Origin of the sequence: Pseudoalteromonas rhizosphaerae (genome assembly GCF_902498845.1) — a bacterium.
Taxonomy (GTDB): Bacteria; Pseudomonadota; Gammaproteobacteria; order Enterobacterales; family Alteromonadaceae; genus Pseudoalteromonas; species Pseudoalteromonas rhizosphaerae.
Window position 1 is genome coordinate 230,552 of the sequence record NZ_CABVLM010000006.1, and the last position, 57,671, is coordinate 288,222.

Below are 57,671 nucleotides of genomic sequence, written 5' to 3' on the forward strand. Positions count from 1 at the left end.
AGGCGTGTGCGCAGCAAGCGGAACAAGAAATCCCTGTCGCTAAAAGCGCTGATAAGTATCAGCTTGAATTAGTTGCTCAAGGGGTAAATATTCCTTGGGGAATGGCGTGGCTTAACGGGAAAGATTTATTAGTAACAGACCGCGCTGGTGAGCTTAGGCTAATTCGTAATGGCAAACTGCTAGAACAAAAAATTGCAGGGCTGCCTAACATGCATGCGGAAGGTCAAGGCGGCTTATTAGATATCGAGCTTGATCCTAACTTTAAAGATAATGGCTGGATCTACTTTTCTTACTCAGGTTATGAAGGCGATGAAGAAGGCTACAATACATCCATTATGCGTGCGCGCTTAAAAGATATGGTACTAGTCGAATCGCAGCTGCTGTTCGACGGCACGCCAAACACCACAACCAGCAAACATTACGGCTCGCGTATTGAATTTGATAAAGACGGTTACTTGTACTTTTCGATTGGTGATCGCGGCGCGCGTGATGTTCACCCACAAAGCTTAGAGTATGATGCAGGAAAAATTCACCGCATTAATGCTGATGGCACAATCCCTAAGTCAAACCCGTTTGTTAATCAGCCAAACGCACGTAAGAGTATATACTCTTATGGCCACAGAAACCCACAAGGCATGGCTATGCATCCAGAAACGGGGGCAATTTGGAGTCATGAACACGGTCCTCGCGGTGGTGATGAAATCAATATTATTAAAGCGGGTGCTAACTACGGCTGGCCAGAAGTAACTCATGGCATCAATTACATTGGTACCAAAATTACTGATGAAACAAGCCGCGAAGGTATGCAACAACCCGATTGGGTGTGGGTGCCGTCTATCGCCCCTTCTGGGATGGAGTTTGTTACAAGCAGCAAATACCCGCAGTGGCAAGGTCATGTGCTTGTTGGCGCTATGAAGTTTGCACACTTAGTATTGGTTGAACTTGATGGTAATAAAGTAACGGGTCACAGCAAGCTATTTGAAGGTGCTGGCCGCGTGCGCAGTATTGCAACCCACCCTAATGGCGATTTATATCTGGGTATTGATGGTATGGGAATTTACCGTATCGTGCCTAATAGTAAAATCTAACGATTAATACACGCAATGTGATGAAGCCCTCTAATTGAGGGCTTTTTGCATTTTTAGATGGTTTGGATGTATTACTGCGGCCCTGTACCGCCGTCAACTTGACTGCCTAAGCTATTGGCATTGTCTAAACTGTATGGGTATAACTGAATATCGTTAAAGATGTTAGCGCCATTGTCGCGATACTGATCAGTTGCTGATACGCCAGTATACACATTTCCTGACGCGCTAAAGTAGCCTGAGCCTTGGTTCCAATGTGGTTTTGCACTGTTTTCAAAGTAATTGTTTTCAACTAATACTTCAGCGCCATTACCTGCGCTAATTGCAAAATAAGTAATATTTTTCCAATAGTTATTAAACATGTGTACACGTGAATTATAACCATCTACTTTAGGGTTGCGCCCTGCTGCAGTGTCCCAAAAGTTATGATGCGCTGTGACTTGTGAGTTTTTGAATAAATGAGTGTACCAATGTTGGTTAGCACACACTTGCGTATTATAACCATAAAAGCGGTTCCAGCTTAAAGTGACATTTTGGCTATTGCCAATATCAATATAACCGTCACTAATTTTATTAAACGCCATATGATCAATCCAGATGTGGCTACTGTCATCAACAGAAATAGCATCCCCCGCTTCAACTAATGCAGGGTTAATATCTTCAAGTAAAATATTACGTATGATGATATTTCGATCATTACTGATCACTAAGCTTGCGCCGATAATTTTTGAGTTTTTCCCCAATCCTTCAAGGGTTTTATTTGAGCGAACACGAAGACGAGAGTCATTACGTGTAACGTTAACCGTGTTGTTGGAGCTGCTACCTAATTCACTACAACTTTGGTTACCAACCGGTAAGCGATACCAGGTTTTACCGTAATCGCCCCATGTGCCACAATCGAGTGGACATGCTGCAACAGTTCGGTTTGCCGTATGGCAGTTAATCGTTGTATTGTCAGGAACTTGAATAACCGCTGTTGATGTTGAGTTTAATGCGGCTGTTAAAGCACTGCAGCTAGTAACAATCGTCGGTGATACATTACCGCCACCTGTGGTGGTCGCCAGACCATCGCTGCCTGGTTGTGCTGCAAAACCAATTAAACCAGCTGTTGTTTGGCCGCCACCACTACTGCTACCACAACTACCTGAAACAGGGTTAATATACCAGCGCTGTGAACTGCCACCCGCATCATCATTTTGATACACATTGGCACCGTTTTGCGAACCCGCCACAGTTAATGACTTTTGCGTAAGTTTATTAACAATATTAAAGCCTCCCGATGAAGACAACTTCAGCTGCCAACGTTGATTGTCACCTTGCCAATCGTCATACACCACAATATTAGCGCCATTAGACTGTGACGAGTTGAGTACATCAAGTACTTGGTTATTATGTTGCGAACGAATAGTCCAGTAACCATCACTGCCTTTAGTAAAAGCAAACTTCTGGTTTGTCCCCCCCCAATATTGATAGCTAATTACATCCGGTGCGCCACTAGTATCAGACGTATTTACATCTAATGCCAAGCTAGAGCCACGGTTAATTACAGAGTAAACCTCACCTGAGGTGGGCATAGTTGTACAATTTTCTGCCAATGTAGCAAAGCTACAAGTAGATAACAGAAGTAAAAACAAAGTCTTTTTCCGTTGTATCAGTGTTGTCATAACGCTCATTCTTTTGCTCCAATTTATGCCATTCCTTGAATGGTGTTGTGTAAAATGCAAATCCTGCACTTAGGTACAAACAGTTAATAATTATCGTTTGCGCACTTATATTAGGATCATTTATATTACAAATAAAGCTAATTGTTAAATAAAAGTAAACTACAGTCATTATCGACTGTGAGATTTTTAAAGCTTAATAGCTAAATTAGTATTGAAATTCGCTAATTTTAGGGTGTAAATTAATATATCAGCGACTTATACCGTTTTATTATTGTGTAATAGTATGACAAGTCTTTAGCGAGGTACGACTACACTAGAAACAAATCAAAAAGTCGTTTTTTTACAATTCTTTTTATTTATCCGTCAATAAACTAGCTAATAGTTATTTATCGATTTGGAACTATTATGAAAAGAGCGAATTACGTTAATATCGAACCCGAGTTAATGACCTACTTGATTGCTCAAGAAGCACTGATCAAACAGAAAGTCGAGGCTACCTTTGGAGTGACAATTTGGGAGCTGCTAAAACTAAGAGCGTCACAGTTAAACCAATGCGCATATTGTTTAGCCATGCATAGCAAACAAGCACTGGAGTATGGCGAGAGCATTAACCGCATTATTGCCCTCAATGCGTGGCAAGACACGCCACTTTATAACGATAAAGAACGTGCTGCATTAGCGCTTTGCGAGAAGTTGACTTTGTCACAGAACATTGATGATGACTTTTACCAAACACTTTCAGCATTATTTGATCAACCAAGTTTAGTTACCCTCACCGTAGCAATTAATGCTATAAATAGCTGGAATCGTATGGTGAAAATGTTTAAACCGACAGTCGAGTTTAATGAACGATAAACTATTTACAGCCCAACGGGCGATATCGCTGATTATGTACAAGCAGTTTGGTTTGCAAGCGCCCAATCTTCAGGGGAGAGTTGGCTCCCCTGCGATGGCGCAAAAGGCGTTATATTTTTGCTATCTGGGCGTCTTAATTTAGCTGGAAAACCATTAAATTCCCCCTATTTCATGCAAACCATATCAACACAGTCAGAAAAAGTAACGTTTACTGCTGGCTCCGTCTTTTGTGGGATCCGGTTTAAACCCGCTGGACTTGCCCATTTACAAAAGGTAAATCATTCGCTTGTGGCGCCTGCAACCTTAACAGGTTTAGCACAGGCACTTGACCAATATGCTAACTTAGATTCGTTTATTGATTTGTTGTCGGCGCACCTCAATACACCAAAAATACACCATCAGGCTATTGAGCACACACAAAAACTGATCCATAAAATAATCAATCTTACCCCACTAAGTACTGCTTACGAGCACACTCCTAAAGGTAAGCGGCAATTAGAGTGCTACGTTAAAAACACCTGTGGCATCACTGCCAAACACCTAGCACGTATTTACAGAGTCAGGCAAGCCAGACAACTTATAAAAGCAAACCCACAGCTAAGCTTGGCACAACTCGCCCTTGAGTGCGGGTTTTCCGATCAATCTCACCTAAACAATGAGTTCAACGCTATTTTACAAATACCCCCTGCCAAATATAAAAAGTTAATCCAGCAATAAAAAAGCCTGCAAAATTCCAGGCTTTCTCGTTAACTTTACTCTCGCTAACTTTACTCTCGCTAGCTTTACTCTCGCTAACTTTACTCTCGCTAGCTTTACTCTCGCTAACTCTTTACAACACAATAATGCTCGTAACTAGGTAAGCTACAAACGTTAAGCCACCCGCGAATAATGCATACGGCATTTGCGTTTTAACGTGAGTAAGCAAGTCACAGCCGGAGGCAATAGCTGACACCGCACTGGTATCTGATATTGGCGAGCAATGATCGCCAAATACGCCGCCACCTAAAATTGCCGCAATCACTAATGACGGTGGTAGGCCGAGCGCTTGAATTAATGGCACACCAATCGGGATAAGTATTGCAAATGTACCCCATGAGGTGCCTGTTGTGAAAGAGATCACCGCACCGGTTACAAACAACACTGGTACGACTAAGTAAATAGGTAAGTAATCACCCACTAAGCCCGCAACAAAAGTGCCAGTACCTAAATCTTTTAAACTGGCGCCGAGAGTCAATGATAGTAATACGATCGCGACTAACGGTAATAACTCACCCATGCCTTTAAAGCCAATATCAACCAGTTTATGGTGAGTAAATTGACGAGAGCTTATCATTAATAAGTAGGCGACAACGCAAGCTAAAATAGTTGCATACAATACCGACTTAGAGCCACTGCCGCTGGCAATATCACCATTACCTGACCAATACATAAAGCCGACCATACTACCAATTAATGTAATTAGTGGTACTAACATGTAACGTGCTTTAGTCCCTTTGACTTCTTCTTGCAGCTCAGTTTTTTGATATTCCACTTGCTCTTCAGCCTTTTTAAGCGGGCCGTGCACTTTATCAAACGAGATAGTATAAAACACAATGAGTAAGGTGATGATGGCGTAAAAGTTATAACCTATGCTGCCCCATAACACCGAGACTGCCGACTCTGACAGTTCATAATTACCAAGCAAGCCAAGTATGTATGCCCCCCAGCCATTAAGTAAAATCAAAATACACACAGGTGCACTGGTACTATCAATAATGTACGCTAAGCGAGCACGGCTCATTTTAAATTTATCGAATAAACCCCGCGATAAAATACCCGCAGTCAGTACACTTAAGTTAGATTCTATAAATACCGCAATGCCTGAAAACATGGTTAAATAACCCACTTGGCGTTTACTCTTTGCCACACCTTTGTTCATCAACACATTTACTGTTGCAGCCACACCGCCCGATTCGCGTATGTAAGCAAGTAATGCACCGATTAAGATACTAAAAATTAGGATACGACTATTACCTGGCGAACTTGCTACGCTCACCACGCGCTCTATGGTATTTATAAATGTATTAAAAAGTGTATTACCGTTACCTTGCAAGGCCAGCAAAAACTCTGAAGAAGCAACAGCAACGAGTAGCGCCATAATGACTTCTTTGCGCCAAAATACGATCAAAATCGCAATTAGTGGCGGTAAAATTGAATACCAAGACATACTGTAACCTTTTTTGTGGTGAGTCTATGACTCACTCTAATTATTATCAGGCCTTTGTTATAAAGGCTGGAACAAACTCATTAGCTTAATCTGTTCGTCAATAAACACAACTTAAATCGATTAGCGATAAGCTGAACACTGCCATTTAGATCAATGCTTATTTAATATCGCTTCATAAATTAGCGAAACAATTGAGCCATATTTACCGGTTTCAAACTTTCTCCCCATAAATTCATAATCTGTTTCATTCCCTTCAATCGGGGTATGGCGAGCATTGGTAAGCAAAATTATCGCCAAGTCATAAGCGGGATCAATCACAGTAACCGTGCCCGTCCAGCCAGTGTGACCATACGCTTGTGGGCTCGCGTACGGGCCAAAATGCCATTGTAAAGCACCGTTACCGGCACGACGCCAACCTAAACCATAACTTTCATCGCTGGCTTGCGGGGCAATGAATTGCTCTAATACTTGCGGGGTAAATATTTGCTTATCACCATAGCCACCGCGATTCAGCAATAACTGCGCAAGCACAGCTAAGTCTTGACCTGTACTAAAAAGTCCTGCGTGACCTGCGACCCCACCTAAGGAATAAAATGCTTTTTCGTCATGTACTTGTCCTTGTAAAACGTCGGTACGAACATTATCAAAGCTGATCCGTCCGTCACGAGTGTTTCCCATTAACTCAGTGGCAGCTATTTGGTTTTTTATAAAGCCCTTTTGCAATGGATTATAAACGGTGTGGGTTAAACCAAGCGGTTGATAAATTTGCCCTTCAACATAATTATCCAGCGACTGCCCGGAAAGTCGCTCCACTAATACACCGAGTAACATGTAATCAATATCTGAATATAAATGTTTAACGCTACGACCCGCAACAAATGGCACGCCTGTCAGTAATAAGTTTTTAGTACGTAAGCTATTTTGTGAAAAGAATCGCTCACCAAACTTATTATCTTTACGATGAAAATCAACTACCGCTGGATAACCTGCACTGTGGGTCAGTAAATCTTTGACTAACCGCTGCTCACGGCCCGCCCCACGAAACTCAGGTAAGTAATAAAATAGCGGTTTTTCTACATCAACTTTACCTTCACTGGCTAATTTCATTAACGCTAAATTTGTGGCAAACATTTTTGAATTAGAGGCAATATCAAATAATGTATCGCTTTTCATCTGCTGTGGCTGCTCTAATAATGAGCCATCAGCAAGGTATTTTTTAGCATCTCCATAGTGGCTTAATTTAATTAACTTACCATCTTTGATCACTGCCAGTACGGCACCGGGAAATCCTGCCGCGACTTCTTCGTTGATCAATTTATCCACGTTATTAAACTGCACTGACTTTACGGGCTTAGTTACTAAAGTTGGGTAAGAAAAACGTAATGTTAAATTAGCCCCTTCAGGCTGCACATTTTCAACCTTGAACGTATTTGTGCCGTTGTGAGTCCGTTTAGATAAGCTGTATTTGTAGCTATTATTTGCCATAAGTGGCTGAGGAATATTTATTTTTTCACCATTGATAAAAATATCCGCGCTCGTTGCGGTGTTATTTTCAATGATAATTTCGCCTCGGCCTTTATAAGCTTTAAATGTACCACGGTCATTAACCAGTGCCCGAGAACTTGGATTAGGATTTGGTACCTGCAGCACAACCTGCGCATTTGCTAAAGGCTTAATAATCGGTTCTGGGGCAAGTTGCTGTTGTTGATATTGCAACATTAACTTAGCTGCTTTTTTCGGAAAGTACTTCTGCATCAAAGCAAACAATACCGCAGCGCTGCGCGCATCTGCATTACCGCTTACATGCCAAGGTAAAAAGTGCATTTGAAAGGCACTTAATGTATCAAGGGTTTGTGGATCAAGTTGATTAGTCACGTGTACATCATAACCATAACCACGTAACGCTTTTTGCATTAAACTAATGGATGGTTTAACTAAACTAAATTGCTGCCAATATTTATCAACCGTGTCACTGTCATACCATGCACCAATACCAGCTTGGTACAATTGATACCATGGAAAGCGCGGACCTGGATCGTTTTTTCGTGTAGGCGCTATATCAGAGTGGCCTACAACTTGAGTTGGGCCAATATCAGGGTTACGGGCTAAAATACCTTTACTGAGCTCAATCAATAACGCTATTTGTTTAGGGTCAAAATCGGGGAAAATACACAGTTTTGAGGCGTCATTTTCCATTTGCTCATCAGGTTTAACTTCGGGATAGTGACAGCTTGGTACGTTAACAATTTCGATACCAATTGATTGATCATTTAAATCTTCACGGCCTTGCCAAAAGCTTGTCCCGGCATGCCACGCCCTATCATGTTCATCAACTAGTTGAATTACTTTTAATTCATCCTCAGGGTAGCTAGGATCATTTAACTCTGGTAATAAATAATGAGCACTTAAACCACCTTCATCGACTAAAGCACGCATCGATTTTTCATAATCAATAGCGGTGTAATGCATGACTAAAAACTTAACACGATGACTGTAATTGGCAGATTGTGTAAACTCGTAAGGTGTTGAAGCGCAACTAGTCAAAAGTGCGGCAGTTGTAACTAAACAAAGTTTTTTAAACCAAGATAAAAACGTCATAGCCTTCTCATTGCTGATCAAAGTAAATAAGCGCAATCCCAAAACCACGATTAGCGGTATGTGCTTTTAGTAAACAATACATTAAATAAACCCAGTTCTCATATTGTTATTATAGTTTGGACAACTCGATTTGAGTTGTATAAACCAAACCCTATCACAGTAAAATGATTTGTAAATAATTTATTTCAACAAGTAAATTAAATAAAGATATTTTATCCCACCATAAAAACAATGCCCAAGCGACTAGCAAATAAATCTGTTAGTTCGTGCTATTGGTGTTGTAAAATTAGATAATTAAAACTATATTATTCCAATTATTCTTAAACAATATTCCAAAACTTAATTGCGGCTATTGGGAATAATTTATTTTTTGTATGCCTAGGAACAAGAGTAAAAACTAAGATGGTTACATTTGAACCTAGAATAAGTACAAATTTATTTCGATTAATGCTATAAATACGCCAAATATAAAAATAAGCGGGTAGTATGTCTACATTTGTAAAAATTAAAGCCTTACGTCAGTCCCTATCGAGCAGCGAAGCTAAGCTAGCCGACTTCACATTGAACTCAGCTAATGCTATTCGTAATCTTTCGTCTGTAGAGCTGGCTAAAGTTGTCGGCGTGAGCCAGTCAAGCGTTGTAAAATTTTCGCAAAAACTGGGCTACAAAGGCTTTCCAGCATTTAAGCTGGCTGTCATTGATGCACTCAATGATGAAACATCAGAACCAAAACTGCATGGTAAAATCACCTTAAGTGATTCACTAGAGCAAATAGCAGAAAAGCTACTCAGTAGTAAACTTGCTGTGCTTACTGAAACAAAAAACCTCAATGAAGCGCTAGCCATTGAACAAGCTGTTAGCTTGTTAAAATCAGCTAAACGAATTTTAATTTGTGGTTTAGGGGGCTCTGCCCTGGTGGCTAAAGACTTCTCTTATAAGCTGCAAAAGTTAGGTATGCCAGCAATAGCTGAACCTGATGGTCATGCGCAGCTCGCCTATGTATCAACCTTTGCAAAAGGCGACTTAGTTATTGCGATCAGTGAATCGGGTGTCACCAGAGAAATCGCTGAAGTGGTAAAGCAGGCTAAGAAGAACGACAGTTACGTGATCTCTGTCACTAAATTTGGTAGTAATCCTGTTGCTGATCAAGCCAATGTTAGGCTTTACTCTGTGGCAGAAGAAGAGTCAGTCCGTTTATCATCGATACTTGCCCGTACTGCGCAAGACTTTGTTATTGATATTCTATTTATCGCTTTAACGCAATCGAGTCGTCAAGGTCGTAAATTACTAGAGCATTCAAATGACGTTGTTGGTGAATTTAGAAATCACTAACCAACGACATCCTAAAGAATTAAGGCCACTATTGTGGCCTTTCTTATGATAAAAACCACTTTAACAACAGCCGTGCAATAATAACCTATCTCTCGTTTGCTAATTTATAAATTATTTCTTTATTCCATGCAAACCAAAATTTTTTAGTTCATAAACAATAATTATTATTGTAACTCCAACAGTATTGTTCCAACTCAATAAAAAATCCTCCTTCTTTAGAATGAAAAATACAAAAACATGTCATTTCAATATATTAAATATGATTAACTGCGCTAAAAATCGCGAAAAAACTCCCCCAGCCTTACGCTTATATTGACAAAAAATATAACGAAACCAGTTTTTATATATTTTATTTATAGATACAACACAAATAAGGAAGAGTTTATTCTTGACCATTAATAGCAACGCATGTTTAATGGAATAGCAACAATTGATCAAAGTTTATAACTCTGTTTGGGGAATCAACAAAGTTCAGAGCTATAAGTTAATTATAATAAGGACGGGGAAAACAATGAAAAAACAGGTACCAACCTTCACTATAAGCTCGTTAGCGCAGGCCACACATCGCGCTCTGCGAGTGCCAAAAACTGCAATAACCACCGCTATAATAGCTGCCTCGCTAGCAAGTGCTCCTGCATTCGCGAATTTAAACGGTAGCATTAAAGGTAAGGTAAAAACCGAGCAAGCAAACCAACCACTAGCGGGTATTACTATTACTGCACGTAGTAACGTCATGCCAAAAGCGCGTACGGTGGTAACCCGTGAAGATGGCAGTTATGATCTCCCGCAACTAAAACCAGGCACTTATGAGCTGACCTTTGAAGACAGCAGCGGCGTTACACAAACAATAACTGTTGATGTACTGCTAGAGCAAACCTCAAGTGCTAATGTTGTTCTTGGCGGTAAAAAAGATAATGTTGAAGTAATTACTGTGACAGGCAGTAAACTATTTCGCCAAGGTAAATCAGCACTCACAAACTCATTAGGTGAAGACGGAATTAATAATGTCCCTGTAGGTCAAGATTACCGAGACCTTTTAAAGCTTGTCCCTGGTATAGAACTTTCGGCAAATTCAACGTTGGGCCCATCAGCTGGTGGATCAGGTGTTGATAACTCATATGGCTTTGATGGTGTTAATGTGTCATTGCCGATGTATGGAAACTTAGCTTCAGAGCCATCAACACACGATGTTGCCTTTGTTACTATGGACAGAGGTGGTGCAAAAGCGGTTGGCTTTAATCGTTCTGGTGGCTTTTCAATTGACACAGTATCAAAATCTGGTACGGATGAGTTTCACGGTAATATAGAATACAAAATACAACCAAAAACCTTTGTTGCAACGCCAGTAGGTGCAGAGAGCTTTGAACTTGATAAAAGTTGGTTAACCGCAAGTTTAAGCGGTCCACTGATTGAAGATACATTATATTTTTATACCTCTTATTACCGTCCTGAAGCGACCAAAGCAAACAAAAACACAGCCTATGGCGAAGTAAAAGATTATGAGAGTATCCGCGAAGAATACTTTGGTAAATTAACCTGGGCACCAACTGATGATATTTTGATAAATATCTCACAACGTACCTCAGATAAAGAAGTTAAAGGTGATTCGATTGATGCTTACGAGATGGACACTGTATCTGTCGGTAGTAAAGCTGATCAGGATATCTTTACTTTAGATGGTTCATGGATTTTAGGATCAGCAACCACACTTTCGTTCCAATATAGTAAGTTTGAATTAGAAACAGCCTCACAACCTGATACACCATTGAGTGTAATCCCTTCTTTATCAAGCCAACTTGGTATTGATGACTTAGCTCAAATGGGTTATTTCTCTGTCCCAAGCTTAAGAAGTTATGACCCAGATGAAGGATTTAGCGAAGCACAAATCGCCGCATATAATGCTGGCGCAAATGCATTAATTAATACCTATGGCTATCTTGAAGACGCAGTGATGAAAGGCGGTGGCGGTGTTGGTGCATACGCAACTTATGATAATCAAAACTTCTACAGAGATTCTTTTGAAATAAACTTAGAGCATGAATTTGATTGGGCCGATACTTATCATATACTCCATTTTGGTGCTAAATGGGAAGAAGGCGAAGAACAACTAACGCGCCTATCTAATGGTTGGGGACGTATTTCTTATTTAGGTGGTTTAGTCGATGCAGATGCAGACACCGAAGGTTTTGACCCCGCTGATGCCGTTTACCGAGCCCATGTACAACAGATGAGTTTAGCAACAGAAGGCGGCAATACTGTTTCAGGGATAAACTCTAAAACTCGCAGTTTAAACTTTGAAATAAACGACACGATTGAACATGGAGACTGGACTTATAACTTAGGTCTATTAATAAGCCAAGACACTTGGTATGGTCAAGGCTTAAAAGCTAAATCAGGTACTATTTCCGGTTATGAAGTTGCCCCCGGTCACAAGTACCAAATGTACCAAACCGACTGGAAAGATATGCTACAACCTCGTTTAGGTGCAACATGGACTTATTCTGATGAGGATTCCGTATTTGCAAACTTAGCGATTTATAATCCTGAAGCAAGTTCATTATCTCGCGCAGCATCATGGGACCGAAACACTCGTGCCGAAATTGAGTTATTACTCGATGAAGCCGGTAATATTTTATCCTCTTCACCTAGAAAAGGTTCGTCTGGTAAAGTATTCCAAGATGATATGAAACCACGTCGTATTAACGAATTTACTATCGGAACCACTAAGTATGTTGGTTCTGACTTAGTATTACGTGCCCATGTTCGTCACCGTAAAGGCATGCACTTTTGGGAGGATATGCCAAACAATGCGCGCCTAACTGATTACTCAGGTGTTGATGCCGAAGGTGTACCACAACACATTGCAGATAAAGGCTTATATGTAGCTAACTTAGCTGATATTCGTGACGAAATTGGTGGTTCGTCTTATGTAATTGCAGAGGTTGATGGCGGCGAAACCAAATACTGGGAAGCGAGTATTGAAGCCGAATACTTGGGTGAGAATAGCTACGTAAACGCTTCATATGTATGGAGTCACTACTATGGCAACTTTGACCAAGATAACACCACAACAAGCAATGATGCGAATAACTTTATTGGTTCATCTTACTATGGTGATGGCCGTGGTCGTTATTCATGGGATAACCGTTATGGCACACTCTCAGGTGATAAACCTCACCTGTTAAAAGTATACGGTTACTATACTCTTCCTTGGGAAGCTAACTTAGGGGCGTACTTCGTATTCCAATCAGGTAAAGCATGGGAAGCATGGGATGGAACAACATATGGCTACCCTACAAGCCATATTAGCCGCTATGCAGAGTCTGCTGGTAGTCGTCGCACTGCTAGCCATTGGCAACTTGACTTAAACTATACGCAAGACTTTAAGTTCTCTGGTGATATGGAACTACAATTTCGTGCTGATCTCTTCAACGTATTTAATCGTCAAACAGGTTATAACAAAAACCCGTATGTACTTGAAGAGAAATTTGGTGAATCGCGTAGCTACTACAATCCACGTAGCTTGCAGTTATCAGTTAACTTTAAGTTTTAATCTTATGGATTAAAGTAAGCGCTTAATGGGCGCTTATTTCCCCATCCATGGTAAGGCCACAATTGTGGCCTTTTTTAATGCCCTTTTTAATGACTAATAACTCAAATCATCCCAATACAAAACAAATACCTTATTTGCTTTTATCCCACCTTTGGCAAAGTTAAAATGCAGGTCGCGGTTTATCCCAACATGTAGGCAAAGGTTTAACGTTATTGTCGCGAGGTAAACTCGCTGCTACAAATACCCCCACTAATTGTAGTGGTTCATTTATGGAGACTATTTTTACTGTTTTGAGATTGACGCTAAAACAAGACAACATTAATTGAAAACTAAAAACGCAGCCTAAGCTGCGTTTGAAAGGTTTATAAATGAAAATAGTCTTATTGATATAACAAATATGCTGCGCGTTGCTGTTTAAAGCGAGCTAGATCTTGTTGCCAGCTTTGTTTGATTTGCTGCTCTGTTTGGCCGGCTTCGATAGCTAAACGCAGCTTATCAGTGCCTGCAAGTTTATCCATAAAGCCTGCACGTTCAAAAAACGTTTGCTCGTTTTGCGTTAAAGTTTTGTAGGCTGTAATAAATAAACTTAAATCTAGTCCTTTGATTGTACTGTCTCGTAAATCAAGACCTTGCACCTCAATCCCTTTAAATTTAGGATTCATTGATGCCCCCTCTATAGCGCGCGGAGTGAAACTAAACTCCCCTAACGCAATCGGTGAATAACCTATCACTTGAAATGGAAAATCTGTACCACGGCCAATTGTAATTGGTGTTGCTTCAAAAAAGCATAATGATGGATACAACGCAATTGACTGATCATTTGGTAAATTAGGGCTTGGCTGAACAGGTAAACTATACGTCATATCGCGGCGATAATGCGCCACAGGCACAACCGTCAAGTTTAGTGACGAAGCTTTATTTATCCACCCTTCCCCTTTGATCATTTTTGCCAGCTCACCCACTGTCATACCATGTAATACAGGAATTTCATGCATGCCAACGAAAGACTGAAATTTTAAATCTAAAACTGGCCCATCAACATAAGCAATATTCGGGTTTGGCCTATCAAGTACAATAAAATCAATGTTATTCTCAGCAGCAGCTTCCATCATGTAATGCATTGAGCTGATATAAGTGTAAAAACGCACACCAACATCTTGAATATCAAAAATAATCACGTCTAATTCGCTTAATACAGTGGTATCTGGCTTTTTATTACTGCCGTAAATAGACACCACATCAATACCGGTCTTTGTATCCACCGTACTTTTTACATGCGCGCCGGCATCGTGGTCGCCACGAAAACCATGTTCAGGGGCAAATATTTTAGTAACATTCACGCCTTTATCACGCAGTAAGTCGACTATATGGGTGTCATTAACTTGTGAAGTTTGATTAACGACTAAGCCAACTCGTTTGCCCTCAAGTTGTGGTAGGTACTGCTGATATTGTAAAGCGCCAACACTTAAATTTACTTGCGGTGTATCAGTTAAGATTGCATCGTCAGTGCTGTTGTGGGCGCATGCGCTCAAAATTAGGCATTGTAATATAACCAATAATCTAATTAACATTTATAGTTCCACCGCTTTTCGTAAAAAACCATCCGCTTGGGTTAACATTTGCTCAGCTTGGGCGGCATCTTTGCCTGTTAAGATGATTAAAATAGCCAATTTAGCACTTTGTTTTGCTTGGGCAAGCGCATCGACTCCTTGCTGATGAGTGCAATCGGTTGCTTGCATTACGATGCGGATCGCACGAGCATGCAGCTTTTCATTGCTGGCATTCACATCAACCATCAAGTTTTTATAGACTTTACCGGTGCGGATCATACTGGCTGTGCTGAGCATATTTAATACTAACTTTTGTGCAGTACCCGATTTCATACGTGTTGAACCAGTTACCGCTTCAGCGCCAACTACCGGGCAAATGCCAATATCAGGTAGTTTCATTACCGCGGAGTTAGGATTACAGGTTACTCCAACGGTGGTACATCCTATTGATTTTGCATACTCAATGGCTGCTCGCACATAAGGTGTACGGCCACTAGCGGCAATCCCTACCACGACATCTTTAGCCTGTAGATTAACGGCTTTAAGATCTTCTACGCCTAATTTTAAGCTATCTTCGGCACCTTCAACTGCTTTTTTAAAAGCCGTTTCGCCACCAGCAATTATTCCCATTACTTGTTGATCGCTGACACTGTAAGTTGGCGCGCATTCCACAGCATCTAAAATACCTAAGCGACCACTGGTGCCTGCACCAATATAAATTAAACGACCGCCTTGCTTAAATGCCGTTACAATATGATCGACCGCTTTGGCTATCTCTGGGATCACTAACTTTACAGCAGCGGCAACTTTTTGATCTTCCAAATTTATTTTGGTTAAAATTTCGCGACTATCGAGTAAATCTATATCCAAAGTATCTAAGTTTTGTCCTTCTGACACAATCCCGTTCAGCTCTTCTAAAAGTGCACGCTGCTGATTAAAATTAGACTCAGGGCTCATTGTGTAATCCTTGTGTATTCAATTTGTTTAATGCGGTCGCTGGCTAAAATCACCGCACCGGATAACGAATCCCCTTGACGGGGAGATAAATTCAGTTGTGTATTTTCATTTAATAATGCAATGGTTACGTCCGCTAAACCGCCAATAATTATGACTGGTAACTGGCTCTGACCACGACATTTTTCAATCAATCTCTCGACTTGTCGAACATGCTCACTGAGCACCGTATCGGCTATTATACACTGTGTTTTTAAACTAAAGATTAAAGGGCTAAAACGCGCATAATCTAACGCTTTGGCCTTCATTAACCAACTTGATATTTGTTCTCGCTCACGGCCAACTTGTTCACTCAGCTGTTGCGTTAGCAGGCTTTTAGGTTGCTCAAAGCGGTCTATTTCATCTAACAAGAATTGCACAGCACTTAACCCTAAGCGCGCACCACCGCCAAAATCATCAACCGAAAAACCCCAGCCGCCAATTAATTTTGTTTCTCCATCAGCGGATAATCTTGCTGCTACAGCGCCCGTTCCTAACGCTAACATTGCAACTGGCTGACCTAGATTTGCACCATATAATGAGGTGATTGCATCACTTACAATACTCAATTGCGCAAATTTAATATCACAGTCTAGCTGTAAGCTTGCAGTTACTCGCTCAGCCAACACTTTAGACGAGCCGCCCGCAAGTCCCATTACCGCCAAAATTTGGCTATGCTTAGCGCCACTTTGTGCACATACGCTAGTGATCACTTGCTGTAAACTAGTAAGCGCCGTATTAAAATCGTTATAAACTGAGGCTGCACCAGCCTGCGCAGTAAATTCTTCAGCGCTATGTAAATTCACTAATTTCGCCAGCGTTTTGGTACCCCCGCCATCAATAGCCAGTATATAGTCAATGTTCATGCCTATTGGGCTCCTACAGCTGACTGGCCGCGCTGGGCAAGTTGAGGTTTACCTAAACAACACACTAAAGTCGACAACGCAGTACCAATACATAACTGCCAAGTAAAGCCTAAATAGAAGCGATCTGCTGCCGGCAATAACCAATCAATCATGTATGGTTGCATGAATAAAGTGATCATAAAGCCGACAATTAACGCCGCCAATACTGAGCCTTCACTGCCACGTTTAGTAAATAGTGTTGTAAAATACACGCCCAGTAAACCACTGTACGAAAACACCATGACACTCAGCGCAAACTTAAGAAGCGGCATATCACTGTATTGCTGCCAGAAATAACAAACTATGGCCATTAATGCTAATGATAGGCTCACAACCGCCATGCCAATACGCCCAGCTTTAACAAAATGGTTATCGGCAACTTGCTTATTTTTAGCTGCTAAATAAGGTCGATATAAATCTTGTACAATGACCGACGACATCGAACTTAAACCGGAGTTTAATGTTGAAATGGCCGCGGCAATGATACCGACGCTAACTAAACCTTTAACACCAGCAGGGGCCTCATTAAGTACGTAGTACATAAAAATAGTGATTTTTTCACCATTAAATTCTTGTACGACTTGCGCACCGTCACTGTTCATTAATGCTGGCTGCTGATAAACGATATAAAGTAATAAACCAATAAAGATAAATACCAACATCACGGGAATAACCATCACGATAGAAAGTAGTAATGCTTTACTGCCTTCTTTATCACTCTTACACGTCAGTAGGCGCTGTGTCATATCTTGATCAAGACCAAAGGCGGCAATGTTAAGTAATACAAAGCCGGTTAATACCGACGCCATATTGAACACCCCACTTGGACCAAAATCTAAATCAAATTTGAAAATCGCCAGCTTTGAATCAGCACCGGGGGTTGGCTCATTTAAGGTTGCTAAAATAGTTGAAAAATCAGCGGGGATCAGTACCAACAAACACCAGATAACGGCAATCGCAGCACTGACATATACGACACTTTGCAGCACATCAGAATAAATTACACTGCGAATACCACCAAATACGGTATACAACAAACCCGCAAGTGCTAATAGCAAAGTCGCTATAATCACACTTTCTGCGGCTATATTACCGTATAAAATCATCGCTACTGCAATCGCGGCCATATATAGACGTGCGCCACTGGCGAACACTCGGCCAAATAAATACATTAAGCCGCTGCGGCGTTTAGCTTTTGGCCCTATGCGCTTTTCAAGCAGTTCATAAACGGTGTACACTTTTTGTTGATAAAACTTAGGGATCAGAAAAATAGAAACAATAAATGCAGCTATGAATGCGCCAATGTTCGTCGCTAAATACGATAAATCACCTTGATAACCCTGATCAGGTCCACCAATAAAAGTGGCAGCAGACTGTGAAGTAGCTAATACCGAAATAGCCACCATCCAGGTCGGCATACTATTACCGCCTAAAAAGAAGTCTTTACTTGAGTTGGCGCGCTTACGGTTAAACCACCAACCACTGAGTAATAAAATTGCTCCGTAGCTTGCGAATACGAGCCAATCAAGCAAGGTGTATTGTGCACTCATTTATTATCCCAATTTCAAACCAATCAATGGAATATATTATTCCATTAAATTAATAAAAAGAAAACAATTTTATTATTTACTTTGTAAAGCCACGTGATCGCGTGGCTGTACACGTATTATTTAATCGCTGGTAACTTCCAAAGCAATTGTTTTTGTTGATATTGTGAGCTTGGTAAGCTCACTAACAATGGTTTTTTCTGTTCATCTAACCAAGCTAACAAGGTATCCATATTCTGCTCAGTCATTGCAGTACAACCGGCAGTTGGTTTATTTTCTGCGCGCCATAAATGCATAAAGATACAACTGCCTGCACCATCAACATTTTGACTATTGTGCTTAACCACTAAGCCTTTTTTGTAAAGGTTATCTTGACTGTAAATATCACGGCGCATCCACTCTGACGAGTCTTTGACAGCAGCCTCTCCTACCACTGACTTATTAACTAGCTGGTTATAAAATGGCGAACCTTTGACATCAACGCAATAGTCGTCAGCAGTCATGCCTTGGTAGGTCATATTGGTTTTTAATGAATCTAAATAACCAAACGCGGTGCCGAGTTCAAAAATACCAGCGGGAGCTTTACCATCGCCTTCTTGTTTTTGTTCGCCCGCTTGAGCTGGGTGTAAACCAATACCCCACGCAAGACCGGTGCGCCCAAGTACCACACTGTGACCTTGGCCTTGTTGTTGCCATTGTCCTGCAACACGCTCAAATCGATACAATTGTGCGGCAATGGCTTGCCAATCATCTGCAACCACCACCACTAACTGTTGGCTTTGCTGTGGGATAATTGCAGCACTTGCAGCTGCTGATGTACTTGCACTATTTGCACAGCCGCTGAGGGCTGCTGTGGTGATTAATGTTATTATTATTTTTTTCATAACGGCCAAATTCCATCGTTTATCGGTTGTAATGTGTCGATACTTTTAATCCCCAAGCCAGGACCATCACTTAACGTGATCGCTGGGCCATTAAATTCCACACCGCCTTGCACCGGATCATATTGGCCAAGCGCTGGACCGTCTAAGTCTATTTTACTGATCTGCTGGGCTTTTGCAGACGCTAAATGCGCAGCACCTGCAACGGCAATACTGCCTTCTAACATGCAACCGATCATACAATCAGCTTGATACTGTGCAGTAATATTGGCAATTTCAATAGCACGACTTAAGCCACCCGTTTTCATGACTTTGATATTGATAATATCAACAGCATTTTGCTCTAATAATTGAATTACTTGCTTGGGCGAAAAGGCACTTTCGTCAGCCATGATCGGCGTATTTACCCGCTCAGTAATATACTTTAAACCTTTAAAATCATCACTTTTCACTGGCTGTTCAACAAGTTCTAATTCAACATTGTGGCTTTCTAATTGCCGTAAAGCAAACACCGTTTGTTTAGCATTCCAGCCCTGATTTACATCCAAACGAATTTGCGTTTGCTGGCCAAAACCTTGATAAATCGCCTTCACTCGTTCGATATCTTGCTGTAAATCATTGCCAATTTTTACTTTTAAAATATCAAAACCTTGCGCTACAGCCACAGCACAATCACTGAGCATTTTATCAATATTATCAACGCTAATAGTGATATCAGTTCGTAATGTTTGACTACCACCGCCGAGCAATTTATACAGCGGCGCTTGATATAATTTACCCCACAAGTCATACACAGCCAGCTCGAGTGCGGCTTTAGCGCTGTAATTTGCCACCACACTTGATTGGATCACTTGGCAAATTTGATTGAGGTTTTCGATTTCCATACCAATTAGTTTTGGCGCTATAAATTGTTTAATAACGCTAAGGATACTTTGGTGAGTATCGCCGGTTATTACTGGCGTAGACGCCGCAGCACCATAGCCAATTTCGCCTTTATCGGTTTCAATTAACACCACTAAGTCTTCAATATAGCTCACTTCACGCAGCGCTGTTTTGAACGGCGTAACTAATGGCACTTTAAGTTTGGCAAAACGTATCGCCGTAATCTTCATTTTTAACTCCTAGCGAATACGCTTAATATTATAAGTACGGTCTAAATAGCTCTGAGTTTGCGATAAACGCAGTGGCAATAAAGGCGTTACCGATACCCCATTAAGTGAACTTGAATAAAAACTACCATCAGCCTTGTTATAACCCAACCCTTTAACATCATGGATCACATACGGTTGACCGTCTTGTTCACCTAAGTACATCATTACATGGCCTGGTATATAAATTAAATCGCCCACTTGCATGTTATTAACTACCGCTAATTTATCGCTTTCATTGCTGGTTTTATCAAAACGGTGATTAGTACCATACTCCCCCTTCCCCTGCTGACCTGAATTACGCGGCATTAATAGACCAAATGATTTATATATTTCGCCAACAAAACCAGTGCAGTCACGGCCATTATAGTCGTGTCCCCAACCGTAGCGTTCGCCTAAAAATTTAAACCCTTGTTTTATCAAATGCTGTTTGGTGTAAGGTAAATACCCTAAATGCACATCACTGCTGCGACTGATCAAGGCAGGCTTAATAACTAACTGACCTTGTTCCCCGCGGGTTGGCAGTTGCACAACATAATTAGCGTAGGTGTTTTGGCCATTTAATAAATGAGGGGTTTTTTCTGCAGGCATTAGAGGCAGACGAACGCCCATGTCCAATTGCACTTGCGATGTAGTGGCATCATTAGGCACGTAAGCAGTATTTACTTTTGCGCCAGTTATCAATAAAAAGTCATCGTTATTTTTAAATTCACGAAGTGTGCTTTTATTCGATATCGCAATATCAGCTTTGGGCGCCCATGCTAGATAGTTATAAGCGCGCACAAGTAACCATTTCTTATCAGCACTTTCATGCAAAATAGCCACTGTATCACCGGGGAACAATCCGCTTTCTTGAAAACGGTCTAAGTCATTATCTAAGCCACTATTTAATACTCGGTCCGACGTTGGAAAAGTACGCAGGACTGAGCGCTTTACCACCATGGCATAACTAACTTGATTATTATCTGCCACAGCGTCTAAATTCAAGTTGGCTAAATATTTTGCAAAATGCTTATTACTTAATGCCACGCCATTAGGGTAAAAACGCGGGCTTTTTGGTACCGCACTAATACTGAGTATATATGCCTTTAACTGCTCACGAGTTAGCTGAGAGGCAAAATCGAGTGGATCGACAATATGTTCATTGTCAGCAATCAGTTGTTTATTAAATGCCGCGATTTGCGCTGCACTCATCAGAGTTTTATCTGTCACTTGGCTTAACCAGTGCTGCGGGGTTAATTGAGATTGAGTGACCCCAATGACATCTGATTGCCACGTGTTAGCCGCCGCAATGACGGGTGCCATGGTAATAATACTTGCTAATGAAATACTCAGGGCGATAAATGTATGTCGCATTCGTGGGTTCCCTATTATCAATTTGCTTGGTAAGTCGTGCTGTGTGCTACTTATTATTGCTTTTGCGGTATCAGTAACTGTTTAAATGCATGCGTAAAATTAGCCTGCATTTTTAAGCCAACCACGGCTAAATTTTTTTCACTTGCACCTGGCACACTATTTTGTGCCGCTAAGGTAAATTCGCGTCCACCTTGAATAAACGGTAAGTAAACATGAGCCAACATGACAGTTTCTGTGGTTGAGCGTGTTTCGCTTGGACCCCAACCTATTTTTTGCCAAACTCGCCATTGCCCCTGCGTTAACTCGTCTAAAATTTGTTTTGCTGGGCGAGTATCGTCTGGTGCAAGCGCTTGCGCTAAAGAGTCAGTGATCATTTGACTGAGCCCTTGCATCATACCACCCACTTTAGCGGTTTTATCCGTATTGCCGGTGCCATTAAATAGTACATCAATGTCTTGTGCTTGTAGTAAAGGCTGCTGAGTTAAGGGCTCTCGAGTGTGGCTTGCTAAACGTTTTAACCACTCAGCTTGAGCCAAAGTTGTCATGGCTTTATTACCGGTTAAACCACAGCCATCACACCGGTAGTCTAAATAAGCAGGATCATCGGTATTAACAGTAAAATAAGCGATATTGCTAGCAATAACATCACTATCAGTACTTTGCCAACGAATCGTGCTAGGAGTAAAAATCTCTGTAGCATAAGCACCTTTAAACATAATGCGAGAATCATTAAGCTTTAGCCAATTATCTGCAAATAAATTACTTAAATAATCACGCCCAGCAACATTAATAAAGTAGCTCGCTATTGCATTAGAGTTTCCATCAGCGCTGCCAAAATGCTCGTAGCTATTAATACTAGTGATCAAATCAGCAACATTGCTATCACCTATTAGCGCATGTGCACCAAGCTCTGGGTTTATTTGCCGTACTTTTGCAATTGCACCGCTAAAAGCTTGAATTTTAGATGAACTCCATGGCTCATATAAATCATTCTGGGTACCATTTGCTAAATAACGATACGCTAGTTGGTTACCTTGCTGTTGGTAATCAATTACTAACAACTTACCCTGCGATGTCGGAATATCAAAATAGTGCCAATCTGCTGCCACGCGTTGCTGCCACCCTAACTGACTGTAATTAACCTGCGCCGCCGTTTTATAGTGCGATTGCGCAACACGATTAGCAACTAAATGCGCCTGCATAGGAATATTTGTTAAATCAGCCGGTAAGACAGGCGCAGCCAACATCACCTGTTGATAGAACGTCTCATGTTGCTCTTGTAACGATGCAACAGTCTCTTGCTGTGGCTGACTCTGACAGCCAAAAAGCCCAGTTACTAAGCTCACACTGAAAACATTCAGCCCCGCTTTTTTCAGTTTCATTACAATCAAAATTAAATTCCTTATGATTTTTATTTTTGGAATATTTTATTGAAAATAACATATTTTCCACAGCAAGCAAATATTTGCATCCGATTAACATCTTAAAACGTACTAGTATTAAATATAAACACTTCGATCTATTTATAAGGAAATGATAATGCGCACTTTTTTAATTCTATCTGGTAGCTTGTTTTGCTCTACCAATGTACTTGCAAACATTGAAGAAATTACCATATACGGACACCGCACGGGACTTATTGGTGAGGCTATTAGTGCATCAAGTGGCGTAATTGGCCAAGGTGAAATAGAAAACCGTCCAATGTTACGTAGCGCAGAAATGCTAGAACTGATCCCAGGTATGGCCGTCACACAGCACAGCGGCTCAGGTAAAGCTAATCAATATTTTATCCGCGGTTTTAATCTCGACCATGGTACTGACTTTGCCACCAGCATTGATGGTATGCCAATTAATATGCGTAGCCATGGGCATGGTCAAGGCTACACCGACCTTAACTTTATTATTCCTGAAACAATTTCGACTATAGATTATCAAAAAGGCGCGTATGGCGCCGCTCAAGGTGACTTTTCAACCGCTGGCAGTGCTGAATTTAATCTAGCTGATAACCCAAAACATCAACAACTTGACTTTACAATTGGCGAAGACAATTACCAGCGAGTGATGGCATTAGGCTCAATTGGGATTGCTAACGGGAAAATTATTATTGCCGGTGAGTGGCAAGGTTATGATGGCCCTTGGCAAGATATCAATGAAGATGTAGATAAAAAAAATGCCCTAGTACGCTATGTAGGTAAAGCATGGGATGGCGATTTATCAGTTACGGCAATGGCTTATGACAACAGCTGGAATTCCGCAGATCAAATTCCACAACGTGCAGTTGAACAAAGTATTATCAGTGCGCTAGGTTCACTCGATACGACCGTAGGCGGCAGCTCTAGTCGCTATAGTTTATCGGCAAATTGGCAAGGCCAGCACATTAAAGCCAATGCCTATGTGATCAACTACGACATGGACTTGTTTTCTAACTTCTCTTACTTTTTAAATGATCCTATTAATGGCGATCAGTTCCAACAAGTCGATAGCCGGACAATTAGTGGTGGCGCACTGAGTTATCAATTTGCTGATACTCTTGCAGATATGCTAATCCAGCATACAGTTGGTGTGGAATATCGCCGCGATGATATTGATCAAGTTGGTTTATACAATACCAAGCAGCGCCAACGCTTAAGTACTGTGCGTGAAGATGCTGTAGACGAAGCCAGCTACTCAGCCTATTGGCAATCACAAGTAAATTTAAGCCAAGCACTCGAAGCCACATTTGGTGTGCGTTATGATTACTTTGACGCAGATGTTGATAGCAATAACAGTATTAATTCAGGCAGTGCAGATGATGATTTGGTTAGCTTTAAAGCCAGCTTAAATTACCTGTTTAATGACAACCTAGCCGGTTATGCCAACTGGGGGCAGTCGTATCATTCAAATGATGCGCGTGGAGCGACTATTAAACAAGATCCGGTGACACTTGAGTCTGCTGATAAGGTTGATTTACTGGTGCAAAGCAATGGCGCAGAGCTGGGTTTACGCTACTTTGATCACCAACGGTTTAATTTATCAGCGGCATTATGGTGGCTAAGCTTAGATTCTGAATTATTATTTGTGGGTGATGCGGGTAACACTGAAGCCAGTGATGCATCAAAACGCTACGGTTTAGAGCTCAGTGCGTATTATTGGCTTAATGATGCCTTGAGTTTAGACGCCGAGGCCTCATTTACACATTCACGCTTAGATATCGATTCAAATGACGATCGAATTGAAGGTGCAGTGCCTGTGGTTGCCAGTACTGGCATTAATTGGCATATTACCCAGCAGTGGCAGTCTTCACTGCGCGTACGCCACATTGGCAAACGGATACTCAGTAGTGATGGCGATAAACGCTCAGAGCCGCTTACAGTCATTAATGGTTTAGTAAGTTATCAACAAACGCATTGGAAAGTGGGCCTTGAGCTATTAAATATATTTGATAGTACGGATCACGATATTGACTACTTTTACACGTCACGCTTAGCTGGTGAACCTATTGAAGGCGTTGAAGATAATCACTTCCACCCGATTGAGCCGCGTACCCTGCGCCTAAACTTCAGCCTGTTATTTTAGTTTGGTTATTGTTATTAATAATTGAGCTAAATACTTTGCTGATCCGGTTTATACTTTAAGGTTGAAGCGGATCAGCAAGGCTGCATTTTAAATTAACTCACTTAGCACTACTAAATAGCCATAGTGCACTTGTATATAAGCATTAAATAATCACCAGTTAGCCTTTAAAACTCTGCCATGGTCCTGTGATCGCTAATGTTTTTGTTGGTGAATACACATTAACAAATAAGGTGTTGCCATCAGCAGAAAAACAAGCTCCCGCCAACTCGGTTTGCGCTGTTAAGCGGGCAAAATTATATACATCACCACTAGGTGTTACGCCACGTAAATGGTTATCAACCACGTCGGTATACTGATCTTCACAAACGATCAAGTGCCCGTTAGGTGCAACAGTGAGATTATCACCAAAGTTAAATAACGACTTATCTGTGCTTTCTACAAATAGTTGAACGTGTCCTGGAGCTAAATGCTCTTTATCTGTTCCTTCAAATGCTGATGGTTGATACTTCATCACTTGCCCAAGCTGCTTTTGACCACCATTAGTGCAACAAAAATAAAGTTCTTTTTCACCCCAATGTATCCCTTCACCACGAGCGAAAAGTGCAGCGCCTTGTTTGTGGCCGCGTATTCTTAAATCGTCTTTTGGACTTTCAGGTTGCGCCAAATCAACCCATTCAACGGCCATATTGTGTTGTAAAGGCATTACCCCTGTAACCCAATTACGAGTATCAAACTGTGGCTGTGCTTTAATCATCATAGCTTGAAGTTTACCTCCTTTACTCAACTTACCGTATTCATTAGGAATAAAACGATAAAATAAACTATCGCCTTTATCTTCTGTCAGATAAACAATACCGGTTGTTGGATCAACAGCAGCTGCTTCGTGGTTAAACCGCCCCATTGCCTTGAGAGGCTCAGGGTTTACTAGTCCTTTAGCGTTGGCTGGTATCTCAAAAATATAACCGTGATCTTGATTAAAGCCATCCGCTTTAGTCAGAACAGTCTCTTCGCAAGTAAGCCAACTACCCCATGGGGTAATACCACCTGCACAATTGCGGATCGTGCCAGTGAGTGACAAATATTCTTGCTCTTTTTTACCGGTTTTTAAATTATAAATAATATGACTTGTGCCTCCTGGCAAAGCAACACCTTGCGCAGTAGTGTCATAAGCAAATGACGTTTTATGCGTTTGTAAGCTAACATCTGCTTTTGCTAAATCAGTTGGTTTTAATTCATGGTTTCTGACTAATGCAACCCGCTCATCATCAAGGGCAATACAGCCCATACCATCGGCTTTATCTGGCACTGTAAAGCCATCATCCATTTTATCACCCAGTTTTGATATAACTTGATAGCTAAACCCTGCTGGTAAATCGAGTAACTTGTTAGGATCAGTCACTAACGGACCATAGGCACTTAAATGCTCACTCACGTCAAGAAATGGTACTTTGCCAAAAGTACTACGAGAAAGCCCCATAAAAGCGAGTGTACCGGCACTAATAATAAATTGTCTTCTTGAGATCATCGTAAAACTCATAGTGTGATAAAATAACAGGCATATAATAAATGAAATTATCCTATAAAAACGGCCTCCATAAAAAGTTCATACAATTGTCATATCTCTAAACAAACCTCATTGACAGTTGATCTATTAAATTTCAGGCATAAAAAAACCGACTCTCGTCGGTTATCTTCTATTAACTTTAATAGTAATAGAAAGTGGTGGGTGCAGGACGTATCTTCAAAGAGTGAACCTCTGACCGCTCGGTTGGTGGTTTCAACTTTAAAAAGCGCGCGATAAACCCGAGCCTACAGCAAATTTCAGGCATAAAAAAACCGACGCTCGTCGGTTATCTTCTATTAACTTTAATAGTAATAGAAAGTGGTGGGTGCAGGACGTATCTTCAAAGAGTGAACCTCTGACCGCTCGGTTGGTGGTTTCAACTTTAAAAAGCGCGCAATAAACCCGAGCCTACAGCAAATTTCAGGCATAAAAAAACCGACGCTCGTCGGTTATCTTCTATTAACTTTAATAGTAATAGAAAGTGGTGGGTGCAGGACGTATCTTCAAAGAGTGAACCTCTGACCGCTCGGTTGGTGGTTTCAACTTTAAAAAGCGCGCAATAAACCCGAGCCTACAGCAAATTTCAGGCATAAAAAAACCGACGCTCGTCGGTTATCTTCTATTAACTTTAATAGTAATAGAAAGTGGTGGGTGCAGGACGTATCTTCAAAGAGTGAACCTCTGACCGCTCGGTTGGTGGTTTCAACTTTAAAAAGCGCGTGATAAACCCGAGCCTACAGCAAATTTCAGGCATAAAAAAACCGACGCTCGTCGGTTATCTTCTATTAACTTTAATAGGAATAGAAAGTGGTGGGCGCAGGACGTATCTTCAAAGAGTGAACCTTCGACCACTCGGTTGGTGGTTTATACTTTTATAAGTACGGGACAAATTTCAGGCATAAAAAAACCGACTCTCGTCGGTTACCTTTAAATAGAAAGTGGTGGGCGCAGGAGGATTCGAACCTCCGACCGCTCGGTTCGTAGCCGAGTACTCTATCCAGCTGAGCTATGCGCCCACATTCTATTTTAATTTTAACGTCTTATTTTGACTAATGTATTAAACTATATAAACGTTTACTACAAATTTCAAACATAAAAAAACCGACCATGTGTCGGGCTCTTTATTAATTACTCTGAAGCAATAGAAAGTGGTGGGCGCAGGAGGATTCGAACCTCCGACCGCTCGGTTCGTAGCCGAGTACTCTATCCAGCTGAGCTATGCGCCCACATTCTATTTCGATTTTAATGTCTTATCTGACATATTAGTGTGCAATAACTAATTTTTACTGCTTATTCATACCCTAAGTAAGTGTCAAAAGTGGTGGGCGCAGGAGGATTCGAACCTCCGACCGCTCGGTTCGTAGCCGAGTACTCTATCCAGCTGAGCTATGCGCCCACTTTTGATTTACTTATTTATTCTCTAAGCAGAGTGTGTAAAGGATGGTGGGCGCAGGACGTATCTTCAAAGAGTGAACCTCCGACCGCTTGGTTTACTAAACCAATCACTTTTACTTGCTTATTTAAACTCTAAGCAGAGTGTGTAAAGGATGGTGGGCGCAGGAGGATTCGAACCTCCGACCGCTCGGTTCGTAGCCGAGTACTCTATCCAGCTGAGCTATGCGCCCATTCTTTACTTTACAAGATAACCATTTATAAAATAAATGGCGGAGAAGGAGGGATTCGAACCCTCGATAGAGCTACAAACCCTATACTCCCTTAGCAGGGGAGCGCCTTCGGCCACTCGGCCACCTCTCCGTCTTGTGGGGCGTATAATAAAGATTTCAGAAAATATGTCAAACACTTTTCTTGTTTAAAGTGACTGTATGGTTAGAGAATACCCATTAGCGCTAAAAAAGAATCAACTCTGCTTGATAATTAATCACATTATGGAATTTTAACATCAGCAGAAACACCTAATACAGGTACCAACTCATCGCTTAATTGTTCGAGGTATTGATCTTGATAGCCTAATTGCTGAAACTCAGCAATGCATGCTCGATAATAGGCTTCTCTTTGTAGCTCTGTACTAAATGCGTTATTAGGTAACTCAGGTTTTTTATCTTTCATATAAAATCCGTTTATATAAGTCCTTTAGATTGGTACTTTATGAAAAAACAATGCTTTATTCTACTTTTAACCCCCCTAGTTTAGCTAAACTTAAAAATAATGCTTGTTGATTTTTTACTTTTTTAGAATTAATTATTTATTACTTTGCAATTCAATATCTTAAATTAAAACCTTAGTGTCGTTATAAACCGTAAAATGTCATTGTTTAGTGCAAACACAAAAACGCCGCTAATAAGCGGCGTTTAAAAACTATTTTATAAAAATAGACTTAGTCAGCTTGCGGACGCATATGCGGGAACAAAATAACGTCTTTAATCGTTGATGAATCAGTAAACAGCATAACTAAACGGTCGATACCAATCCCCTCACCCGCTGTTGGTGGTAAGCCATATTCTAGGGCGCGAATATAATCTTCGTCATAGTGCATAGCTTCATCGTCACCTGCGTCTTTCTCTTCAACTTGGCGAGTAAAGCGCTCAGCTTGATCTTGTGCATCATTAAGCTCAGAGAAACCATTTGCAAGTTCACGGCCGCCCACAAAAAACTCAAAGCGGTCGGTAACAAATGCGTTTTCGTCGTTACGACGAGCCAGTGGAGATACTTCCCATGGATAACCTGTGATGAAAGTCGGTTGAATAAGCATGTGCTCAGCGGTTTCTTCAAAGATTTCACATAAGAACTTACCTGGGCCCCAAACACAGTTTTCAGGAATTTTAACGTGCACTTGTTTAGCGTACGCTTTTAATTGTTCAAAATGGTTTTCTGGGTCATTAAATACCGCAGCATCAAACTCAGGGTTATATTTTAAGATAGCATCTGCCATGCTTAAACGCGTAAACGGTTGACCAAAGTCATACTCTACTGAGTCAACCACTTCACCGTTTTCATCTTTAGTGGTGTTAACCACAATTGGGCTGCCCAGTACGTTAGTAGCAACAGTACGCAGCATGTCTTCGGTGATATTCATCAAGTCAATGTAATCAGCGTATGCTTGGTAGAACTCAATCATAGTGAATTCTGGGTTGTGACGCGTTGATAACCCTTCGTTACGGAAGTTACGGTTAATTTCAAATACGCGGTCAAAGCCACCTACCACTAAACGTTTTAAGTAAAGCTCTGGTGCGATACGTAAGTACATATCGATATCCAGTGCATTGTGATGAGTCACGAATGGACGCGCAGAAGCACCACCAGGAATAACCTGTAGCATTGGCGTTTCAACTTCCATAAAGTCACGCTCTGCTAAGAAGCGACGAATACCTTCAACCACTTGCGAGCGAATACGGAACGTTTCACGAGTTGCTTCATTGGTGATCAAATCAACATAACGCTGACGATATTTTGTTTCTTGGTCAGACAAGCCATGGAATTTTTCAGGTAATGGGCGTAGTGACTTAGTCAGTAATTGATACTCAGTCATTTCTACGTATAAATCGCCTTTACCTGATTTATTAAGCGCACCCTTCACACCAATAATGTCGCCTGTGTCTAATTGACCGTACTTTTCTTTCAAGTCTTTTTGTGCATCTTTTGACGCATACGCTTGTACACGGCCTTTCATGTCTTGCACTACAAAAAATGGTCCACGTTTAGCAAGGATACGACCCGCGATAGACACAACATGGTTAAGTTCTACTAATTCTTCTTTACTCTTATCACCAAACTCGGCCTGTAAGTCTGCCGTGTAATGCTCACGACGGAATTGATTTGGATGACCGTTGGCTGGGCAATTAGCGCGAATAGCGTCTAGTTTGCCACGACGCTCAGCGATTAACTTATTTTCGTCTTGGATTTGATCAGTCATTTTTTAGCTCTTTTTTAGCTTGGTGGTTATAGGCCAGATTTTAAGCTGGCTTCAATAAATTTATCTAAGTTACCGTCTAGTACCGATTGCGTATTACGGTTTTCAACACCGGTTCGTAAATCTTTAATACGTGAATCATCAAGTACGTATGAACGAATTTGACTCCCCCAACCAATATCAGATTTAGCGTCTTCTTGCGTTTGTTTTTCAGCATTTTGCTGTTGTAACTCAAGTTCAAATAACTTCGCTTTTAACTGTTTCATCGCTTGTGCTTTATTTTTATGCTGTGAACGTTCGTTCTGGCATTGCACTACGGTATTGGTTGGTACGTGAGTAATACGCACCGCTGATTCGGTGGTGTTAACGTGCTGACCACCGGCACCTGATGCACGGTATACATCAATACGTAAATCAGCCGGATTAATATCGATTTCGATATTATCGTCAATCTCCGGGTAAACAAATGCTGAAGCAAATGATGTATGGCGACGACCACTTGAGTCAAACGGGCTTTTGCGTACTAAGCGATGTACGCCTGTTTCTGTGCGTAACCAGCCATAGGCGTATTCGCCAACAAAGCGCACGGTTGCACCTTTAATGCCGGCAACATCACCGTCTGTCGCTTCGACTAGCTCAACTTTAAAGCCTTTGGCTTCACCCCAGCGTAAATACATGCGTAATAACATGTTACACCAGTCTTGCGCTTCAGTGCCGCCAGAGCCTGATTGTAAATCAAGGTACGCATCATTTGCGTCATGTGGGCCTGAAAACATACGGCGAAACTCTAAGCCTTCAAGTTGCCCATTGAGATCTTCAAGTTCACTTTGCGCCTCGATAAAGGTGTCTTCATCTTCAGCTTCGACTGCAAGCTCTAACAACCCTTCAACATCATCAGTACCACTGACTAGGTTATCGATAGTTTCAACAACGGCCTCTAGTGCTGACTTTTCACGGCCAAGTGCTTGCGCACGTTCTGGCTCATTCCATACGGCTGAATCTTCAAGTTCGGCGTTAACTTCTTCTAAACGTTCTTGTTTAAGAGCGTAGTCAAAGGTACCCCCGAAGCAATTCAGTACGTTCGCGAATTTCCTTGATTTGATTAATCACAGGATTCACTTCAAACATGTACCTTACTCCAAAATGGCTGATTACGAGCGTCAAATCGCCCATAAAATTCTTTAAATAGTAAAAACGCCCGATTTTAACAAAAAACCGCGCGTTTTATTAGTATTTTATGCACCGATAATAAATATTTTTTATGGCACTTTTTGCAGCTCTCGGGCAATCAGCTGCAAAGAAAACTTACCTCTAAACTCATTGATATCGAGCTGATAGGCCAATTTCACCAAGCGCGCTTCAGTATCAGGCCACTCGCGCACATCAATACCGAAGGCAATAGCATCAACCAAACGCCCTGAACGGTGTTTTAATACCAGCTTTAAGTGCTTTTCACCAACAATGCGCTGCTGTACGAGTTCAAAAGTGTGTTCAAACACGGGTTCTGGAAATTGCTGCCCCCATGGCCCTGCTTGTTTGAGTACATTTGCAAACTCCATGCTAAAGCAGTCATCAGCAAGCTCGCCATCGGTTAAGATAATACAGCGTTTATGCTCTTCACTTAACTGCCCACTTACCGCCTGCTCAAACTCACGTTTAAACTCACTAAAGTGCTGCTCATTAATGCTCAGACCGGCCGCCATAGCATGACCACCAAATTTACTGATCAAATGTGGATGCAAGGTATTTAAGCGCTCAAGCAAGTCACGCATGTGCAAGCCTTCAATCGAGCGGCAAGAGCCCTTTATTTCACCGTTGTCGCCACCAGCAAAAATTACTGTTGGGCGGTGGTATTTCTCTTTTAAACGTCCCGCTAAAATACCGATCACACCTTGATGCCAGTCTTCTTGATATAAACAGATAGCATCAGGTGTTTGTTCATCGCTAAAAGCAAGCTTATCTAGCACGGCTTGTGCTTCAAGTTGCATGCCCTGCTCTATCTCTCGACGCTCATGGTTTAAACTATCCAGCTCAGCGGCTATGCGTCGCGCTTGATTGATATCAGTGGCCAGTAAGCAAGCTATGCCTAAACTCATATCATCTAAACGCCCAGCGGCATTTAAGCGTGGTGCAAGCGAAAAACCAAAATCACTGGCGCTTAAACGCGCTGCGTTACGATTAGCGACCTCAATCAGCGCTGTAATACCTGGGCGTGTTTTGCCGCTACGAATTCGCGCTAGACCTTGGTGAACTAAGGTGCGATTATTGGCATCCAGTGCCACCACATCAGCAACCGTACCTAGCGCTACAATATCAAGCAGATCGGCTAAGTTAGGCGGTGGTTGCTGCGCAAAATGACCAACATCACGCAATGCACTTCTAAGCGCAATCAATAAATAAAATGCAACCCCGACTCCTGCGATTGATTTTGATGGAAACTCACAATCATGGCGATTAGGGTTAACGATAGCGTCAGCATTGGGTAGTTGTTCGCCTTGCAAGTGATGATCGGTAACCAGCACTTTAATGCCCGCGGCTTTTACAATTGCGATGCCAGCAATACAGGAAATACCATTATCAACAGTGATCACTAGATCTGGTGCCATAGTGACTATTTGCTCGGCCAACGCGGGACTTAAACCATAGCCTAAGCTGAATCTGTCTGGCACTAAATAGTCTAAATGAGCAAAACCAAACATCGCTAAGCCTTGCATTAAGGTAGCGGTGCTGGTTGCGCCATCGGCATCAAAATCACCCACGATCAGCACTTTACTTTGCGCTCGCAGAGCATGTTGAAGTAAAGCGGTGGCTTTATCTATGTCTTTAAATAATTTGAAGTCATGTAAAGTGGCTGCGCTATTATTTAGCTCATCGGCATGATTAACTTGGCGGCTGGCATAAATTTGTTTAATAACAGGGTGCAAATGGCTTGGCAGGTGTGAATCATCATGATGATCACGAGCAACAATTAATTTTTTCATGCAGGCGCGGTACTTTTAGATTAAGGAATAAAGACAAAAAAAGGCCTTAACGGCCTTTTTATAAAAAGCATAATACTATGACGATTTATTAGCGTCTAACGCAGCAGCTAATGCGGCCGCAGGCTGATAACCTGGGATCATCGTACCATCTTCTAAAATAATTGCTGGTGTACCACTAATACCAAAACTTTGACCAAGCTGATAATGCTCTGCAACTGGGGCATGACAACCGGCCATTACTTTAGTATCAGCACCCGATTTTGCTGCTGTCATTGCTTCTTGTTGATCTTTTGCACACCAAACATTCATTAGATCTGCATAGCCTGAGCCTTGTAAACCACCACGTGGAAACGCTAAATACTTAACGGTAATACCCGCTTCAAGTAAATCATCAAGCTCGCGGTGTAACTTACGGCAATAACCACAGCTAATATCAGTAAACACAGTTATGCTATGTTTCTCATTTTTAGCTTTGTAAACAATCATTGAGTCTTCGTATTGCGCTAGGCCTTCTTTACGAACGCCATTAAGCGCTTGCTCAGTTAGATTGTTACGGTTATTTAAATCAATCAAGGTGCCTTGCATTAAGTATTGACCATCTGCGCTTGCATACAGCACGCCTTTATCAGTGATCAACTCTTTTAAACCAGCCACTGGGCTTGGGCTAATTTGCTTAACAGTAACGCCCAGCTCTGCAAACTTAGTCACGATTGGATCGTTGGCATCAGGAATGGCTGCAACGCCATTGGCAAACGCACTTATACTGGTGCCTAATATCGCACCGGCTAATACTAACTTTTTCATAATTTTCTCTTATATCCTGATAATTCTTAACTACTCAGACCGCCGAAGTACGAAAAAATTCTCACTAAGCGCGCGGATGATGTTGTTGATGTACCAATTTTAACCGTTCATTAGCCACATGGGTATAAATTTGTGTGGTTGATAAATCACTATGCCCTAGCATCATCTGTACGACTCTGAGGTCAGCACCATGATTTAGTAAGTGTGTTGCGAACGCATGGCGCAACGTATGGGGCGATAAAGGCGATTCAACTGCTGCCAAAATAGCATAGTGTTTAATACGATGCCAAAAAGTTTGTCGAGTCATACCTACTCCACGCTTTGACGGAAACACAAAGTCGGTGGCATGTTTGATCATTTGCGCGCGCCCCACTTTTAAAAATTGCTCGAGCCAATACATAGCCTCTTCGCCAAGCGGCACCAAACGCTCTTTATTACCTTTACCTTTAACAAACACCACCGCTTGGCGCAAATTAATTTGTTCAATACGCAACCCAACTAACTCGCTAACCCGTAAACCCGTTGCATATAATAGCTCTAACATAGCTTTGTCGCGCAAGCCCATCGGCTCTTCAACATTAGGCGCCGCCAAAAGTGCTTCTACTTCATTTTCTGACAACGTTTTCGGCAATGATAGGCCCGCTTTAGGCTGAGCAATATTTACCATTGGCGAATCAGTAATGTGTTTTTCACGTACAAAGTATTGGTAAAAGCGCTTTAACGCGCTAATACTGCGCGCCGTACTGCGAGGCTTTAAACCTAAATCAACACGATGCGCTAAATAGCTTTCAATATCTTGGCCACTGACGGTGAGCAAATCTTGACCTTTTAAAAAGTGGCAAAATTTATCCAAGTCGCTGCGATACGCAGATAAAGTGTTATCGCTTACGTGTTGTTCTAAATAGAGGTTATCTAAAAAAGATTCAAGATAATCACTATTACCGAGTAGTTCGTCGTGATCTGTAATGGCTGAGTCTAATGACTCATGATCAGGTAACGTGGTCACAGTTATTCTCATAGTTATCAAGGTATCAATTAATAATACCTTACGGTAAACTTCAGCCTATCATATCAGGCAAATACACAGTGATAAATACGATGCAAATTGGTTTATTTTATGGTTCTACCACATGCTATACAGAAATAGCAGCAGAAAAAATTCGCGATATTATCGGTCAAGACATTGTCAGCCTACATAACATCAAAGATGAACCATTAAAAAATGCAGAAAATTACGACTTTATCATCTTTGGTATCTCCACATGGGATTTTGGCGAGTTACAAGAAGATTGGGAGTCGATTTGGGACGACATTAAAGATGTTGATCTCAATGGCAAAACCATCGCTTTATTTGGCATGGGCGATCAACAAGGTTATGGTCAATGGTTTCAAGATGCACTTGGTATGTTACATGATGAAATAAGTAGCCAACAATATACTTTATTAGGATTGTGGCCGAACGACAGCACGTATGAGTTTGAAGCCTCTAAGGCACTCACCGAAGATGGCAAACACTTCGTTGGTTTAGCTCTTGATGAAGACAGCCAATACGAACACAGTGATGAGCGTATCGCTAACTGGGTTGAACAGATCATGACTGAGTACAGCGAGACATTATAAATCTCGCTGCGTAACACTGATACCCAAACCGCCTCAAAATGCAGAGCTTACGGTTTCATAAGGGCTTAATATCAAGGTGTTGCTTTGCAACAGTGGCAATTCTATTTAAGAAACAACAACTAATTACTAAGTTTATATCCAACGGTACGCTATAAACTTTATCCAAGCTGCTTGTTTAAAATGCTATTAATAACTTACTCTGCTTCTAAACAGCTCAGTTATCCCTCAAAAATAAATCAGCGGCCTTTTAGGTCGCTGATTCATTTCCAACTCAATAGCTTACAAGCCAAATACCACTTTTTCACTTTTCAGCATACGCGCGCTTAAAAAACTAAAGGCTACACATAATACCAGTGTGATCACTGTTGATAGCAGTAACTGCGGAATAGGAATGGGATTACCTTTAATAAATTCCATTAATGCAAACTGCTGTGCTGCTATCGGCAACCACTGCACCTTATCTGTCGCAATATCATAAGTAGTTATCATGCTTAACGCCATTGGGATAAATAACACCATAGTGACGTAAGATTGTGCTTCTTTAAATGACTTAGCCATAAAAGACACAAACACTTGTAAGCTTGCCGACATCAACGCGATAGGTAGGCATATTGCGATACTAAATAACATAAACGCAGGGGTAATAGTGATGCTAAAGCCCATTTGCTGCCACGGCACCATTGCATACGAAAACTTAGAGACAACTAAAATTACCATTAAACCTAACATCGAAAACGTGGTGATAGCGCCTATTTTAGCAAGCACAATATGTAAACTATGTAATGGATGACTCAACAATAACGATAAAGAATTACGCTCTCGCTCACCCGCACTGGTATCAATTGCCAAATTCATCGCCGCGTAAAATAAAGCTAAAATAAGTGTTAATACGACAATACCCAAAATCATGCCACCTTTTGAATCAGGTGTAGCTTGATCATGTACTTCAATCACGATTGCACGCATCAAACTCGGATCCACACCACGAGAGACTAATCTCAGGCTCGCTATTTCAGAGCTGTACAATGCTATTGCTTTTTCAACTTGGTTGATATGTTTACGCAACTTATCATCAGATTTATCTGCAATTAGCGTTACCGTAGCTGGGCGCCCTTCGCTCATTTTTTGTTGATAGTCATCACTGATTGATAAAGTAATATCTTTACGCTCATTAGCATCAGTACTGGCAAAAATATCACGACTATTAAGGTGAGCAATAAGTCCTGGTGCACTATCACTATTTTCAATATTAATTTTTAGTGCTTCAGGCGATGCTAATTGCTGTAGCAAAACACTCATTAATAAGCACACACCAATTGGTGCACCTATCGCATAATACAGCCCCGCCATTATCGAGCGTTTATCACGGCTGGCATCCATCACTTCTTTTTTAAATAACACTGTTAATAAATTAATCATGCTGCAATCCCCTCATCACTACCAATTAAGGCGACAAATGCTTCTTCTAATGTCTCTTTACCTGCATGTTCACACAGCTCAGCCACTGAACCTTGTGCAATCACTTGACCATTGGCCATGATCACCACGTGATCACATAACGCTGCAACTTCTTGCATAACATGCGATGAAAATAACACGCAGTGCCCTTGCGCCTTTAATAACAGCAACAGCTCTCTTAATATGCGGGTACTCATTACATCAAGCCCACGGGTTGGTTCATCTAAAATAATGTTTGATGGGTTATGAACCACGGCTTGTGCTAAGGCGGTTTTCATCCGTTGGCCTTGCGAAAAGCCTTGGCAACGGCGATCGGCAATATCATTCATAGCTAATTTATTTATCACATCTATTGTCGCTTGTTTTGCATCACTGGCATTGAGACCACTGAGCTGGGCAAAAAAAGTAATGTATTCCCTTGGTGTTAATCGCTCATACAAGCCGCACGGATCAGGAAACAATCCTAGTTTTTGCTTTGCTACCATCGGCTCTTTGGCAACATCAATGCCGTCAATTTCAGCATTTCCGCTATCAGCCTTTAACAATCCAAATACGGTGCGTAAACAAGTGGTTTTACCTGCGCCATTTGGCCCTAGGAGGCCAGTTATCTTGCCGTCCTGTGCAGTAAAACTTAAACCATTTAGCGCATTAACATCGCCAATCTTCTTATTTAGGTTGGTTACTTTAATCATCACTTACTCCTTGTTAGCTACATCAGTTGAATGGCTATTGGCAACGGCTACGCCGTTAATATTCATAAAAAACGGTTTGTCATTTGCATCATTAATACAGGTTGTGTCAATGTCTCGCATACTTTGCTGGTCGATAAACTTGGCAATGATTTTCGGCGCACAGGTTTGTGAGCCAACGCCATGGGTGACAGTCGTTGCAACTAAGTGGGTGGCATTTGTCATCTCAACCATCGCAAGCTCGGCCCAACTTGCAGGTGTAGCAGGATCGCGTCCACCAGAAAGAAGTAACGTTGGCGTACTGGTTTTTAGCGGCTGATAAAATGTTTCGTCAACGGCTTTTACATTCAGAATTGGGCACGCTATATCCAACCCCGCAATCATTGCTTTGCCCATATAAGTTTTACTGTACTGAGCGCGGGTTTGCGTTGTTAAGCGTGGCCAATCTTCACCACAAACGATGGCGTTATGCATACCCATTGCTAAAGATTGTGTTAAATCAACATTCGCCATCATGCCAGCCAATGGTGAATAGTCACCCCTTAGTGCTTTTTCAATAACCATTGGTACAATCGCACGTTGTGCATGGCCGTAAAGCGCAAATCGTATCGCACTGTAAAGCTTCATTTTAGTGATTGTAAAATCAATAAGGTCATTGGTGCGTGGGTGTCTAACCTGTGTTTGTACAGGCTGTTGTTCAAGCCTCGTAAGCAATGAATTAAAGTTATTTGCTAAGTTAGGGTATTGGGCTGCGCATAAAGCATCAGTTTCGCAGCGCTTGAATAATGCAGCCAGTGAACCATCAACCGCTCCGCCTATGGCAGCCAGACTTTGCTGCATTGGCACAACGCCATCTAAGGTACTCGTTAAAACAGCATTAGGAAATTGGCGCATGTATTCTTGCGCTATACGTGTGCCGTATGACACCCCATATAAATGAAAGCCTTTATAACCAAGAGCAACACGCACAGCTTCAAAATCCTTTGCCGCAACAGGCGTAGTAAAATTGCTCAAATCAATATTGAGCTTTGCTTTACATTTTTGCGTATCTTCTGCTCCCATGGCTTGAAGATCGGCAATCACATCATTAAAAGCAAACTGGGTTTTTAGGTCATCACTTTCACATTGCAATTGATGTGAATAACCCGTGCCACGCTGGTCAACCAAGACTATGTCACGAGTTTCGCGAGCAAAACGTAAGTTATGGTCAAATATTCTCGCTAAATCTATAGCCCCTTGTCCCGGGCCACCGGCAAAACCAAGTACCGCTTCATCAGGATGGCTGGGCTTGATTGCAGGTATAACTGCAAAGTGGATATCAATCTCCCCTTCGCTTGGATCATCTGACAATGGTTGAGCAATACTGCCACACATCAATCGATCAGACAGCCCTTCCATATAGCATGGCGTCAGTTTTGGTTGGTTATTTTGATTATTTTCTGCGTATGACGCAGTTGATGCAACCATTAAAATTGGCATCATCACTTTAATTATCAGTCTATTAAAACAATTTGATATACTTTTCATCACTTTTCCCTTGTTTGCATTTTACACTTAATGTGATAACTTATTACTTAGTGTATCGGTGTATTGATGTATTAATACAGTAGAGAAAGAGTAATGCTAGAATTTATTAATGTCAACCCCAATAGTGGCGATCCCATTTATAAGCAATTACATGAACAAATTGTGCGTTTAATTGTAGGTGAGCAAATAGCTGCAGGTGAAGAGCTTCCGTCCGTGAGAAAAATAGCGGATCACTTTGCTGTTAATCCTATGACAGTTTCCAGAGCGATTGGTCAATTAGTGGATCAAGGTTGGTTAGAACGACGCCGTGGCCAAGCAACCCGTGTCGCACAAAAAACAGCACAACAAACCGATCAACAAGAGAGCTTACTTTTTAAAGCTATCGATCAACTTATTCAGCAAGCCAAACAACTCGATGTGCCACAACCGACTTTAACCGAACTAATAAAAAAACGGTGGGAATTATAACAATGACACAACCACTTCTTAACTATAAAAATGTCTCTAAACATTACAACCAACGTCTGATATTAAACAACATCACCCTTAATGTTGAGCCTGGCATGGTGATTGGTTTATTAGGTAAAAATGGTGCAGGTAAAACAACCTTATTACGTAGCGCGCTGGGTTTAGTAAAGCCTGATGAGGGTGAAGTACAAGCATTAGGTGAATTAAGTCATCAATTAAGTGCCAGCAGTAAACAAAAAATTGGTTATGTCGCCCAACAAACGTTTGGTTATGAAGGTTTTAAAATTGCTGACGCTTTGGCATTACATCGCAGTTTTTACCCAAATTGGGATATGCAATTAGAAGCAAAATGGCTCGCGCGCTTTGAATTGAATAGCAAGGATGCGATTAATGATCTCTCAATCGGCCAGCGTCAAACTTTGGCCCTTATTATGGCCATGGCCTACAGACCCCAGCTACTTATTTTAGACGAGCCGGTGGCGAGCTTAGACCCAATTGCTAGACGCGAATTTATGAGTGATCTTTTCGATTTAGCAATAGATTCGGGCTCCGGAATTTTATTTTCATCACATATCACCTCTGACATAGAGCGCGTCGCCAGCCACATTGCACTTATAAAACAAGGCGAGTTACTGTTACTCGACGAATTAGATGTCATTCGCGACACCGTTAGAAAAGTCAGCTTTAAAGAGTCGACGATTGATCTCAGTGCATACAAGGTACTTAACAGGCAGCAAAATTGTGCCATTATTTATGGCTATACAGGTGAAACTGTTGTTGGTGCTCTAGCAATCAATACACTGTCTCTTGAACAGCTGTTTGTGGAGTTACATGGATGATGCAAGCCAGTAAATGTCCATGGTATCAAGGTGCTGTCAGTTTTTGGTTAAAAGACGTCGGCTGTGCCAGTTATTTCATCGCTGCAATTATAACGACATTACTATGCCTTATAGCTACAGGTATTGAAGATCTGATCGGACTAATGATCATGTTTTCAATTATTTGTATGTACAGCGCGATAGCTTGGCAAAGTATTCGCTTGCAAGCCACTGAATGGCAGAGTTTAGTTGTTGGTTACCGTAAACATGTGATGTTTCAAGGTAAAGTATTCATTATATTGAGTAACTTAATTTCTATCTTGAGTATCATAATTGCGGGCAATATCAATCTATTAGCAACGCTCACGATGGCCAATCTTGTTGGCATTATTATCTGGTTTTTAAATCGCTCATTCAGCCATTTATTTACCTCTGTTTGCTATTTCAGCTTCTTTATAGCTACGTTAGTGTGTGTGCTTATTGAGCAACTGCCAGTTTGGCTAATACCCGTTAACGTCGTTGCTTTTATTGCTATCGTGTTATTTCATAAAAGCTTTACATCTGCGTACAAATGGCGCCCCGATTCATTACTAAATTATCGTAATGGTCTGCAATCTGGTTGGTCGCCAGTTCCCAGTGGTTTTTTATCAAATTACGGCAGCTCTATTAATAAAGGGTTATTCCCTCTTAGCTACTTTGTTGGCTCTGGACTCTCTCAATACCTTATTTTAATTACACTTTTATGTTTTTTCGGTGTAGTGGCGAATCTATTTTATAATATCACTGAGCAGGCCATTTTTGTTTTAACGCTGAATTTATTCGCGATTGTTACATTAAGTTTATGGAGCAAAGTACAAAAGCAAAACTCATGGGAGCTGTTATTTACCCTACCAATTTACAACACTAGCTACAGCGCAAAAGTCGCACTTAGTTACAGTGTTTTAAAATTAGCAGCACTCGTAGCTTTACTGTGTTTTAGCACAGCAGCTGCGCTTACTCTTGCTAACCAAGAGTTGTTACTAGTTAATGCTTTAAGTTACTCGTTAGCCTGTGCTGCTGGTTTACTACTTAGCTTTTCAATCGGTAATATTTGCAAAAACATAAACTTACTAAGTGGAATTTTATGCTTAACGTTTGGATTAAATATGGGACTGGCAAACTACATGTTTGATCATGCTGATAGCATAGTTATGCTTGCTTTAATAAGCACCTATTCGGTCTTCATGGCTGGCTTAAACCGCTTTACTGTTAGATTTATATAGCCAATAACTCGCGTTTAAATGAGTGAGGAAAGATAAAAAACGGCCATATCATATGGCCGCTTTGCTGTTTAAATAAAATAATTTAAAACACTTAAAGTGAGAATGTACGGCCTATCGACAATACAATACGCTCATCTGCAGTATCAATATCTAGGCTGGTGTTCTCGCCCGCTACCTCAATATCAAAACCCGCTAAACTTGTTTGATAAGCAAGACGATAGTGGTTATACGATTTACCATCGGTATCCCATGCGAACTTATCGCCATCGAGTGAATTTGAAATATCAAAGCTGGCACGCAATGCGTGATTAGGTGCAAGTTCAATGGTGTGTGCAACCATAGAAATCACATGACCTGCGCCGGTACCAAAATAATCCCAGCTATACCAAAAGTTAAGCTCTGTTTGCCCTAACTCACTTGCGTAACCAAATTTAGTGTAGGCTTCAAAGTAGTTACCATCGCTTGAGTTGCTTTGCCCATGGTAACTGTAATACGCAAGGCCGTAATCAATACTGAGCGCTTCATTTAACTGCGCATAGCGACCGAAGTAAGCATCCCATTCAATATTTGTGTCGTCACCAAAGTCAACGTTTGACGCCCACGTGCCAGCATACATGCCTGACTCGCCAAATGAATAATCAAGGCTACCTTGTAGCGCTGGGTCGTTTTGCGTTTGGCTCACACCATTAAAGGTATAATCTGATGCGCCGGTTACGGTTGCTGACCAATCAGCCAATACTGAGGTTGAAAAAAGTGCAAACGGTAATGCGACTGCTAATAATGTTTTTTGTGTTGTCATGTTAATTCCTTCGCTACTGTATAAGCTAATATCTAGCTAGCTGATTCAATTTTTGTGTAGTCAATTTTGTTGTCTTTCGGCGAACTATCAATGTTACTCACAGTTTTAACTTTGCTATAGGCAATATAGGCTGCACACGCAAAGAACAAACCAATCACTAACACCCCGACCCACTGGATTTGTAGAAAGTTCTGCTTAAATAATAGGGTTAATAATGAAAGAGCGACAACATTTAGCGCAATATATTTAAATTTACCTAAACGTTTAACCGTCATACCCATATTGTCGGTGTATAAACGGATCAGTGAATCAAGCGAGTTGATCACAAACACTACGCCAACAAATACCATTGCAATATTTTTGATCCCTTGCGTAGCAATACCTGCTTCGTGATACTGATAAAGCACGCCAAACCAAATTGCGATTGGGATTGAAGGGAAAATTAACATTGCCCCCAATACTTGATAGGTTTTTAATCCACCGACAAAACGCGATGTGAATTGACCGATCATAATACTCCACGCAAACCACCAAAATAAATAAAACTCATGGTAATCATTGAGTGGCAGTACAAACTGATTAATATTGCCAAAGTAACTACCAATTAACGTTAAATTATTTGTAAAATCTGACACTTGGCCATTTTCGCCCATAAATGCGCCAAACCACATAAAACCAATTAGCGCTATAAATAACCAGGTAGTTGAAATACTTAGAAAACGTACATATTTAATATCGGTGCTTGAATACACCGCAAAGCAAATAGCTGCGAATACAATTAAATAAAATGACGGAATAATCGACTCACCATCACCAAGACTAGGTAAATACCAAGGTAGGTTAGAGAGCAATAAGAAAGCGGTGAAGGCACAAGTACCAATAATAACTACGTTATTGATTAATTTAACCCAAGGAATTTCGAAAAATTTCACTTTAGGTTCTATTACACAGAAATAAAAGCACGTAAGGAAATAGAATCCCCAGATCAGAAAGCCCCAATAACCAAACTCGATAGCTAGTGGATTGGCAAACGCGTACTCTGGGCTTGCTTTTATGTCTGCATAACCTGCAAACTCAGTGAGTGGAAACATGATCAAGCCAACATCTAAGCCTGATGTAAATAAGATGGCGATAAAGGTAAATGTTCTTACCGGTGTGACGCCAACACACTTTACATTGCCCCATTTTACTAAAATTGCAACAATTGCTAGTAGGGTGAAAATAATGCCTGCGCTAAGCCATAAGGTCATAATTCCCTCCCCAAAATAAATGAAAATACATCATTATGTCTCCGTGTTTTTAGTCTCGCATTAACGCACCACAAACAACTTATGATGCGCGCCACTGCAAGCCCCACAGCACAAAGTATGCTGCAGGTGACTTTATTAGATCTCCGAACTACGCTGCACAGTTTGCCATTGAGATTCAACAGCAACCTTTGCTTGCGATTTACTAAGTGGTGGCCTACCTAAAATTAGATCAGCCGCTTTTTCTGCCACCATAATGGTTGGCGCATTTAAATTTCCGTTAGGAACCGTTGGGAAGATTGATGAATCCACCACATGCAGTCCCTCAATGCCATGTACTTGAGTGTTTGAGTTTACTACTGCCAGTTCATCTTCACCCATTTTGCATGAACATGAAGGATGGTAAGCACTCTCAACTGCCTGACGTACAAAAGCATCTATTTGTTCATCGGTTTGGATCTCTTTACCTGGTTGGATTTCGCCATCGCGGTAATCATCAAACGCACTTTGCTCAATGATTTCACGCGTTAAACGCACACAGGCTCTAAACCCTTCAATATCATCTTGATGCTGTAAATAGTTAAATTGGATCTTAGGTGCAACCGTTGGATCAGCCGATTTAATCGTTACTGCACCGCGGCTTTTAGGCTTGTTATGCCCTACATGGACTTGAAAACCATGGCCATCAAAAGCACTTTTACCGTCATAACGAATTGCCGCAGGTAAAAAGTGATATTGAATATCAGGCCACTCAACCCCCTGTTTTGAGCGAATAAATGCACAAGATTCAAAATGATTAGTCGCCCCAAGGCCACTGCGGTTTAATAACCAACGCGCGCCAATAAGGCCCTTTGAAATAAGACCAAGCTTGCCGTTTAAGGTAATTGGCTGCTTACACTTATACTGGAAATAAAACTCCAAGTGATCTTGCAGGTTTTGCCCAACTCCGGGTAAATGGTGCTTAACCTCGATACCAACTGCTTTAAGTATTTCGCTGTCGCCAATACCCGAAAGTTGCAATAAATGCGGTGAACCAATCGGACCGGCACTTAAAATAACGTCTTTACTGGCCTTTGCTTTAACAATATCGCCATTAACTTTGTACTGCACACCAACGGCTTTTTTGCCTTCAAGCAACACCTTTTCAGCCAACGCACCAGTAACAATAACTAAGTTTTTACGTGACTTCACTGGGTCTAAATATTCACGACTTGCAGAGCTGCGCACACCGTCTTTAACGGTCATGTGCATTGGACCAAAACCCTCTTGCTGCGCTGCGTTATAATCGTCAGTGGCTGCATATCCGGCTTGCTGGCCCGCTTTGATAAAGGCTTTATAAAGCGGGTTCGCCATTTCATTACCGTTGTTCACACCCAAAGGGCCGCTATCACCACGATAGTCGTTTTTACCTAAATAGAATGATTCTGCTTTTTGAAAATACGGTAAACAGGATTGATAATCCCACCCTTGTGCACCATGTTGTTGCCATTCATCAAAGTCTTTAGCATGGCCACGTACATACACCATGCCATTGATAGATGATGAGCCACCTAACACTTTGCCACGCGGGCAGTGCATTTGACGATCATCTAGATACGGTTCAGCTTCACTATGAAACTGCCACGCGTATTTATCTGAATTCATCGGAATTGATAGCGCGGTAGGCATTTTAATAAAAATGCTTTTATCGCTGCCGCCAGTCTCTAATAATAAAACGCGGTTGCTGCTATCTTCGGATAAACGATTAGCCAGTACACAGCCCGCCGACCCTGCACCCACTATGATGTAATCATACGTTAGTGCAGTCATTAAAATGGGCTCTCTATATTAGTCATACCGACATAAATCGATTTAGTTTGGGTGTAATGATCAAGTGTTTCAATACCATTTTCACGACCGATACCTGACTGCTTATAACCGCCCACAGGCATTTCTGCTGGCGAATTGCCGTAGCTGTTGATCCAACAAATGCCTGCTTGCAGCTGATGAATAACACGGTGTGCGCGCTTAATATCTTTGGTAAACACGCCTGCAGCAAGGCCTAAGTGAGTATCGTTAGCACGGTGAATTACATCATCTTCGTCATCAAACGTTAATACGCTCATTACGGGACCAAAGATTTCTTCTTTGACGATCGTCATATCATCAGTGCAATCAATAAATACCGTTGGTGCAACAAAGTAACCGTTTGGTGCAGAGGCTGGGCTAAGCGTTTTACCACCCGTTAATAACGTTGCACCTTCGCTGATGCCTTTATCGATATAGCTCATCACTAATTGTTGATGCTTTTTGGAAATTAATGCGCCAAAGTTAACGTTAGGATCGAGTGGATCGCCCGCTATAATATTTTCTTCAGTGCGCGTTTTAAGCTCATCAATAAATTGCTGATAAACATTTTTGTGAACATAAATACGGGTGCAGTTAGTGCAAATTTCACCTTGCGTATAAAAATTACCTAACATTGCAGCACTTACTGCCTGTGAAATATCGGCATCATCAAATACTAGCAGTGGTGATTTACCACCAAGTTCCATGGTGACATCTTTTAATGAACCCGCAGCACTAGCAACTACTTTTTTACCTGTGCCTACTTCGCCGGTAAACGATACTTTCTCAATATCAGCTGATTGTGTTAACCACTGGCCAACTTCTGCTGCACCTTGCACCACGTTGAACACGCCTGCAGGTACACCCGCTTCGATGAATATTTCGGCAAGCTTAATTGCGCCAAGTGGCGTTTCTTCAGAAGGTTTAAAAATAAATGCATTTCCGGCAGCCAAAGCTGGGCCGGATTTCCAACAAGCGATTTGCAGCGGGTAGTTCCACGCACCAATTCCGGCACAAATCCCTAATGGCTCTTTACGGGTATAATAAAAATCTTCGCCAACCATTTGCTGCTGGCCAACTTGGGCAGGTGCTAGCCCTGCAAAATACTCGATTACATCAGCGCCAGTTTGCACATCAACACACTCGGCTTCTTGCCATGGTTTACCGGTATCTAGCACTTCTATTTTTGCAAGTAAATCATTACGCTCGCGCAATAATGCAACCGCTTTTAGTAAGATACGACTACGTTCAATCGGACTCATAGTTGACCATGCAGCAAATCCTTGTTTAGCACTTTGAATAGCCGCATTTTGAATAAACGCATCTGCCACTTCTACATAATAAATTACGTCATCTGTTGCTGGGTTTTTAACTGCAAATGTTTCGCCACTTTGATTTTTTAAAAAGTGACCATTGATAAAGTTTTGATAAACAGGTGTTGTCACATTAAGCTCCATACTGTTTGATAAGTGAACATACAAAGTTTTTTGCTAGCTGTTCACAATGTGCAAATTGATCTTGATCAGACTTACTTAGTACCGCTCTTAACCATAAGCCATCGATCATTGCCGCACATAATTGCGCTGCAAGTTTGGCTTCATCATCACCCATCAATTGTTTAAATGAGCTGACTAAATTACTAAGAAGTCGTCGGCTATTTACGTTCTGTAAGCGATGCAACTGAACATCGTGCATCGATTGCGCCCAAAAGCTTAACCAAGTTTTAGTGGTATCGCTGCGCTGTTGTAATCTGGCAAAGTTAGCTTCTATTATCAGCATTAACCTTTGCTCAGGGGTCGTTGTTGGCGTTACTTGTTTGATCAGCTCGTGTTTTAGATTGGTTAATAAATAACGCACAGTGGCTTCTATCAAGCCCTGCTTACCACCAAAATAATGACTAATAATGCCCGACGATAATCCTGCTTTTTTACTGATACTATTAATGGTTGTTGCTTGTAAGCCAAATTCAGCAACCGAACTAATAGTAGCGTCAATTAGCTGCTGACGACGGACAGGTTCCATTCCAACTTTAGGCATATTTTTATTAATTGAACGTTCAATAAAAATAAAGGTTAAAGTAATGGAACTGATAATTCAAGGTTGACAAACTGTGAATAGGCTAAAATGAAGAGAGCTAAGTGACCCTAAGTAACTGTCCTAGCGTTGATAAATCGGCTTAGAAAAAAGTTGCGAAAAAAATCGAAAAATAGCTGCTTTTTAAGTAAATGATACAAAAATCAGCTATATTAGGTTGAAAATCATATCTGGTTAGTCTCAGGTGTCACTTTTAAAATCACAGAATTATCTATCAAAACAAACTATAGGAAACTCGATGTCTAATTTTAATGAATATAAAGTATTGCATGTTGTTGAAGGTGGCTGTGGCACATTGCTGCTAGGTTCGAGCGGGTTACCACTTAAAAGGCTAGAAGCAACACTTAATGATGAAGCACAAAATGGCTGGCAACTGGTATTTCAGGTTATCGAAAGCAAACGTTTTTTGCTATTTTGGTCTCGCGAAGCTGTGATCTTAACGTTAGGCAGAAACCGTGCTTAAAGCAATGACGCTTAGTGCAATTCGCCGCTATCAAAAAAATGGCGGCGCTAAGGCACATTTTAATATTAGCTGTAATTTCAGTCCTTCCTGCTCAGAGTTTACTCATCAAGCAATTACTAAATATGGGCTAGTGAAAGGTCTATTTATTGGCGTAAAAAGAATACGGCGTTGCAATAACCCCGACTGTGTAACCGTAAAATCCGATCCACTTCCTTGAGGCTTATTAATGCCATGACATCAGAACAACTAAATGCTCAAGAAGAGCAGCTTCGTTCAGAAGTAAATGCATTGTCCCCTGATCAGCGTAAACTTTTTTACCAGCAAGAAAAGCGTCTCGTTAAAGACCCTGATACTTATGCGGTACTGAATTGGTTTTTTGCCGCAGGTTTACACCACTTTTACTTAGGTAGATTTCAACGTGGTGCGGTGAATTTAACGCTGATGCTAATTGGCATACTCACTATTTATAGCTTTGGCGTATTTTTAATCATCGTCGTTTTGTTAATTGAATTACCACAGCTTTTTAAGAGTCAACGCATCGTCCATCAATATAACAATCAAGTTATGGCTGATATTCTAAAACAACTAACCGACTCTTGATTACTTAAAGCAAATGCTAGATACTGTTTTTTTATACAGTTACGGTGTGTGTTATGAAAAAAGAATTACCCGAAAAATATTATTTAGCCCACTTTAAAGAGCTAATAACATTTATCGACACTCAATGCAGACACTTATTAGAGCAAAAACACGTCGATTTCATTAATAAAGTAAACCGACTTACTGAGCAAGGCCAGTGCATGCTGGCACGCATTTATTCTCGTAAACCTTTACTCGTAGCAATCACCACGCTTAATTATAATGAAATAGACAGCCCTGCACTGGCACTCGAAGAGCTAAAAACAGCACAGCTCATTAGTCATCCAAATTACACCGACTATCAACACGTACTCGCACATCTAACTAAACCCGCATTGCTAGCACTACTCGCGCCTTTCGATATCCAACCTAGTATTAAAAAAAGCGTTACTAAAGCGCAATTAGTAGCACAGACTTGCGATTTTTTTGCTACTAAGCCGGAACATTTAACCTGCCTTTATAACCAGTTTGTTATTAATAACCGATTTGCTGTGTATGAATACTTTGAATTTCTATACATAGGCCGCTTAAGCACTGGTGATATTAACCATCAAAATAGCTTTGTACTGCGTGATTTGGGCCTAAGAACCACACGAGAAAACCATACAGTAAGTTTAGCTCGCTTTGATACACGTGAGGAGGCGCAATCTAACTACGCGCTAAATCGTTATCGCATGGCATTTAAAAGCGCGCAAAGTGATGACGAATATCAAGCTTTAGCTATTGAGCTTATTAATCAACCGGCCGAAGGTACATTAGCAGTCAACCTTAAAAACAAGCTCCTTTTACGACTTCACCAACAACTAAAAAAATATAATATTGAGCTGTGTTTTACACTTTTAAATGCCTGTGAAAATAGCGCTGAAGCAACTGAATTACAAATACGCGAGCAATACCGCCAAGGTAATAAAGAGTGGGTAAAAATCCAGCTTGAAACCATCATCGAAGATCCGCTCACTGATGATTTACTGTATTTTGCTGATGACTTTTTAATGCGTAAATTTAACAAGCAAACTCGCTCTCGCTTAAGTGCAATGCTAGCCGATACGCAATGTGTTATTGAAATTGATGAAGTTTATCGAAACGATGTAGAGCAAGGTGTTACAGAACACTACACTCAACAAGGGTTAACTGTTTTTTATACCGAAAATACGCTTTGGCAGAGCCTTTTTGGTTTAGTTTTTTGGCGCGAGCTTTATATAGATACTCCCACCCCACCTTGCAATGAGTTTGATATGTTTCCACAATCATTGAGAACCGACTGCTTTTATCATACCCAACACCAACAAATTGAAGCACTACTAGCAAACTGGCAAACACCGGATGATTTACTAAAACACGTGTGTAAAAGTGCCGCCCGTTATTTTGAACAAGCTAATGGGCTGTTTCGCTGGCATAGCGAGCTATTACGACCATTAGAAGTGCTGATTTTAAATAGCTCATTAGCAGCGCTAAAAAGTCACTTAAAGAATATGACCATGCGCTTTATGCAGCTTAAAGATGGTTACCCTGACTTGATGGTGCTAAATGCTAATAAACTCCATTTTGAAGAAGTAAAAGCCCCAGGTGATAAATTAAGACGTAATCAGTTAACAACGATTGATTGCCTAAAAAGTACTGGATTCAATGTACACATTGCGGCCGTAAAATGGGTTAATGATCCCAATCGTATTTACAGCGTGGTCGATATTGAAACCACCGGTAGTTTAAAGGGCGGCAATCGGATCACCGAAATTGGCATAGTCAAAATGCAACACGGCAAAGTAATTGATACTTGGTCAACACTTATCAACCCGCAAATGCGCATTCCTAAGTTTATAGTGTCTTTAACAGGTATTAATGACGCAATGGTAGCAACTGCACCACGCTTTACTGAAATAGCTGAGACTTTACTTAATAAACTAAAAGGCACTATTTTTGTGGCTCACAATGTAAACTTTGATTACGGCTTTATTCGTAAAGAATGTGAAATGGCGGGTATCCACTTTAAAATGCCAAAATTATGTACTGTGGTTGAATCTCGCAAAGCGTTTGCTGGTTTAAAATCATACTCTTTAGGTAACCTCAGTGCGCATTTTGACTTAAACCTAACAAGCCATCACCGAGCACTCGCTGATGCCAGCGCAACCGCTGAGTTACTTTTTCTTATAAAAAAATTTAACTAAATTAATAATTTAAGCTTTTAGCGCAAATGACCCAAAGCCAGCTTTTGCTAAATAAAAGCAAGGTATTGATTGCAACCCTCCCAGTACCTCGCTATAGAAGTCAACGCGTCTGTCTAATACTTACCGTTAGCATTAATAACCCAACTGCAATACCCAAAAAGTAATAAGGCATTCCTGCATCCCAACTCGCTTGACTGTTCACCCCTAAAAAGTCTAAATATAGTCCACCTTGCAGAGGCCCTATGTACCAAATGACTAGAAACACAACTTCAAACATTCGTTTTGACTGCGTAAATGTACCGCAAAAATAGGCCAACGAAACCATAAACGAAATAGCCACAAACAATTGCACCAGCAACAACCACTCAGCTATGACTACAAACCGCGCAATACTGCCTATACAGGCAAAGGCTAACAATCCCCAACCAGCACTGAAACTAGCCATACTTTGTAATAGCGGTGATTGCTTGCTATAAGCCATAATTTCAATAGTATTTGTTTGCCTCTCTAGCTGCCCTAACGGCGATATAACCAATACACACCACAACAATGACATAGGTAAAAAAAGACTCAGCAACAGGTTCTGATCAACAAAAACTTGGCACACATTCAAAATGACCAATCCGATGAGCCACAGATTTGTTTGCCCTTTAAGCATTAACTTAAACTCTAATCGTAATAAGCGTGTAACAGCGAATGACTTAGTTGCGCCAACAAATATTCTATCGAGTATTCCTGTGACTTTTTCAATTACGCTAACTATTCGCCATTGCTTTTTAATCTCGTTCATTGAGCCATTACTAAAACGATCAAAAAATAAAAATGCTAAGCTTAGAGCTATTGAGCTGACTATCAATAAAGGCAACATTCCTTGGAAGTGCACAGCACTTGGCTCAAACCCATGCCAAACAAATGTTTTTACAGATTCACTAGCTGTTATGCCAACATTGGTACCACCCTGCTCTGTTGGAAAACGCGCAGCAACCTCTATATCTAAACTTTCAAGCACTGCACCAATGCCTGATACTCCTTCAATACTTTGCGTTATCGAGCCAACCCACAAGAAAAAATATACCACATTACCTAACCCCCCTTTGAGCCACGTTATCGACTCAAATAAAATAGCGATTGATGCAATTGCTAATAACAAAGGTAAAACAAACACTAATTGCGGCCAAACGAGTGCCCACACATCAACCTGATAGCTTTCGCCATAATAAAGCTGTATCAATACACTACTGAGCAACATCGCCAATACAATTGAAAGTAAAATCAGTACATTTACCCCCCACTTAGCGAATAGAAAAGCCTGTTTGCTAATCGACGTTGCTGCAATAAGCTCACACGTTTTTGATTGCCTGTCTAACTCAAGTGCATTTTTAACCAAGTAAAAGCAAATAATTGGTAAGAACATAACATTTAGCATAGCTAAACATACACCAATCCACGCGCTGTTATAAATGCCGCGGTAGCCATTAATCACTAGTGTTTGGTACTGCGCATCAGGGGACGGAAAATACAATAACGTTAATACAGACATAGCCAACAAGGTCACCATATAACTTTGTTGTCGTGTACGTTGTTTAAAGTCAGCGACCATACATTGCCAAATCTGTTTCATTAACCGATCCTCGCTGCGCTGCGAGGTGCTGGTTGCTCGCTAGTAAAATACAAGTAAGCATCTTCGAGTGATGCCGCCCGTACCGTGGCTTTAGAATCAGGGCAATGATCCGCAACAAGGTTTAATTCAAGCTTTCCTTCTTTTCGAATGCTGTGGCTAACAATATACTCATGCTGGATCTGTTTCAGATCCGATGGTTCAATCGTTAATGTCCAACATTTTTCAGCCACTTTTTGCTGTAATACATTCGCTGTTACTGATTGAATAAGTGTGCCACCGCGCATAATGGCAATGCGGTCCGCAATCGATTCAACATCTGACACTATATGCGTGGAGAATATAATGCAACGATCCGCCGCAAGCTCAGTCAATAACTGCCTAAAGTTGGCTCGTTCATGCGGATCAAGACCAACCGTCGGCTCGTCAATGATCAATAATTTAGGATCATTTAATAACGCCTGCGCAATTCCAATGCGTTGTTTCATGCCTCCAGAGTAACCTTTTAGCGGCTGATGTGCGGCGTGGGTTAAATTAAGCTTATTCAGCAAATCATCAATAACACTATTGGCATGTGCATTTTCAAGCCCTTTAAGCCCTGCCATATATTGCAAAAATTCAAACCCCGACAGTTGTTCATACACGCCAAAATATTGAGGTAAATAGCCCAGCTCTTTGCGTAACAATTGTGGTGATTTAACAATATCTTGGCCTTGCCATAAAATAACACCTTGTGTTGGCTTAGTAATGGTAGCCAGAATTCTCATCAAACTAGATTTTCCAGCTCCATTAGGGCCTAACAAGGCTAAAATCCCAGGTTCAACTTGCAAAGATAATGTATTAATTGCGCATTTTGCATCTTTGCTTTTATTATATTGATGACGTAATGATTGAATATCTAATAGCATGAGTGTCTATTCCTAATTAAGTTACACTCATTCAGCAAATATTAAGCCATGTAAATAACAATTAATAATCAACAACTTAAGTTTTAAACTTTTTAAATAAACAATATTGAATAACAACTCTTACCAAATAATGGCGAAAAACATCAACGTGATAAGTTAACGTGTAGTCATTTTTCTCACCCGCTGATGCATTTAACTTATTCAGTCTAACCGCAGTAAAAACTAAAACAAACTTTGATACTGCTCTATTAGATAATCTGTGTAAGCAATATCGCCACGATAACGCGATAAATGCGTGGTATCACGGTACATTTGCGGGGTTATTTGCGGTATATTTTGATGGTTTTTCATTTTAATACCAGTGGCTTGCTCTATTTGCGCTATTACTTCTGCTAAACGTTTTTCAGCCTCTGGTGTTGTTTTTATCCACTTACTGTTTTTTGGCAGCATGATCACTTCAACGTTCTCAGATACACGTTGAAAGTTTTTTACAATATTAATAAAATGCGTAACCAATAATGGTTGAAAATGAAGCTGCTCTATATCTGCACTGCGAATACGACTAAGGCGATCGTTTTTCATTTCGTTATCAGTTTGCGTAACGTGGTAATAGTCGTTAAATATAGCTAACGTTTCTGCTGTTCGCTCTTGTGGGATTGTACCGCCCCCTTGCCATTCATAGCTCCATTCTGCGCCCTTATAATTAGGATATTCTTCTACAAATTTTTCACCGAGTAAACGTCCTAAGCGGCGACGCTGCGCAATAGTTTCATCATCATCTTTAAACGTTTGATGCGATTTAGGTGGAAACATCTCTCGACCCAAAAAACTGGTGATCATTTCAGCTGAAATATTGCCGCGCAAATATTTTATATTGAATAATCGTACGCCACGAGTAAGATCATTTTTTGCAATTACCATTAACTCCTGATCATTAGCGAGTAAAGTTAAAAATGAGTCTAAAACTGGGGTCGCTCTGCTCCAGCGCGTTTGCGTGGTTTGAAAAGGATTAAACTCAATCATGGTTAGCTTTATTTTGCGATCTTCTTTGACAAATTCATCCGCAATACGTCGTGATAAAAAATCTTGAAAGTACGGGTTTAGCCCACCAAAGCCAAAGTTAAATGATTTAACTTGCTTACCCCGCTGCGCTAAATCAGCATCAAATTTTCGTGGCGAAAATCCGGCACGCGTCATTGATGAGCCAAAAAACATCACAACATCGTTTGATTCTTTCACTATTTGTGGCAAAGCTGCACGTGACTCAGTAACCCTTGCTATTGCGCCTTGAGTATTTGCTCCCATCCCATGCAAAATAAGATGAATACCGACAAGTGCGAAAGCCATGCATAAGCCAATAACAAGAATCGACTTTCCATATAATTTTTGTGATGTCATTGCTACTCTACCTTGATGATTAGAATTGGAAATAGATAAACTCATTGCTTGGCTCCCCGATAAATAAACATACCCCTTGCCCTAACATCATTAACAGCCAAAATAACCAGGGTTTATTTTCCAGCTTGTCAGCGCCCTTTATTACGTAAAAATCCATAATATGTACAAGTAATACCCACACACTGGTCATTACAAAAATAGTCATTGCGTTGCTTCCAGCTGCTATTGTTGAATTAAATACATGTAAATTAGTAATAATATCTATGGCAGAAGTTAAGTCGTTGGCTGCAAAAAACACCCAACCTATAAGGACTAAATAAAACGTGATGGCCCACTTAATAAAAGTTACAAACAGTGCATTGGATTGATTAAAACGTGCAAATATTTTCAGCCCTGCTAAATAGTGCGTAGCAGTGATAATAGCGCCATGAAATGCGCCCCAAGCAACAAAAGTCCACGCTGCGCCATGCCATAAACCACCCAGTAACATAGTTAAAAACACATTACGGGTGCGGTTATTATTTCTGTTCCCGCCTAATGAAATATATAAATAATCTCGTAACCAAGTCGAGAGTGAAATATGCCAACGACGCCAAAAATCAACCGGAGAAAGTGCGAAGTAAGGCACTCTAAAATTAAGTGGAATACTAAAACCGAGTATCAGCGCAATACCAATTGCCATATCAGTATAACCCGAAAAGTCACCGTATATCTGCCCTGCAAATGCCAATACGCCAGTCCAAAGCTCCAGTGTGCTTATGGGGCCTTTTGCCTCAAAAGCATGTTGTGCAGGGATAGCCAATATATCTGCACCAGTTTTTTTAATCAGCCCCACAGTGATCAGCAAAAAACCATGTTTTACAGCAGTGTACTTAGGCAAGGCGATGGCGTGCATTTGTGGCAAAATATGACTTGCACGAAGAATTGGGCCTGCAACCAGTTGTGGGAAAAACGATAAAGCAGCAACAAATTCAACTAAGCCTTTACGTGGTTTCATATCGCCACGGTAAACATCAATGGTGTAACTTAAACTTTGAAAAGTATAAAAAGAAATACCAACAGGCAGTACCCACCCTAATGTCTCAATGGAGGCATTGTAACCAAGCGTAGATAACAGCTCAGACACAGAATTGAGTACAAAGTCAGCATATTTAAACACCGCTAATAACCCTAAATTAAGCACCACAGATAACGTAACCCATTGCTTTTTACGTTGCTGCGTTGATGCTTTATATATAGCTTGAGCAATAAAGTAATCGGCTACCCCACTGCCCACCAGCAAGGGAATAAAACTATAATTCCACGCGCCATAAAAAACTAAGCTGCCGACTAAAATCAAATACACTTTGGGTTTTTGTTTTAAAAAAACAAAACCGTAAAACAAAATAAAAATGGCAAAAAACCAAAAGAATATGGGGGTATTAAATATCATGTTGCCCCCTTATATTTTGTTCAATAATTGTTCTTTGGTAACGAGTAAACATACTGTTTTCCTTTATTCAGAGCGAGTTTGGTTGACCCACTAAAAGTAGGGGGAAAACCAATCAATAATTAATTGAAGTAATTTAAATAAATTTGACGCAGGCTGACTTGCATTCGCTCATCAGCCAAGTTAGATCAACGCATTCAGGGGGGCGAGTGAAGTAATATGTCATTCATTGGCGTGCTCCATTAGCTATTAGTAACGCTTTAATTGACTCTGTGCGAGCACGATTAAGGGGGGTACGTCGCTGGTAACCATCAGATGCTCCTGTAGTAACCGCTAAGTTTACATCAGCGCCCCGTGATATTAATAATTGGCTCATATCGTAAAAACCAAAATATGCAGCATTTATAAGGGCCGTTTCATCACGCGGTACAATTGCATTTATATCAGCGCCGTTATCAAGTAAAAGCGTAGCCAATTCAATGTTATTATTCATCGCAGCAACTATCAGCGGGTTACCATCACCACTTGATGACTGATTTACATCCGCGCCTAAGTCAATTAATGCCTGAGTCATTATTTTGTTATTTTTTTTCACGGCAATCATTAACGCAGTGCCATCACCAATCACTGGTACATTAATATCAACCCCATCATTTCGCAGCACACGTATCGCATCAATATCATTACGCGTGACCGCATTAATTAATAAAGTGCTCTCGAATTGTGGTAACAGTGAATAATGTCGGGCATCTGCTACGGTATGTTTAATACTAATTTTGGGTGAAAATGCCTGCGTT

45 protein-coding genes and 5 tRNA genes (2 of these 50 running past the window's edge) are annotated in these 57,671 nt (G+C 41.0%); 14 read left to right on the forward strand and 36 right to left on the reverse strand.

Translation table 11 applies throughout. The annotated features are described in order from the left end of the window. On the forward strand, nucleotides 1–1,088 hold the 3' portion of the coding sequence (locus PSR9079_RS11495; RefSeq protein WP_149981715.1) for a PQQ-dependent sugar dehydrogenase. Its footprint begins 58 nt before the window's first position; only the last 1,088 of its 1,146 coding nucleotides appear in the window; the start codon falls outside the window, past its left edge; its stop codon occupies nucleotides 1,086–1,088. A gap of 71 nt (nucleotides 1,089–1,159) precedes the next feature. Here PSR9079_RS11495 and PSR9079_RS11500 read toward each other — a convergent pair whose 3' ends face one another. Then, complete coding sequence (locus PSR9079_RS11500) at nucleotides 1,160–2,749, reverse strand: RICIN domain-containing protein (protein WP_246175538.1); 1,590 nt, start codon at nucleotides 2,747–2,749, stop codon at nucleotides 1,160–1,162. Nucleotides 2,750–3,154: 405 nt separating this feature from the next. Between PSR9079_RS11500 and PSR9079_RS11505 the strand changes: the two genes are divergently transcribed. Then, nucleotides 3,155–3,604 (forward strand): carboxymuconolactone decarboxylase family protein, encoded by a 450-nt coding sequence (locus PSR9079_RS11505; RefSeq protein ID WP_149981719.1) that lies wholly within the window; start codon nucleotides 3,155–3,157, stop codon nucleotides 3,602–3,604. A gap of 117 nt (nucleotides 3,605–3,721) precedes the next feature. After that, a complete protein-coding gene (locus tag PSR9079_RS11510) occupies nucleotides 3,722–4,321 on the forward strand; it encodes a helix-turn-helix domain-containing protein (protein ID WP_246175539.1) in 600 nt (199 codons plus the stop codon). A gap of 112 nt (nucleotides 4,322–4,433) precedes the next feature. Here the strand turns inward: PSR9079_RS11510 and PSR9079_RS11515 are convergent, their stop codons facing one another. Both PSR9079_RS11515 and pbp4b read right to left on the reverse strand, forming a co-directional pair. Next, on the reverse strand, nucleotides 4,434–5,810 hold the full coding sequence (locus PSR9079_RS11515; RefSeq protein WP_149981727.1) for a Na+/H+ antiporter NhaC family protein: 1,377 nt from the start codon (nucleotides 5,808–5,810) through the stop codon (nucleotides 4,434–4,436). A 150-nt stretch (nucleotides 5,811–5,960) separates the two neighbouring features. Further along, nucleotides 5,961–8,408: a penicillin binding protein PBP4B gene (pbp4b, locus tag PSR9079_RS11520; protein ID WP_149981730.1), complete on the reverse strand. Its 2,448-nt coding sequence runs from the start codon at nucleotides 8,406–8,408 to the stop codon at nucleotides 5,961–5,963. Nucleotides 8,409–8,894: 486 nt separating this feature from the next. Here pbp4b and PSR9079_RS11525 point away from each other — a divergent pair, with 486 nt between their 5' ends. Both PSR9079_RS11525 and PSR9079_RS11530 read left to right on the forward strand, forming a co-directional pair. Then, nucleotides 8,895–9,740, forward strand: coding sequence for a MurR/RpiR family transcriptional regulator (locus PSR9079_RS11525; RefSeq protein ID WP_145240869.1), 846 nt, complete (start codon nucleotides 8,895–8,897; stop codon nucleotides 9,738–9,740). Between the two features lie 511 nt (nucleotides 9,741–10,251). Beyond that, the gene (locus PSR9079_RS11530) at nucleotides 10,252–13,293 is read left to right on the forward strand and encodes a TonB-dependent receptor (RefSeq protein ID WP_149981732.1); all 3,042 of its coding nucleotides are present in this window, start codon (nucleotides 10,252–10,254) and stop codon (nucleotides 13,291–13,293) included. Between the two features lie 380 nt (nucleotides 13,294–13,673). Here the strand turns inward: PSR9079_RS11530 and PSR9079_RS11535 are convergent, their stop codons facing one another. From PSR9079_RS11535 to PSR9079_RS11570, 8 genes are all read right to left on the reverse strand, one after another. Then, entirely contained in the window at nucleotides 13,674–14,864 is a 1,191-nt protein-coding gene (locus PSR9079_RS11535) for an exo-beta-N-acetylmuramidase NamZ family protein (RefSeq protein ID WP_149981733.1), read from the reverse strand. Beyond that, nucleotides 14,865–15,800: an N-acetylmuramic acid 6-phosphate etherase gene (gene murQ, locus PSR9079_RS11540; protein ID WP_149981734.1), complete on the reverse strand. Its 936-nt coding sequence runs from the start codon at nucleotides 15,798–15,800 to the stop codon at nucleotides 14,865–14,867. It lies immediately after the preceding gene. Next, nucleotides 15,797–16,702 carry a glucosamine kinase nucleotide-binding domain-containing protein gene (locus tag PSR9079_RS11545; RefSeq protein ID WP_149981735.1) on the reverse strand — a complete coding sequence of 302 codons (906 nt, stop codon included), beginning with the start codon at nucleotides 16,700–16,702 and terminating at the stop codon, nucleotides 15,797–15,799. Before PSR9079_RS11545 ends, murQ begins: the two co-directional genes overlap by 4 nt. Before the next feature lie 2 nt (nucleotides 16,703–16,704). Beyond that, complete coding sequence (locus PSR9079_RS11550; RefSeq protein WP_149981736.1) at nucleotides 16,705–18,291, reverse strand: sodium:solute symporter; 1,587 nt, start codon at nucleotides 18,289–18,291, stop codon at nucleotides 16,705–16,707. Between the two features lie 116 nt (nucleotides 18,292–18,407). Continuing rightward, the gene (locus tag PSR9079_RS11555) at nucleotides 18,408–19,172 is read right to left on the reverse strand and encodes a L,D-transpeptidase family protein (protein WP_149981737.1); all 765 of its coding nucleotides are present in this window, start codon (nucleotides 19,170–19,172) and stop codon (nucleotides 18,408–18,410) included. Beyond that, on the reverse strand, nucleotides 19,169–20,281 hold the full coding sequence (locus PSR9079_RS11560) for a dipeptide epimerase (protein ID WP_149981738.1): 1,113 nt from the start codon (nucleotides 20,279–20,281) through the stop codon (nucleotides 19,169–19,171). Before PSR9079_RS11560 ends, PSR9079_RS11555 begins: the two co-directional genes overlap by 4 nt. A gap of 9 nt (nucleotides 20,282–20,290) precedes the next feature. Further along, nucleotides 20,291–21,673, reverse strand: a complete 1,383-nt coding sequence (locus PSR9079_RS11565; protein ID WP_149981739.1) for an NlpC/P60 family protein — start codon at nucleotides 21,671–21,673, stop codon at nucleotides 20,291–20,293. Between the two features lie 53 nt (nucleotides 21,674–21,726). Then, on the reverse strand, nucleotides 21,727–23,064 hold the full coding sequence (locus tag PSR9079_RS11570; RefSeq protein ID WP_149981740.1) for a hypothetical protein: 1,338 nt from the start codon (nucleotides 23,062–23,064) through the stop codon (nucleotides 21,727–21,729). Between the two features lie 148 nt (nucleotides 23,065–23,212). On the opposite strand from PSR9079_RS11570, the gene PSR9079_RS11575 reads away from it, so the two are divergent. Then, a complete protein-coding gene (locus PSR9079_RS11575) occupies nucleotides 23,213–25,228 on the forward strand; it encodes a TonB-dependent receptor (RefSeq protein WP_149981741.1) in 2,016 nt (671 codons plus the stop codon). Between the two features lie 157 nt (nucleotides 25,229–25,385). On the opposite strand, the gene PSR9079_RS11580 is transcribed toward PSR9079_RS11575, so the two are convergent. The 12 genes from PSR9079_RS11580 to xerD form a co-directional block, all read right to left on the reverse strand. Then, the gene (locus PSR9079_RS11580; protein ID WP_149981742.1) at nucleotides 25,386–26,753 is read right to left on the reverse strand and encodes an alkaline phosphatase PhoX; all 1,368 of its coding nucleotides are present in this window, start codon (nucleotides 26,751–26,753) and stop codon (nucleotides 25,386–25,388) included. Nucleotides 26,754–27,731: 978 nt separating this feature from the next. Next, nucleotides 27,732–27,808, reverse strand: a tRNA-Arg gene (locus PSR9079_RS11585). A 133-nt stretch (nucleotides 27,809–27,941) separates the two neighbouring features. Next, nucleotides 27,942–28,018: transfer RNA gene (locus tag PSR9079_RS11590), tRNA-Arg, on the reverse strand. A gap of 93 nt (nucleotides 28,019–28,111) precedes the next feature. Next, nucleotides 28,112–28,188 (reverse strand) — tRNA-Arg (locus PSR9079_RS11595). Nucleotides 28,189–28,340: 152 nt separating this feature from the next. Next, nucleotides 28,341–28,417 (reverse strand) — tRNA-Arg (locus PSR9079_RS11600). Between the two features lie 37 nt (nucleotides 28,418–28,454). Next, nucleotides 28,455–28,547 (reverse strand) — tRNA-Ser (locus PSR9079_RS11605). Between the two features lie 129 nt (nucleotides 28,548–28,676). Then, the gene (locus PSR9079_RS11610; protein WP_149981743.1) at nucleotides 28,677–28,859 is read right to left on the reverse strand and encodes a hypothetical protein; all 183 of its coding nucleotides are present in this window, start codon (nucleotides 28,857–28,859) and stop codon (nucleotides 28,677–28,679) included. A gap of 268 nt (nucleotides 28,860–29,127) precedes the next feature. Then, nucleotides 29,128–30,663, reverse strand: coding sequence for a lysine--tRNA ligase (gene lysS / locus PSR9079_RS11615; protein WP_149981744.1), 1,536 nt, complete (start codon nucleotides 30,661–30,663; stop codon nucleotides 29,128–29,130). 26 nt (nucleotides 30,664–30,689) lie between these two features. Continuing rightward, nucleotides 30,690–31,788, reverse strand: a protein-coding gene (gene prfB, locus PSR9079_RS11620; RefSeq protein ID WP_167542958.1) for a peptide chain release factor 2 whose coding sequence is annotated in 2 segments (ribosomal slippage) — nucleotides 30,690–31,712 and nucleotides 31,714–31,788 — 1,098 coding nt in all. Because the reading frame shifts where the segments join, the coding sequence is not laid out codon by codon here. 131 nt (nucleotides 31,789–31,919) lie between these two features. Continuing rightward, nucleotides 31,920–33,641 carry a single-stranded-DNA-specific exonuclease RecJ gene (gene recJ, locus PSR9079_RS11625; protein ID WP_149981746.1) on the reverse strand — a complete coding sequence of 574 codons (1,722 nt, stop codon included), beginning with the start codon at nucleotides 33,639–33,641 and terminating at the stop codon, nucleotides 31,920–31,922. 75 nt (nucleotides 33,642–33,716) lie between these two features. After that, nucleotides 33,717–34,445 carry a bifunctional protein-disulfide isomerase/oxidoreductase DsbC gene (dsbC, locus tag PSR9079_RS11630; protein WP_145240834.1) on the reverse strand — a complete coding sequence of 243 codons (729 nt, stop codon included), beginning with the start codon at nucleotides 34,443–34,445 and terminating at the stop codon, nucleotides 33,717–33,719. A gap of 64 nt (nucleotides 34,446–34,509) precedes the next feature. Beyond that, nucleotides 34,510–35,463, reverse strand: a complete 954-nt coding sequence (gene xerD, locus PSR9079_RS11635; protein ID WP_220491296.1) for a site-specific tyrosine recombinase XerD — start codon at nucleotides 35,461–35,463, stop codon at nucleotides 34,510–34,512. Between the two features lie 80 nt (nucleotides 35,464–35,543). On the opposite strand from xerD, the gene fldB reads away from it, so the two are divergent. Beyond that, nucleotides 35,544–36,065, forward strand: a complete 522-nt coding sequence (fldB, locus tag PSR9079_RS11640) for a flavodoxin FldB (RefSeq protein WP_149981789.1) — start codon at nucleotides 35,544–35,546, stop codon at nucleotides 36,063–36,065. A 279-nt stretch (nucleotides 36,066–36,344) separates the two neighbouring features. On the opposite strand, the gene PSR9079_RS11645 is transcribed toward fldB, so the two are convergent. From PSR9079_RS11645 to PSR9079_RS11655, 3 genes are read right to left on the reverse strand one after another with little or no spacing between them, the layout of a single operon-like run. After that, nucleotides 36,345–37,484, reverse strand: coding sequence for an ABC transporter permease (locus PSR9079_RS11645; protein WP_149981747.1), 1,140 nt, complete (start codon nucleotides 37,482–37,484; stop codon nucleotides 36,345–36,347). After that, entirely contained in the window at nucleotides 37,481–38,215 is a 735-nt protein-coding gene (locus PSR9079_RS11650) for an ABC transporter ATP-binding protein (protein ID WP_145240830.1), read from the reverse strand. Before PSR9079_RS11650 ends, PSR9079_RS11645 begins: the two co-directional genes overlap by 4 nt. Nucleotides 38,216–38,218: 3 nt before the next feature. After that, nucleotides 38,219–39,739, reverse strand: coding sequence for an alpha/beta hydrolase (locus PSR9079_RS11655; RefSeq protein WP_149981748.1), 1,521 nt, complete (start codon nucleotides 39,737–39,739; stop codon nucleotides 38,219–38,221). A gap of 93 nt (nucleotides 39,740–39,832) precedes the next feature. On the opposite strand from PSR9079_RS11655, the gene PSR9079_RS11660 reads away from it, so the two are divergent. The 3 genes from PSR9079_RS11660 to PSR9079_RS11670 are packed head-to-tail and all read left to right on the forward strand — an operon-like array spanning nucleotide 39,833 to nucleotide 42,287. Continuing rightward, nucleotides 39,833–40,207 carry a GntR family transcriptional regulator gene (locus tag PSR9079_RS11660; RefSeq protein ID WP_145240826.1) on the forward strand — a complete coding sequence of 125 codons (375 nt, stop codon included), beginning with the start codon at nucleotides 39,833–39,835 and terminating at the stop codon, nucleotides 40,205–40,207. A gap of 2 nt (nucleotides 40,208–40,209) precedes the next feature. Further along, nucleotides 40,210–41,046, forward strand: a complete 837-nt coding sequence (locus PSR9079_RS11665) for an ABC transporter ATP-binding protein (RefSeq protein WP_149981749.1) — start codon at nucleotides 40,210–40,212, stop codon at nucleotides 41,044–41,046. After that, entirely contained in the window at nucleotides 41,043–42,287 is a 1,245-nt protein-coding gene (locus PSR9079_RS11670; protein WP_149981750.1) for a hypothetical protein, read from the forward strand. Before PSR9079_RS11665 ends, PSR9079_RS11670 begins: the two co-directional genes overlap by 4 nt. A 91-nt stretch (nucleotides 42,288–42,378) precedes the next feature. Here the strand turns inward: PSR9079_RS11670 and PSR9079_RS11675 are convergent, their stop codons facing one another. The 5 genes from PSR9079_RS11675 to betI form a co-directional block, all read right to left on the reverse strand. Beyond that, on the reverse strand, nucleotides 42,379–43,086 hold the full coding sequence (locus PSR9079_RS11675) for a TorF family putative porin (protein ID WP_145240814.1): 708 nt from the start codon (nucleotides 43,084–43,086) through the stop codon (nucleotides 42,379–42,381). Nucleotides 43,087–43,118: 32 nt separating this feature from the next. Continuing rightward, nucleotides 43,119–44,336 (reverse strand): BCCT family transporter, encoded by a 1,218-nt coding sequence (locus PSR9079_RS11680; protein WP_149981751.1) that lies wholly within the window; start codon nucleotides 44,334–44,336, stop codon nucleotides 43,119–43,121. A gap of 135 nt (nucleotides 44,337–44,471) precedes the next feature. Then, nucleotides 44,472–46,142 carry a choline dehydrogenase gene (gene betA / locus PSR9079_RS11685; protein WP_149981752.1) on the reverse strand — a complete coding sequence of 557 codons (1,671 nt, stop codon included), beginning with the start codon at nucleotides 46,140–46,142 and terminating at the stop codon, nucleotides 44,472–44,474. Continuing rightward, complete coding sequence (gene betB, locus PSR9079_RS11690) at nucleotides 46,142–47,605, reverse strand: betaine-aldehyde dehydrogenase (RefSeq protein WP_145240808.1); 1,464 nt, start codon at nucleotides 47,603–47,605, stop codon at nucleotides 46,142–46,144. Before betB ends, betA begins: the two co-directional genes overlap by 1 nt. 1 nt (nucleotide 47,606) lies before the next feature. Beyond that, nucleotides 47,607–48,197, reverse strand: a complete 591-nt coding sequence (betI, locus tag PSR9079_RS11695) for a transcriptional regulator BetI (protein ID WP_145240806.1) — start codon at nucleotides 48,195–48,197, stop codon at nucleotides 47,607–47,609. A 295-nt stretch (nucleotides 48,198–48,492) separates the two neighbouring features. Here betI and PSR9079_RS11700 point away from each other — a divergent pair, with 295 nt between their 5' ends. From PSR9079_RS11700 to PSR9079_RS11715, 4 genes are read left to right on the forward strand one after another with little or no spacing between them, the layout of a single operon-like run. Continuing rightward, entirely contained in the window at nucleotides 48,493–48,717 is a 225-nt protein-coding gene (locus tag PSR9079_RS11700; protein WP_145240804.1) for a DUF4177 domain-containing protein, read from the forward strand. Nucleotides 48,718–48,721: 4 nt separating this feature from the next. Continuing rightward, nucleotides 48,722–48,934 carry a membrane protein insertion efficiency factor YidD gene (gene yidD, locus PSR9079_RS11705; RefSeq protein WP_220491300.1) on the forward strand — a complete coding sequence of 71 codons (213 nt, stop codon included), beginning with the start codon at nucleotides 48,722–48,724 and terminating at the stop codon, nucleotides 48,932–48,934. A 14-nt stretch (nucleotides 48,935–48,948) separates the two neighbouring features. Then, complete coding sequence (locus tag PSR9079_RS11710) at nucleotides 48,949–49,317, forward strand: TM2 domain-containing protein (protein WP_149981753.1); 369 nt, start codon at nucleotides 48,949–48,951, stop codon at nucleotides 49,315–49,317. A 53-nt stretch (nucleotides 49,318–49,370) separates the two neighbouring features. Continuing rightward, complete coding sequence (locus tag PSR9079_RS11715; RefSeq protein ID WP_149981754.1) at nucleotides 49,371–51,521, forward strand: exonuclease domain-containing protein; 2,151 nt, start codon at nucleotides 49,371–49,373, stop codon at nucleotides 51,519–51,521. A 100-nt stretch (nucleotides 51,522–51,621) separates the two neighbouring features. Here PSR9079_RS11715 and PSR9079_RS11720 read toward each other — a convergent pair whose 3' ends face one another. The 5 genes from PSR9079_RS11720 to PSR9079_RS11740 form a co-directional block, all read right to left on the reverse strand. Beyond that, nucleotides 51,622–53,142, reverse strand: coding sequence for a hypothetical protein (locus tag PSR9079_RS11720; RefSeq protein WP_149981755.1), 1,521 nt, complete (start codon nucleotides 53,140–53,142; stop codon nucleotides 51,622–51,624). Further along, nucleotides 53,142–54,047: an ABC transporter ATP-binding protein gene (locus tag PSR9079_RS11725; protein WP_149981756.1), complete on the reverse strand. Its 906-nt coding sequence runs from the start codon at nucleotides 54,045–54,047 to the stop codon at nucleotides 53,142–53,144. Before PSR9079_RS11725 ends, PSR9079_RS11720 begins: the two co-directional genes overlap by 1 nt. 222 nt (nucleotides 54,048–54,269) lie before the next feature. Continuing rightward, nucleotides 54,270–55,445, reverse strand: coding sequence for a hypothetical protein (locus PSR9079_RS11730; protein ID WP_246175540.1), 1,176 nt, complete (start codon nucleotides 55,443–55,445; stop codon nucleotides 54,270–54,272). A 19-nt stretch (nucleotides 55,446–55,464) separates the two neighbouring features. Further along, nucleotides 55,465–56,877, reverse strand: coding sequence for an MBOAT family O-acyltransferase (locus tag PSR9079_RS11735; protein WP_145240790.1), 1,413 nt, complete (start codon nucleotides 56,875–56,877; stop codon nucleotides 55,465–55,467). A gap of 223 nt (nucleotides 56,878–57,100) precedes the next feature. Continuing rightward, nucleotides 57,101–57,671, reverse strand: partial view of a M56 family metallopeptidase gene (locus PSR9079_RS11740; protein ID WP_149981758.1) — the 3' portion only. The gene runs 974 nt beyond the window's last position; the window shows 571 of its 1,545 coding nt (coding positions 975–1,545); its start codon lies off the right edge, out of view; the stop codon is at nucleotides 57,101–57,103.

Bases quoted from the DNA above. Each gene is read 5' to 3' on its own strand.
- PSR9079_RS11550 (WP_149981736.1), bottom strand. From the start codon at position 18,291: ATGAGTGCACAATACACCTTGCTTGATTGGCTCGTATTCGCAAGCTAC.
- PSR9079_RS11500 (WP_246175538.1), bottom strand. From the start codon at position 2,749: ATGACAACACTGATACAACGGAAAAAGACTTTGTTTTTACTTCTGTTA.
- betI (WP_145240806.1), bottom strand. From the start codon at position 48,197: ATGCCTAAAGTTGGAATGGAACCTGTCCGTCGTCAGCAGCTAATTGAC.
- PSR9079_RS11715 (WP_149981754.1), top strand. From the start codon at position 49,371: ATGAAAAAAGAATTACCCGAAAAATATTATTTAGCCCACTTTAAAGAG.
- PSR9079_RS11735 (WP_145240790.1), bottom strand. From the start codon at position 56,877: ATGATATTTAATACCCCCATATTCTTTTGGTTTTTTGCCATTTTTATT.
- PSR9079_RS11665 (WP_149981749.1), top strand. From the start codon at position 40,210: ATGACACAACCACTTCTTAACTATAAAAATGTCTCTAAACATTACAAC.
- fldB (WP_149981789.1), top strand. From the start codon at position 35,544: ATGCAAATTGGTTTATTTTATGGTTCTACCACATGCTATACAGAAATA.
- yidD (WP_220491300.1), top strand. From the start codon at position 48,722: ATGACGCTTAGTGCAATTCGCCGCTATCAAAAAAATGGCGGCGCTAAG.
- PSR9079_RS11505 (WP_149981719.1), top strand. From the start codon at position 3,155: ATGAAAAGAGCGAATTACGTTAATATCGAACCCGAGTTAATGACCTAC.
- lysS (WP_149981744.1), bottom strand. From the start codon at position 30,663: ATGACTGATCAAATCCAAGACGAAAATAAGTTAATCGCTGAGCGTCGT.
- PSR9079_RS11710 (WP_149981753.1), top strand. From the start codon at position 48,949: ATGACATCAGAACAACTAAATGCTCAAGAAGAGCAGCTTCGTTCAGAA.
- PSR9079_RS11645 (WP_149981747.1), bottom strand. From the start codon at position 37,484: ATGATTAATTTATTAACAGTGTTATTTAAAAAAGAAGTGATGGATGCC.
- PSR9079_RS11515 (WP_149981727.1), bottom strand. From the start codon at position 5,810: ATGTCTTGGTATTCAATTTTACCGCCACTAATTGCGATTTTGATCGTA.
- PSR9079_RS11670 (WP_149981750.1), top strand. From the start codon at position 41,043: ATGATGCAAGCCAGTAAATGTCCATGGTATCAAGGTGCTGTCAGTTTT.
- PSR9079_RS11655 (WP_149981748.1), bottom strand. From the start codon at position 39,739: ATGAAAAGTATATCAAATTGTTTTAATAGACTGATAATTAAAGTGATG.
- xerD (WP_220491296.1), bottom strand. From the start codon at position 35,463: ATGAGAATAACTGTGACCACGTTACCTGATCATGAGTCATTAGACTCA.
- pbp4b (WP_149981730.1), bottom strand. From the start codon at position 8,408: ATGACGTTTTTATCTTGGTTTAAAAAACTTTGTTTAGTTACAACTGCC.
- PSR9079_RS11700 (WP_145240804.1), top strand. From the start codon at position 48,493: ATGTCTAATTTTAATGAATATAAAGTATTGCATGTTGTTGAAGGTGGC.
- PSR9079_RS11565 (WP_149981739.1), bottom strand. From the start codon at position 21,673: ATGCGACATACATTTATCGCCCTGAGTATTTCATTAGCAAGTATTATT.
- PSR9079_RS11525 (WP_145240869.1), top strand. From the start codon at position 8,895: ATGTCTACATTTGTAAAAATTAAAGCCTTACGTCAGTCCCTATCGAGC.
- recJ (WP_149981746.1), bottom strand. From the start codon at position 33,641: ATGAAAAAATTAATTGTTGCTCGTGATCATCATGATGATTCACACCTG.
- PSR9079_RS11660 (WP_145240826.1), top strand. From the start codon at position 39,833: ATGCTAGAATTTATTAATGTCAACCCCAATAGTGGCGATCCCATTTAT.
- PSR9079_RS11560 (WP_149981738.1), bottom strand. From the start codon at position 20,281: ATGAAGATTACGGCGATACGTTTTGCCAAACTTAAAGTGCCATTAGTT.
- PSR9079_RS11535 (WP_149981733.1), bottom strand. From the start codon at position 14,864: ATGTTAATTAGATTATTGGTTATATTACAATGCCTAATTTTGAGCGCA.
- PSR9079_RS11545 (WP_149981735.1), bottom strand. From the start codon at position 16,702: ATGAACATTGACTATATACTGGCTATTGATGGCGGGGGTACCAAAACG.
- PSR9079_RS11675 (WP_145240814.1), bottom strand. From the start codon at position 43,086: ATGACAACACAAAAAACATTATTAGCAGTCGCATTACCGTTTGCACTT.
- PSR9079_RS11610 (WP_149981743.1), bottom strand. From the start codon at position 28,859: ATGAAAGATAAAAAACCTGAGTTACCTAATAACGCATTTAGTACAGAG.
- betA (WP_149981752.1), bottom strand. From the start codon at position 46,142: ATGACTGCACTAACGTATGATTACATCATAGTGGGTGCAGGGTCGGCG.
- dsbC (WP_145240834.1), bottom strand. From the start codon at position 34,445: ATGAAAAAGTTAGTATTAGCCGGTGCGATATTAGGCACCAGTATAAGT.
- PSR9079_RS11680 (WP_149981751.1), bottom strand. From the start codon at position 44,336: ATGACCTTATGGCTTAGCGCAGGCATTATTTTCACCCTACTAGCAATT.
- PSR9079_RS11580 (WP_149981742.1), bottom strand. From the start codon at position 26,753: ATGATCTCAAGAAGACAATTTATTATTAGTGCCGGTACACTCGCTTTT.
- PSR9079_RS11650 (WP_145240830.1), bottom strand. From the start codon at position 38,215: ATGATTAAAGTAACCAACCTAAATAAGAAGATTGGCGATGTTAATGCG.
- PSR9079_RS11720 (WP_149981755.1), bottom strand. From the start codon at position 53,142: ATGAAACAGATTTGGCAATGTATGGTCGCTGACTTTAAACAACGTACA.
- PSR9079_RS11730 (WP_246175540.1), bottom strand. From the start codon at position 55,445: ATGACATCACAAAAATTATATGGAAAGTCGATTCTTGTTATTGGCTTA.
- PSR9079_RS11555 (WP_149981737.1), bottom strand. From the start codon at position 19,172: ATGAAAAAAATAATAATAACATTAATCACCACAGCAGCCCTCAGCGGC.
- PSR9079_RS11530 (WP_149981732.1), top strand. From the start codon at position 10,252: ATGAAAAAACAGGTACCAACCTTCACTATAAGCTCGTTAGCGCAGGCC.
- PSR9079_RS11725 (WP_149981756.1), bottom strand. From the start codon at position 54,047: ATGCTATTAGATATTCAATCATTACGTCATCAATATAATAAAAGCAAA.
- PSR9079_RS11575 (WP_149981741.1), top strand. From the start codon at position 23,213: ATGCGCACTTTTTTAATTCTATCTGGTAGCTTGTTTTGCTCTACCAAT.
- murQ (WP_149981734.1), bottom strand. From the start codon at position 15,800: ATGAGCCCTGAGTCTAATTTTAATCAGCAGCGTGCACTTTTAGAAGAG.